The 57,671-nt window shown below is 61.4% G+C and carries 43 protein-coding genes and 1 pseudogene (1 of these 44 only partly in view); 17 read left to right on the top strand and 27 right to left on the bottom strand.

Translation table 11 applies throughout. The features are described 5' to 3' along the window. On the bottom strand, positions 1–753 hold the 5' portion of the coding sequence (locus tag PLD_RS17900) for a LysR family transcriptional regulator (RefSeq protein WP_178116230.1). The gene continues 132 nt to the left of window position 1, outside the view; 753 of the gene's 885 nt are visible here — the first part of the coding sequence; its start codon is at positions 751–753; its stop codon lies beyond the left edge, outside the window. A gap of 109 nt (positions 754–862) precedes the next feature. On the opposite strand from PLD_RS17900, the gene PLD_RS17895 reads away from it, so the two are divergent. The 4 genes from PLD_RS17895 to PLD_RS17880 all read left to right on the top strand — a co-directional run bounded on the left by PLD_RS17895 (position 863) and on the right by PLD_RS17880 (position 4,303). Then, positions 863–1,195 carry a multidrug efflux SMR transporter gene (locus PLD_RS17895; protein WP_159895026.1) on the top strand — a complete coding sequence of 111 codons (333 nt, stop codon included), beginning with the start codon at positions 863–865 and terminating at the stop codon, positions 1,193–1,195. Between the two features lie 110 nt (positions 1,196–1,305). Next, positions 1,306–2,481, top strand: coding sequence for an FAD-binding oxidoreductase (locus tag PLD_RS17890; protein ID WP_159895024.1), 1,176 nt, complete (start codon positions 1,306–1,308; stop codon positions 2,479–2,481). Then, positions 2,478–3,290 (top strand): aldo/keto reductase, encoded by an 813-nt coding sequence (locus PLD_RS17885; RefSeq protein ID WP_159895022.1) that lies wholly within the window; start codon positions 2,478–2,480, stop codon positions 3,288–3,290. Before PLD_RS17890 ends, PLD_RS17885 begins: the two co-directional genes overlap by 4 nt. A 41-nt stretch (positions 3,291–3,331) precedes the next feature. After that, complete coding sequence (locus PLD_RS17880) at positions 3,332–4,303, top strand: metal ABC transporter ATPase (RefSeq protein ID WP_159895020.1); 972 nt, start codon at positions 3,332–3,334, stop codon at positions 4,301–4,303. Positions 4,304–4,351: 48 nt separating this feature from the next. Here the strand turns inward: PLD_RS17880 and hldE are convergent, their stop codons facing one another. The 4 genes from hldE to PLD_RS17860 form a co-directional block, all read right to left on the bottom strand. Next, positions 4,352–5,785: a bifunctional D-glycero-beta-D-manno-heptose-7-phosphate kinase/D-glycero-beta-D-manno-heptose 1-phosphate adenylyltransferase HldE gene (gene hldE / locus PLD_RS17875; RefSeq protein ID WP_159895018.1), complete on the bottom strand. Its 1,434-nt coding sequence runs from the start codon at positions 5,783–5,785 to the stop codon at positions 4,352–4,354. 134 nt (positions 5,786–5,919) lie between these two features. Further along, positions 5,920–6,117 carry an adenylyl-sulfate kinase gene (locus PLD_RS17870; protein ID WP_371929095.1) on the bottom strand — a complete coding sequence of 66 codons (198 nt, stop codon included), beginning with the start codon at positions 6,115–6,117 and terminating at the stop codon, positions 5,920–5,922. Positions 6,118–6,402: 285 nt separating this feature from the next. Further along, positions 6,403–8,211 (bottom strand): lipid A export permease/ATP-binding protein MsbA, encoded by a 1,809-nt coding sequence (gene msbA / locus PLD_RS17865; protein WP_159895016.1) that lies wholly within the window; start codon positions 8,209–8,211, stop codon positions 6,403–6,405. 15 nt (positions 8,212–8,226) lie between these two features. Continuing rightward, positions 8,227–9,399: an O-antigen ligase gene (locus tag PLD_RS17860; RefSeq protein WP_159895014.1), complete on the bottom strand. Its 1,173-nt coding sequence runs from the start codon at positions 9,397–9,399 to the stop codon at positions 8,227–8,229. Positions 9,400–9,546: 147 nt separating this feature from the next. On the opposite strand from PLD_RS17860, the gene PLD_RS17855 reads away from it, so the two are divergent. Beyond that, positions 9,547–10,113, top strand: a complete 567-nt coding sequence (locus PLD_RS17855) for a toluene tolerance protein (protein WP_256674669.1) — start codon at positions 9,547–9,549, stop codon at positions 10,111–10,113. On the opposite strand, the gene PLD_RS17850 is transcribed toward PLD_RS17855, so the two are convergent. From PLD_RS17850 to glnE, 14 genes are all read right to left on the bottom strand, one after another. Further along, entirely contained in the window at positions 10,102–11,199 is a 1,098-nt protein-coding gene (locus tag PLD_RS17850) for a glycosyltransferase (protein ID WP_159895010.1), read from the bottom strand. The genes PLD_RS17855 and PLD_RS17850 overlap by 12 nt on opposite strands. A gap of 127 nt (positions 11,200–11,326) precedes the next feature. After that, complete coding sequence (locus tag PLD_RS17845; RefSeq protein ID WP_159895008.1) at positions 11,327–12,283, bottom strand: glycosyltransferase; 957 nt, start codon at positions 12,281–12,283, stop codon at positions 11,327–11,329. A gap of 84 nt (positions 12,284–12,367) precedes the next feature. Beyond that, positions 12,368–13,771 (bottom strand): PIG-L deacetylase family protein, encoded by a 1,404-nt coding sequence (locus PLD_RS17840; protein ID WP_159895006.1) that lies wholly within the window; start codon positions 13,769–13,771, stop codon positions 12,368–12,370. A gap of 8 nt (positions 13,772–13,779) precedes the next feature. Further along, complete coding sequence (locus PLD_RS17835) at positions 13,780–14,676, bottom strand: antimicrobial resistance protein Mig-14 (protein WP_159895004.1); 897 nt, start codon at positions 14,674–14,676, stop codon at positions 13,780–13,782. After that, positions 14,676–15,806 (bottom strand): glycosyltransferase, encoded by a 1,131-nt coding sequence (locus tag PLD_RS17830; RefSeq protein ID WP_159895002.1) that lies wholly within the window; start codon positions 15,804–15,806, stop codon positions 14,676–14,678. Before PLD_RS17830 ends, PLD_RS17835 begins: the two co-directional genes overlap by 1 nt. After that, entirely contained in the window at positions 15,790–17,547 is a 1,758-nt protein-coding gene (locus PLD_RS17825; RefSeq protein WP_159895000.1) for a carbamoyltransferase, read from the bottom strand. The genes PLD_RS17830 and PLD_RS17825 overlap by 17 nt, the downstream gene beginning before the upstream one ends. A 202-nt stretch (positions 17,548–17,749) precedes the next feature. Beyond that, entirely contained in the window at positions 17,750–19,204 is a 1,455-nt protein-coding gene (locus PLD_RS17820; RefSeq protein WP_159894998.1) for a lipopolysaccharide kinase InaA family protein, read from the bottom strand. Next, positions 19,204–19,956, bottom strand: a complete 753-nt coding sequence (locus PLD_RS17815; RefSeq protein WP_159894996.1) for a lipopolysaccharide kinase InaA family protein — start codon at positions 19,954–19,956, stop codon at positions 19,204–19,206. The genes PLD_RS17820 and PLD_RS17815 overlap by 1 nt, the downstream gene beginning before the upstream one ends. Then, positions 19,953–20,687, bottom strand: coding sequence for a lipopolysaccharide kinase InaA family protein (locus tag PLD_RS17810; RefSeq protein WP_159894994.1), 735 nt, complete (start codon positions 20,685–20,687; stop codon positions 19,953–19,955). Before PLD_RS17810 ends, PLD_RS17815 begins: the two co-directional genes overlap by 4 nt. After that, entirely contained in the window at positions 20,687–21,493 is an 807-nt protein-coding gene (gene rfaP / locus PLD_RS17805; RefSeq protein ID WP_159894992.1) for a lipopolysaccharide core heptose(I) kinase RfaP, read from the bottom strand. Before rfaP ends, PLD_RS17810 begins: the two co-directional genes overlap by 1 nt. Then, complete coding sequence (locus tag PLD_RS17800) at positions 21,490–22,614, bottom strand: glycosyltransferase family 4 protein (protein ID WP_159894990.1); 1,125 nt, start codon at positions 22,612–22,614, stop codon at positions 21,490–21,492. The genes rfaP and PLD_RS17800 overlap by 4 nt, the downstream gene beginning before the upstream one ends. After that, positions 22,614–23,675, bottom strand: a complete 1,062-nt coding sequence (gene waaC / locus PLD_RS17795) for a lipopolysaccharide heptosyltransferase I (protein WP_159894988.1) — start codon at positions 23,673–23,675, stop codon at positions 22,614–22,616. The genes PLD_RS17800 and waaC overlap by 1 nt, the downstream gene beginning before the upstream one ends. Before the next feature lies 1 nt (position 23,676). Further along, positions 23,677–24,711: a lipopolysaccharide heptosyltransferase II gene (gene waaF, locus PLD_RS17790; protein WP_159894986.1), complete on the bottom strand. Its 1,035-nt coding sequence runs from the start codon at positions 24,709–24,711 to the stop codon at positions 23,677–23,679. A gap of 134 nt (positions 24,712–24,845) precedes the next feature. Then, positions 24,846–27,785 carry a bifunctional [glutamate--ammonia ligase]-adenylyl-L-tyrosine phosphorylase/[glutamate--ammonia-ligase] adenylyltransferase gene (gene glnE, locus PLD_RS17785; RefSeq protein ID WP_159894984.1) on the bottom strand — a complete coding sequence of 980 codons (2,940 nt, stop codon included), beginning with the start codon at positions 27,783–27,785 and terminating at the stop codon, positions 24,846–24,848. 383 nt (positions 27,786–28,168) lie between these two features. Between glnE and aceE the strand changes: the two genes are divergently transcribed. The 4 genes from aceE (at position 28,169) to msrA (ending at position 36,502) form a co-directional block, all read left to right on the top strand. Beyond that, positions 28,169–30,814 carry a pyruvate dehydrogenase (acetyl-transferring), homodimeric type gene (gene aceE / locus PLD_RS17780; RefSeq protein WP_159894982.1) on the top strand — a complete coding sequence of 882 codons (2,646 nt, stop codon included), beginning with the start codon at positions 28,169–28,171 and terminating at the stop codon, positions 30,812–30,814. A gap of 11 nt (positions 30,815–30,825) precedes the next feature. Further along, positions 30,826–32,778, top strand: a complete 1,953-nt coding sequence (gene aceF, locus PLD_RS17775) for a dihydrolipoyllysine-residue acetyltransferase (protein ID WP_159894980.1) — start codon at positions 30,826–30,828, stop codon at positions 32,776–32,778. 308 nt (positions 32,779–33,086) lie between these two features. Continuing rightward, positions 33,087–35,780 (top strand): GGDEF and EAL domain-containing protein, encoded by a 2,694-nt coding sequence (locus tag PLD_RS17770; protein WP_159894978.1) that lies wholly within the window; start codon positions 33,087–33,089, stop codon positions 35,778–35,780. A gap of 74 nt (positions 35,781–35,854) precedes the next feature. Further along, a complete protein-coding gene (gene msrA, locus PLD_RS17765; protein WP_159894976.1) occupies positions 35,855–36,502 on the top strand; it encodes a peptide-methionine (S)-S-oxide reductase MsrA in 648 nt (215 codons plus the stop codon). 78 nt (positions 36,503–36,580) lie between these two features. Here msrA and PLD_RS17760 read toward each other — a convergent pair whose 3' ends face one another. From PLD_RS17760 to eutH, 3 genes are all read right to left on the bottom strand, one after another. After that, on the bottom strand, positions 36,581–37,417 hold the full coding sequence (locus PLD_RS17760; protein WP_159894974.1) for a 23S rRNA (adenine(2030)-N(6))-methyltransferase RlmJ: 837 nt from the start codon (positions 37,415–37,417) through the stop codon (positions 36,581–36,583). A 103-nt stretch (positions 37,418–37,520) separates the two neighbouring features. Further along, complete coding sequence (locus PLD_RS17755) at positions 37,521–37,877, bottom strand: DUF1937 family protein (RefSeq protein ID WP_159894972.1); 357 nt, start codon at positions 37,875–37,877, stop codon at positions 37,521–37,523. Between the two features lie 36 nt (positions 37,878–37,913). Further along, positions 37,914–39,149: an ethanolamine utilization protein EutH gene (eutH, locus tag PLD_RS17750; protein ID WP_102862854.1), complete on the bottom strand. Its 1,236-nt coding sequence runs from the start codon at positions 39,147–39,149 to the stop codon at positions 37,914–37,916. 380 nt (positions 39,150–39,529) lie between these two features. Between eutH and PLD_RS17745 the strand changes: the two genes are divergently transcribed. The 6 genes from PLD_RS17745 to PLD_RS17720 all read left to right on the top strand — a co-directional run bounded on the left by PLD_RS17745 (position 39,530) and on the right by PLD_RS17720 (position 46,668). After that, entirely contained in the window at positions 39,530–40,294 is a 765-nt protein-coding gene (locus tag PLD_RS17745) for a DeoR/GlpR family DNA-binding transcription regulator (RefSeq protein WP_102862853.1), read from the top strand. Between the two features lie 158 nt (positions 40,295–40,452). After that, positions 40,453–41,859 carry an NAD(P)/FAD-dependent oxidoreductase gene (locus tag PLD_RS17740; protein ID WP_159894970.1) on the top strand — a complete coding sequence of 469 codons (1,407 nt, stop codon included), beginning with the start codon at positions 40,453–40,455 and terminating at the stop codon, positions 41,857–41,859. After that, positions 41,846–43,078 (top strand): NAD(P)/FAD-dependent oxidoreductase, encoded by a 1,233-nt coding sequence (locus PLD_RS17735; RefSeq protein ID WP_159894968.1) that lies wholly within the window; start codon positions 41,846–41,848, stop codon positions 43,076–43,078. The genes PLD_RS17740 and PLD_RS17735 overlap by 14 nt, the downstream gene beginning before the upstream one ends. Before the next feature lie 27 nt (positions 43,079–43,105). After that, entirely contained in the window at positions 43,106–44,530 is a 1,425-nt protein-coding gene (locus PLD_RS17730; protein WP_159894966.1) for a glycerol kinase, read from the top strand. Positions 44,531–44,751: 221 nt separating this feature from the next. Next, the gene (locus PLD_RS17725) at positions 44,752–46,023 is read left to right on the top strand and encodes an O-acetylhomoserine aminocarboxypropyltransferase/cysteine synthase family protein (RefSeq protein ID WP_159894965.1); all 1,272 of its coding nucleotides are present in this window, start codon (positions 44,752–44,754) and stop codon (positions 46,021–46,023) included. 150 nt (positions 46,024–46,173) lie between these two features. Next, positions 46,174–46,668 carry a DUF2165 family protein gene (locus PLD_RS17720; RefSeq protein WP_159894963.1) on the top strand — a complete coding sequence of 165 codons (495 nt, stop codon included), beginning with the start codon at positions 46,174–46,176 and terminating at the stop codon, positions 46,666–46,668. 225 nt (positions 46,669–46,893) lie between these two features. Here the strand turns inward: PLD_RS17720 and putP are convergent, their stop codons facing one another. After that, positions 46,894–48,378, bottom strand: coding sequence for a sodium/proline symporter PutP (gene putP / locus PLD_RS17715; RefSeq protein ID WP_159894961.1), 1,485 nt, complete (start codon positions 48,376–48,378; stop codon positions 46,894–46,896). Between the two features lie 465 nt (positions 48,379–48,843). Between putP and putA the strand changes: the two genes are divergently transcribed. Together putA and PLD_RS17705 are read left to right on the top strand one after the other, a co-directional pair. After that, the gene (gene putA, locus PLD_RS17710; protein ID WP_159894959.1) at positions 48,844–52,797 is read left to right on the top strand and encodes a trifunctional transcriptional regulator/proline dehydrogenase/L-glutamate gamma-semialdehyde dehydrogenase; all 3,954 of its coding nucleotides are present in this window, start codon (positions 48,844–48,846) and stop codon (positions 52,795–52,797) included. 269 nt (positions 52,798–53,066) lie between these two features. Next, positions 53,067–54,869: an acyl-CoA dehydrogenase gene (locus PLD_RS17705; RefSeq protein ID WP_159894957.1), complete on the top strand. Its 1,803-nt coding sequence runs from the start codon at positions 53,067–53,069 to the stop codon at positions 54,867–54,869. A gap of 45 nt (positions 54,870–54,914) precedes the next feature. Here PLD_RS17705 and PLD_RS31235 read toward each other — a convergent pair whose 3' ends face one another. The 4 genes and pseudogenes from PLD_RS31235 to PLD_RS17690 all read right to left on the bottom strand — a co-directional run bounded on the left by PLD_RS31235 (position 54,915) and on the right by PLD_RS17690 (position 57,500). Beyond that, positions 54,915–55,655, bottom strand: a complete 741-nt coding sequence (locus PLD_RS31235) for a methyl-accepting chemotaxis protein (RefSeq protein ID WP_371929094.1) — start codon at positions 55,653–55,655, stop codon at positions 54,915–54,917. Between the two features lie 126 nt (positions 55,656–55,781). Then, positions 55,782–56,807, bottom strand: a pseudogene (locus tag PLD_RS31230) (cache domain-containing protein); the annotation flags it as partial. Positions 56,808–56,970: 163 nt separating this feature from the next. Then, positions 56,971–57,273, bottom strand: coding sequence for a cell division protein ZapA (locus PLD_RS17695; RefSeq protein ID WP_159894953.1), 303 nt, complete (start codon positions 57,271–57,273; stop codon positions 56,971–56,973). Further along, the gene (locus PLD_RS17690) at positions 57,270–57,500 is read right to left on the bottom strand and encodes a hypothetical protein (RefSeq protein WP_159894951.1); all 231 of its coding nucleotides are present in this window, start codon (positions 57,498–57,500) and stop codon (positions 57,270–57,272) included. The genes PLD_RS17695 and PLD_RS17690 overlap by 4 nt, the downstream gene beginning before the upstream one ends. Positions 57,501–57,671: the final 171 nt, after the last annotated feature.

Here is a 57,671-nt window from a genome sequence, read left to right as displayed (position 1 = left end):
CATCTGATGCTGGTAGGCCGGGTACTGCACCACATGCCGCGGCAGCCAGGCCCAGCCCAACCCTCGCATCAGCCACTCGGCCATGACGTAAAAGCTGTCAGCCCGCCAGACCTGTGGACTGACCTGCTCGCCGCCGGGGTAACCGCTGAGCTGGGGAGCAATCAACAACTGCCGGTGCCGGGCCAGCAGTTGGCGGTTAACCCGTTTTTCATGGGCCAGCGGATGCCCCACGGCACACACGGTGACCATTTCAACGCTGCCCAGGGCCTGGCGTTCCAGGGTTTCTGGCATCTGCTCATGGTGGAACAGCAGCCCCAGGTCGGCCCGGCGCTCCACCAACTTGCGCGCCACATCGCCCTGGGCGCCACTGGCCAGTTGCACCTCCAGGCTGGGAAAGCGTTCGGCCAGGGCTTCCAGACTGTCGAGCACCGGCTGATAGGGCATCGCCTCGTCCTGGGCCAGGCGCAAGCGCGCTTCCTGCCCTCGCATCAAGGCCAGGGCCCGGCCATTGAGGCGATCGCACTGGCGCAGAATTTCCCGCGCCTCCTGCAACAAGGCACTCCCGGCGTCGGTGAGCTTGGGCTGACGACCGCTGCTACGCTCGAACAGACTGACCCCCAGATCATCCTCAAGCAGGGCAATCGCACTGCTGATGGCCGATTGTGCCTTGCGTTGCTGGCGAGCCACCGCCGAAAACGAACGCAGCTCGGCAACACCGACAAATAGCCGCAACTGCTCCAGATTCCACTGCATGTCCATCAGAAACCTATCTCCATATCAGATAGGTAATGACTTTACCGCATCTGCACAACCCCTAGAATGCCGACCTCAGAAAAGCAGCCCCAGACACGAGGAACCTCCCATGAACGCTTACTACTACCTGGCCATCGCCATCTGCGCGGAAGTGATTGCCACTGTTTCAATGAAAGCGGTCAAGGGCCTGAGCACACCGCTGCCCCTGGCGCTGATCATCGTCGGCTACGGCGTGGCCTTCTGGATGCTGACCCTGGTGGTGCGCACCGTTCCGGTAGGCGTGGCCTATGCGGTATGGGCCGGCATGGGCATCGTCATGGTCAGCATTGCCGCGCTGTTTCTCTACGGTCAGAAGCTGGATATCCCGGCCATGCTGGGGATGGCGCTGATCGTCACCGGCGTGGTGGTGATCCAACTGTTCTCGAAAACCGTCGGGCATTAAAAAGCAGTCCCAAGCGACAAGCTTCAAGCGGCAAGAGTACGCGCCATGCTTGCAGCTTGAAGCTTGAGGCAGGAAACTTGCGGCTTCGTTTTGTTTACCGAGGTCGCTGCATGCCATCCGCTATTTCCACCGATGTGCTGATTGTCGGCGCAGGCGTCGCCGGTCTCTGGCTCAACGCCCGCCTGCGGCGCCAGGGCTATTCCACTGTACTGGTGGAAAGCGCCAGTCTCGGTGGCGGACAGAGCGTGAAGTCCCAGGGGATCATCCACGGCGGCGCCAAATACGCCCTGCACGGCGCTCTCACCGGTGCCTCGGAAGCCATCGCCGACATGCCCCGGCGCTGGCGCGAAGCCTTGGCCGGCACCGGCGAGCTGGACTTGTCCAGCGTGCGCCTACTGTCTGAAGCCCACTATCTCTGGTCCCCCGGCACTCTGGCCGGCAACCTCACCAGCTTCTTCGCCAGCAAGGCGGTGCGTGGCCGGGTCGATCAGGTCAAGGGCGAGCAACTGCCCCCGGCCCTGCAAGACAAGCGCTTCAAGGGCAAGGTCTACCGCCTGGCCGAACTGGTGGTGGATGTGCCGAGCCTGATCCAGCGTCTGGCCGAACTGGCAGGCGACGGCTTGCTGGCCGGACAGAAGATCGAACCGCTGGTGGATAACGATCAACTGGTGGGCCTGCGGGTCGATGAGCGGGAGATCCGCGCACAACGCATCGTCCTCAGCGCTGGCGCCGGCAACGCCGATCTGCTGCAGGCCATCGGCCTGAGCCAGCCAGCCATGCAACGGCGGCCGCTGCACATGGTGCTGGTCAAGGGCCCCAGCTTGAAACCGCTTTACGCCCATTGCCTGGGCGGCGGCTCCAAACCGCGAATCACTGTCACCACCCATCCGGCCGCCGATGGTCAGTGGGTCTGGTACTTGGGCGGCGATATCGCCGAAGCCGAGGGCGTGGCTCGAGAGCCTGCGGCGCAGATTGCCGCCGCCCAGAAGGAACTTCAGCAATTGCTGCCCTGGGTCGACCTCAGCCAGGCGCAATGGGCCACCTTACGGGTGGACCGGGCCGAGCCGGCGCAATCCGGGCTGACACGCCCGGACAACGCCTTTCTTGCCGAGCAGGATCGTCTGTTGGTGGGGTGGCCCACCAAACTGGCCCTGGCACCGGACTTCGCCGATCGGGTTCTGGTCGCACTGGAACGTGACGGCATTCGCCCTGGCCAAGGTGAAACACTGCCCGAACTGCCCAAACCGCCCCTGGCACAACCGGCCTGGGAGCAACTGCTGCCATGAGCCAGCCGACCCTGCACAACCTGCATCGCCCCATCGGCAGCACCGGCCTGATGGTTTCGCCCCTGGGCCTGGGCACAGTCAAACTGGGCCGCGATCAAGGGGTGAAATACCCTAGCGGCTTCCAGATTCCGGACGATGGCCAAGCGCACAGGCTGCTCACGTTGACCCGCGACCTGGGCATCAACCTGATCGACACCGCTCCCGCTTACGGTCGCAGTGAAGAACGCCTCGGCCCCTTGCTACGCGGCCAGCGTCATGAGTGGGTGATCGTCAGCAAAGTGGGCGAAGAGTTTACCGATGGCGTCTCGCGCCACGACTTCAGCGCCGCCCATACCCGGCTGTCCGTGGAGCGCAGCTTGCGACGCCTGGAAACCGACTTCATCGACTTGGTGCTGGTGCATTCCGACGGCAACGACTTGGCCATCCTCAACCAGAGCGAGGTCTACCAGACCCTGGCGCAGCTCAAGCAAGAAGGCAAAATCCGTGGTTTCGGGTTCTCCGGCAAGACCGTCGATGGCGGCTTGAAGGCTCTGGAACAGGGCGATTGCGCGATGGTCACCTACAATCTGAACGAACAGGCGGAGCAGGCGGTCATTGACTATGCTGCCGCCCATCACAAAGGCATTCTGGTCAAAAAGGCCCTGGCCAGTGGCCATGTATGCCTGAGTCCGGGCACCGATCCTGTGCGCGCCAGCTTCGAATTGCTGTTTGACCGTCCCGGCGTCGCCAGTGCTATTGTCGGGACCATCAATCCGCTGCACCTGGCCCATAACGTGAAGACCGTGGCGCAGGTCCTGGGCAAGAACTGATGCCGCCGACGCGGCCGACCCCGACGCAAGAAGGAGCCGATATGTCGCGACCGCTCATTAGAAAGAACCCCAGTAATTTCAAGACCCTGCCCCTGTTCGTCGAAGCGACCCCCGAGGGCCTCTGCTACCAAAGCGTGGGGATGCCGCTGAATTTCGCTCAAACCCTGCAGCGTCGACGCCCGGTGACGGTAGCCGACAACGAACGCTTCGCCCTGGAGCTGGCCAACCTCGGGGTCTCGGTGCGCCTGACTCTGCACTGGCAGAACCGCGACTATTGGGTTTTGGTGCGCCAACGACGCCAGGATCGCGGCGACGTGGTGCTCAAGCTGATCTCCGGCTATGTGCCTGCCCATGAACTGAACCTGCCACTGCACACCGCCATCCAGGAAATCGCTGAAGAGTGCCTGCTGGAAACCCCGGAAGGCTGGCTCGGCGGGCGCTTCAACGACACCTGGCTGCCCGCGCCCTATGCTGGAGCCCTGCATTACCGCGAGGCCCTGCCCTTTCGCCTGACCCCACTGTCCGGCGCGGCGCGCCCGGTACGTTGCGCCAACCTGCAATTACTGGAACGCCCAAGGGCCTATGTGCACCTGCCCACCGCTTCGCTGCAACTGATCTATGACCTGCGCCTGGATGTGCCCAAGGAAGCCAAATCCCTGAGCCTGTTCCATGTCGATGAGCGATTGGAAGGGGACCAATTGGTGGCGCGCCTGGACCGCAAGCGTCCGGACCTATACCTGATGCCGCTGGATAATGGCCAACCCTGTGCCGAGTTGTACACCTTGAAGAAAGATCAGTTGCACCCGGCCAGTACTCGCGGCTTGTATCTGGCAGAAAGCTTCGCCCAGCAGGACGGCTGGGTCGTCAGTGATGAACGGATTCGCTGGAAGGACTGGCTCAAACAACGGGGCCTGAACGAGCCGGAGAAAGACTCGAAACTTATACGCCTGACCGGCAAGGCCCGACAGATGCTGCGCAAGATTGTCCCCGAAAAGACCAGGCGCCAAGGCTGAGACAAAAAACGGCGCCCGCACAGGCGCCGTCGTGCCAGACAACCGCCCTTACTCGGCGCTGTCGGTCTTGCGAATTTTCTCGACAATGGCGGTGGTCGAGCTGTTCTCAACCAGCCCCAGCACCTTCACCGTGCCGCCATAAGCCGTGACGATATCGGCCCCCACCACCTGATCGATGGCGTAGTCACCGCCCTTGACCAAGACATCGGGCCGAACCTGGGACAGCAGGTTTTCCGGGGTGCCTTCAGGGAAGCTGATCACCCAGTCCACCGCCCCCAGCCCCGCCAGCACCGCCATCCGCCGATCGACGCTGTTGATCGGACGCCCAGGCCCCTTGAGACGACTGACCGAAGCATCGTCGTTGATCGCCACAATCAGCCGGTCGCCTTGGGCCCGCGCCTGCTCCAGGTAAGTCACATGGCCAGCGTGAAGGATGTCGAAACAGCCATTGGTGAACACGATCTTCTCGTTATGGGCCCGAGCATCATCGATGGCCAGCAACAGCTGGTCGAGACTCAACACACCGCGCTCGGAGCCTTCCTCACGCTGGATCGCCCGACGCAACTCGGGAGCACTGATCGCCGCCGTCCCCAGCTTGCCAACCACAATACCCGCCGCCAGATTGGCCAAGCCCACGGCCTGCGGCAGTTCTTCACCGGCGGCAATCGCTGCCGCCAGGGTGGAAATCACCGTATCGCCGGCACCCGTGACGTCGAACACTTCACGGGCACGGGCTGGTAGGTGCAGAGCAGGATAATCCGGACGCAACAAGGTCATGCCGTGCTCGCCACGAGTCACCAGCAGCGCTCCCAGCTCCAGATCCTGCATCAGCTTGGCCCCCTTGCTCACCAGTTCATGCTCATCAGCGCAACCGCCGACGATGGTTTCGAACTCGCTGAGATTGGGCGTGATCAGGCTGGCGCCACGATAAACGGAGAAGTCCTTGCCCTTGGGGTCGGCGAGCACCGGAATGCCCCGCGCCCGCGCGGCAGCGATCAACACCTGATGATTACGCAACGCGCCTTTACCGTAGTCGGACAGCACCAACACCTTGATCCCATCGAGCAAGGCGTCGACTTCGGCCGCCAACGCCTGGGCGTCGGTAGCGAAGGGTTCTTCGAAATCGATGCGCAGCAACTGCTGATGACGACTCATGACCCGTAGTTTGACGATGGTGGGCTGATGCTTGATGCGCTGAAACAGAGCACGCACCCCCGCCCCTTGCAGACTGTTGGCCAAACTTTCAGCGGCCTCATCATCGCCCGTCACCCCCACTAGGGACGCTGGAGCGCCGAGGGCAGCGATGTTCAGCGCAACGTTAGCGGCACCGCCCGGGCGGTCCTCAATTTGCTCGACCTTGACCACCGGCACCGGCGCCTCAGGGGAAATCCGTGAGGTACCACCATGCCAGTAACGGTCGAGCATGACATCGCCGACCACCAAGACAGGGGCTTGATCGAATCGCGGCATGGACAACTTCATGGAGCATCCCACATACAAAATGAACAGGGGCGCGATATTAACACAGGGTTGGTGCTGGCTCGTTTTAGAGGATTACATGGGATGGATCAGGCACTTGCCCTGATCGTTTTTTGAACACACGCCGCAAAATTGCGTCACGCCGTCGCCAATTCAACGCCATCGGTATTGATCACACAGTCGGCCTGATCCGCTGCCTCGTAATGACTGTCCAGCCCGGCGAATCCTTGATCCCCCAGCAACGCTGCCTGGTACAAGCCCTTAGGAACACGCCGGGGGCAAATATTGAACGGGGTACTAACGTAACTCTCAAAACACCGCCCAAGAGCAAACAACGCCCTGGCGGTGGCCCGATCGGCACTAAGCGGCAATACGGCCGAAAACAGCAACGATCAATCCAGCGTCCACCATCAAGCGTGCGACCTCGCCTATACGTCGGCTGATAAGTGCCTGAACAGACACTGCAACATTCCATTACCCACGCATAGAAAGTTAGCCCTCTCGCCCCAATTTCGAATCAAGGGGGCCAACCTAATAAACGTTAAGCAAAAAATTATTTGGTGTTGGTCAAGCGTGCAAGAACACCGATACAAACACCGGGGGACATTGCCCCCGGTATATCAGACAATATCGGTCGCTGCCGGCTCATCCAGGCCCATGGCGTGCAGACGCGAATAGTAGCCGCCTAACGCCAATAGTTCGATGTGAGTACCACGCTCGACTATTTCACCGTGATCCATCACCAAAATCTGGTCCGCCTTCTCGATGGTGGACAAGCGGTGCGCGATAACCAGGGTGGTGCGCCCTTTCATGACCTTGTCCAACGCCGCCTGAATGTGCCGCTCGGACTCCGTGTCCAGAGCCGATGTCGCCTCATCGAGAATCAGCAACGGCGCATTCTTCAACAATGCCCGAGCGATAGCCAAGCGCTGGCGCTGTCCACCCGAAAGGAGCACGCCATTTTCACCCACCTCGGTATCCAAGCCCTGGGGCAACTCAGCGATGAAATCCATGGCGTAGGCGTCTTGAGCCGCCTTTTCAATATCCTCACGCGGCGCACCAGCCAGGTCACCGTACGCAATATTATTGGCGACGGTATCGTTGAACAGCGTGACGTGCTGAGTGACTTGGGCTACGTGCCGACGCAGATTTCGCAACCGGTAGTCTTCGATCTCCACATCATCAAGCAGGATTTCCCCGGTTTCGTGATGGTAAAAACGCGGAATCAAGCTGGCCAATGTTGACTTGCCACTGCCAGAGCGTCCAACCAACGCGATCATCTGCCCCGGTGCGGCGCTGAATGAAATGTTCTTCAGCACCTCACGCTCCGCACCAGGATAAGTGAAGCTCAGGTTACGCACTTCAAGCCGACCGCTAATGCGATCACGCTCAACCGTTCCGCTATCGACTTCAGGCTCGACATCCAGTTGCTCGAAGATACTTTCAGCTCCTGCAACACCTTTTTGAATAGTCGAACTGACTTCCGACAGTTGTCGAATCGGCTTGGGCAGCAAGCCCGCTGCAGTGATATAAGCCACCAAATCACCTGCTGTTGCATCACCCCGCAAGAACAACACAAGAAACATCAATGAAGCCATGGCGGTGTAAATCACCAGCTGCAACATCGGGGTATAAACCGCGCCGGTCTTGATCATGCGCAGTTGTTTTTCGGTGTTGCCCTGACTGGCCGCAGCGAAGCGTTCCTCTTCATAGCGTTCACCACCGAAACTGCGCACCACTCGGTAACCCTGGATGGTCTCAGATGCAACATGCGTCACATCCCCCATCGCAACCTGAATTTTTTTGCTCTGTTTACGGAATTTCTTGCTGGTGTTGCCGACCATGAAGGCAATCACCGGCAAGATCGCCAACATCACCAGCGTCAGCTTCCAGTTCATCCATAGCAGATAGCCAAACAGGAACACCACCGTCAGGCCTTCGCGGATGACGACCTTAATCGCATCGGTAGCCGCGCCAGTGACCATGGTTACGTTAAAAGTAATGCGGGAAATCAAGTGCCCCGAGTTATGGGTGTCGAAATAACGATTAGGCAGCACCAAAAGCTTGTTGAACAGTTCAACACGCAGATCATGGACCAGACCCAAGGACACTTTGGCCAGATAGTAGTTACCCAGGAAAGACCCCAGCCCTTGCCACGCGGCGATCAGGATGATCAACAGCGGCACAGCCATCAGCAACTTCAGGTCTCTCAGATACGGAACAGTGGGGAAGAACACCACATCGGGATTGCTCAAGCCATCAACGAAGTATTTGAGAATCCCGGCAAGCATCGGCTGAGTGGACGCAAAGATCACGAAACCCACGATACTTACCAAGAACATGCCAATGTAAGGCCTTACATAACCCAGCAGCCTGAAATAAATCTTCAGGCTGGAATCCTGTTCCGCTTTAGGCGGTGCTTCACTCATCGTTGGGCTCACTGGTTAGGTAGAACGGCGAATTTTATCACAAGCCTCAGGCCTGGCCCGAGCCCAAACCAAAACACTGGCCAGCGCAACTGGAAACCAAGAGATGAACCACTCGGCCCGAGGTGTACCGGTCAAGCTAGCGGCATCGAACTGCATCGCCAGGAAAGAGAATACCCATATCCCGATGATGCCCTTGCCATAAAGGGTGTCACGCATCTTCCAGGCTTGCCACAGCACCCCGAACCACAGCCCGCACCACAGGAGCAGGCCCGGCAGGCCAAGCTCGATGGCTACGTGGGTGAATAGATTGTGGGAGTGATCAAAATAGAGGTTATCGGCAAAAACCCTATAGTCTCCCCCCAACCCCAAGCCGCCCCAGGGACGCTCAGCAATCATGTGCAGGGCCGCCATGAAAATTTGCGGGCGATAGGAGACGCCACGAGACAGGACCAGAGGTTCCATTACCCAGAAAACCAATAAAGCTGTCACGATCGCCGCAACAGCGATCAACGCGCTACGTCGGTCACGACACCAGATAGGCATCGCTACAACCGTCAAAAGCAACGCCAACGCGGCACCTCGGCTTTGGCTCATCACCACAAAAAGCCCGAGCAATCCCATTGCCAGGACCCAGGCCACTTGTATCCAGCGACCGCGAGGCACCCAATGCAGCATCCACACGGCAGCCAGGCCAATGACATAAGCACCGAGAATCGGATGGGAGAGCTGGCCAAGCCCTTCAAGACGGGCGTACCAGGCATTACCCTCAACGCCATAGAACCTGATCATTGCAATCAATGACGACAATGCCAGACCAAAGCCCCCCCATTGCATCAAGCGAATGACGCGCTCAGGTCGAGCGTCGGCAAACACTGGGAAGAACAGCAGAAAGACCCCGATATACAGCAGGCGCTTGGCCTCTCGGGAAGGGTCTTCAACGTTGGTCCACAGCAGACTGACGCCTCCCCACACCGCCATTAACAGAAGCATCAGGCAGATCCAGCGTTGCGAACGCCAGACTTCTTTAAGCCGCTCGCGGGCCGACCAGGAAAACACCATGGCTGGCAACCAGAGAAAGAGCACCAGCCCTTGTTGGTAAATCTTGTTGGTCGGTGCAAAAGCTATCGCCAGCAAAAACCACAGCCCCCCCAAAACCATCCATACCTGCGCCCAACGACTTGCTTGCATCACCTGCTCCTGAATAAGGCCAACCGACCAACCTGACATGGTTAAAACCCAAAACTTTCGGCATCATTACCGATCACTGTACCCGCGACTCCAACAAGGCTTCCGAAGATGCAATGTTCAAGGCTTTCCCAAGCCGCTTTAAATTCGATGACTGAAGGCGCCAGAATATTGGAGGCCGACAGCTACGGCCCTAAAGTCTACCTGCTGGCAGACGGCAACATCCTCAAACTGTTTCGCCGCAAACGTCTTTTTTCCTCAGCGCTGTTTCGCCCGTACTCCAAACGTTTCATTAACAATGCGGCGGAGTTGATCAAACGTGGCATCCCTACCTTGACCGTACTCCAGGTCTTTGAACTGACCGCGCCCGGCATGACTGCAGTGCTTTATCAGCCACTCCCTGGACAAACACTACGCCAGATTGCCGGCGGAGAAGGTTTTGATTGGCAACAAAACCTGGAGCCACTGGTGGAGTTCATACGTAGGCTGCATACCGCTGGCATCTACTTCCGCTCGTTACATTTGGGCAACATTGTCGTAACCCCCGAGAATGAGATGGGACTGATCGATGTTGCGGATATGCGTTTCTTGCGCGCGCCATTACCTCGCAAACTGGTCAAGCGCAACTTGCAGCATTTTGCACGCTATATTGCGCGTGAAGAGCTGAACGAAGGCTTTCCAATGCAAGCGCTGGAGCAAGCGTTACTACCGGCCTGAAAACAACCGTCGCGTAGTTTCTGCGAAGTCCTTCCAGGCCTGCTCCGGTGCAAGCGCCTGAGCCTGTTCCTCGACAGTCGCCTCAGGGGATAGAGAAAACGCACGTTCCATGAGGCGAGTCCAAGCCCCAACATCATTCGCAGGCGCATACAAACCAGCCGCGTCCAGTTGCTCCCGGAACACCGCGAGTTCACTGGTAAGCACTGGTGTACCGGCCATCACCGCCTCTTGCAGGATCAGCCCCAACCCCTCTTCCAACGAAGGAATAGCGATCCAATCAAATGCTCGGTAAAGCGTCGCAGCTTCCTGCAAATGACCGGGAAGGAAAACGCTCCCGCTCAACCCGAGACGCTCGACTCTGGCTTCAAGGGCTTGCCTCTCAGGGCCTTCGCCGAGGATCACCAAGCAGGCATCAGGGCGGTGTGCCGATAGCGCAGCAAACGCATCCAGCAAGCAAGCAAATCCCTTACCGTCCACCAGCCGACCTACGGCGCCTAGTACCGGCGCGCTTTCCAATGACAGGCCCAAGCGAGATCGTGCCTGTTCACGGGGAAGCATCGCAGCGCGAAAAGCGACAGGATCGTAGGCGCTGCGCAAGACCGTCACCGGCCGACGTAAATCACACTCAAGTGATTGCGCGAGGGTTTTCGACACCGCCGCGAACGTCAATTGAGCGTCAGAAAACGGCTCAAACAGCTGTCGATCACTGTGACGCAAGCGAGTAACACCATGAAAAAGAAGCACCACTCTCACCTTGGGTAAGCTCTTGAGCACCGGCAACAAAACCCGAGCCACGCCGATACCATCCAAGAGCACGACCTCAAGATCTTTAGGCAGGGCTTTTTTAAACCGCGCACGTATCAAGGGCGCAAGCAGCTTCCAAAGGTTTCGACCCTTGAGCTTTGCAGAAGAAAGGTTCCACTCGACAGCCTGATCGAGCAGCGCCCGATCCCCGGTAGCCTTGCCTTGAAGCAGCCAGGTGTTGATCAAAACACGACTGTCAGCCTGAGAAAGTATCTGATGATGAACCTTCTGCACCGAAGCGAACGCAGAGCCTCCGGCCCACATGATGTTAAGAATACTCATTGCAAAAACGACCTTCTGCTACGTTCTGGAGGCCCGCTGCTGACAACTCGATGAGCGCTTTGACAAGGATCTGCACATCGACCCATGAAAAATCAAAATGCCATCACGCATCACTGAAACGCTTATATCAAACACCCAGCTTCAAGCGCAGCCTTTCCAGCAGGCTCAAGGGGGCGCGCGGTCGCAGTGGCGGCTGCAGAGCATCGACAATTCGCCGCCCAATGTGAGCAAAACTGAACTGATTGACCGCCAAATCACGCCCGCTACAAGCGATATCCGCCGCTAACTGCGGATTGGCACGCAAGGCCGCCAGCTTGCTCTGCAACTGCGGGATGTCTTTGTAGAGCACTACATTGACCATATCTTGGAAACCGAGAGCCTGGTTTTCTGCCGCCCCTTGATCAAAAGCCAGCAAGACACAGCCACAGGCCATGGCCTCGAAGTTCTTGATCATGTATTCGCCCATACCGACATCGGCACTGACGAAATAACGAATTCGGTTAAGGGTTGCGCAGTATTCTTCACCCGAATTGGTTCGCGTGACCACCAACGACTCAACTTGTGCCAGTTCATCCAGCAATGCCTTACGACCGCTGTAAGCCACGCTGTTGGTACTACCGACAAACGCCAACTCGATATCACGCTCACGCCCTTGCTCCTGCAAAAGCGCTTGGTCATACCCCTTGGGCACGAATACCGCGTCAAAGCCTTCTTCGCGTAAACGCTCAGTCACCATATGTCCTGAACTGATCACCCGCACCCATGACAAACGGCGGTAATGAGCACTGAACTTGCCTGTGTACTTGCAGGCAATATAGTTCTGATAAGCGTCGTGCTCGAGAATCACAAGGTTAGGTACCGTGCGAATAAATCCGACCTGACGAATTTCTTGCTTGAACCGCAGGAAGAAGATGATCCGGTCATAACGGGTAACATCAACTTCCCGTCGAAAGTAACCGCGCAGATTGCGCTGTTCATCACTGCTCAACCAGCGCACATCACACTCGCAGTGCGAGGCCACGCCTTCGTACAAACGATCCAAAATAGCCCGTTGTTCTTTCTGCACCAGAAATAAAACTTTCATCATCTTCCTTTCGACACTGAGTAGTCCGATAAAAAGTCGAAATTACCCTGTTGTCTCAGTACAAGGCCGTTATAAAGCGAGAACTCACAAACGCCAGAACAACTCATGTCGCCGAACCGCTTTGCGGAAAAATTCGTTTTCACCGTAAGGCGACCGCGAACGACCGGCCAACAAGCGCTGCAAGCAGCGCCGCACACGTCTCTTGAAGGGCGCAGGAGGCTGCAAGTCATGCATCATGCCCAGCGCCATAGCCTTGTCAAATTGCTCGGCCTGGGTCAGCGAAAGGCACCATGGACGCAAGGGAGTACTGGAGCCAAAGACCGGCGGCAAGGCAATGCCCGCGCCCGAATCACCCATTGGCCAACGATCATTGTCATGCAGGTGGTTGGCGTAGCCGAGCACGGTGCTGGGCTGCCATTCCAGGCCTTCCAGCGCCTGCATCACCGCCACGTGAGCGCAAATGTGGTCGGGATGCGGGTCCAGGGTGGGGTGCGGCAGCACTATTACTTCAGGGCGTGCTTTGAGCAGCAACTCACGTAAGTCGGCCAGCAAATTGTTCCAGGTTGGCTGTCCATCCTGGTCGCCGGGCAACAGGAATGGATTGAGCTGACGAAACAGACGGGTATCGCTCATATGCGCCTCGCGGGACGCCACTGGCTGATGCGCGGCGGCCTGCATGGCAGGCAGTTGCAGGCAGAAATACCCCAATTGCACGCAATGAGCTTCGGGGACGCCCGCCCAACGGGGTACGGCAATGCTGTCCCAGGCCCGCAGGCGACCTTTGATCCGTGCCGCCTCAACAGGGCTCATGCCCATGGCCTGGTAGTGTTCGGCCTCGATTTCCCCCGCGGTCAGGGTCACGATCCAGGCTTCGTCGGCCTGGCTGTATAGACCGAACGCCGCCAGCTCAGCATCGTCAGCGTGAGGCGCAATCACCATCACACGCTGGCGTCGGTAGTCGGGGTCGCGCCAGACATTCAACTGTGACTGGATCTGGATCCGGCAGAAGCGTCCGCGCAGTTGCAGCTCGCCACGGGCCAGGGACGCAGACAAGCCACTGAGATTGAGGTAGCGCAGGCCGTTGACTCCTCGCTCGAAGGTCTGACGATCAGCAAGCGGACCGCCCTGCACCTCAATGGCCGGATCGAAGAAGCGCCCCAGCCAGGAGCTTTTCACCTGCACGCCAAGTATCAGAGTTGCATCCCCGGCCAACTCCTGTGGCGACTCCAGCAACAGGCGCCCCGCCTCCAGACGCACGGCGACCTGGCGCGCCTCGTTGCCAAAGTCGTAGCCGTAGTCATCCTTGGGCGAGTAGAACAGGTGGTCGGCAAACCAGGCTTCGTGGGCCAGCCAGCCGAGAATGGCCAGCAGCACCGGCAACCACCAGGCCACCAGCACACCGACCAGCAGCAACAGCAGCAGTCCGACCAGCAGAGCGATCCGCTTAGTGCGCCGGTGGCGTTTGAGCAGTTGCTGCTTGCGACTCATAGGCTGACTCACACTTGGAAAACCGGCACAGGGTTACACCAACGGTCTTTGTATTCGCGGTCGGCACGACCAAAGGAAAAACGCAGCGGCTTGTCCAAGGCCCGAGCCTGCTCCCACGCACTCTGGGTGTTGAGAAAGCTCAGCACGCTACCCGGGCTGAACGCGCGCGTCTCGGGATCGACGCCGCCATTGACGTACTCGACGCTGATCCACTGCGGCGCTTCAACCCGATAGATCAACTGCACGGCAATCGGCGCATCGTTGAGGAAAATCACCGAGCCGATCAGCAGCTCGCGCAAGCGCTCCAACACCTCGGCCATGCGCTCGGCGCCAGTGGCGGCAAAACCCCAGCGGCGCTGGAACAGGTCACAGTAGATGGCCGCCAGTTCAGCGCTGGTGAAATCAGTGACCGCGCGCACCACGCCTCCAGCTTCTTCCAGCAGGCGCAGCTCACGGCGCTGGTTGTAGCGAAACTTCTTCGACAGCTCTTCCGGGGTGCGAGCCATGGCCAATTGCTCGGCTTGAGGTTTGAGGGTACTGAAGCGCCCTTCGTTGAGCGCAGAAAGATAGCGTCCTCGATGCCGCAGCGGTACCTGAGCATCAGCGGCGGCCGGCAGGATCAGCTCGGCATTGCCGATATCGAACAGCCCCTTCTTGCCAGCGCGCTTGAGTACGTCCTTGGACAGCGCCAGATCCCGCCCCCAGGTTGGGATGGCCGCCTGCAATTGACCGTTTTGCTCCCAGGCCAGGTAACGCACCGGAATCTGCGCCAGGTCCGCCAGTTGTTCAACCACCAAGGGATGCGTGGCTACGCTGCCGCCGAACCGCTGCCAAGCATCGGCATAGGTCGATGCGTCAATGATGGACCAGCCGCGTTCGCGCCAGCCTTGAAATCGATTGAGCATCAGCCCCTCGCGGTCAGGTCGGTGACTTGCGGCAAACGCCAGAACACGTCGCGCACGGCACGATCAGAAAAGCGCTCGCGCAGGCGGTCAAGCATCAGCTCGGCACACACTCGGCGTTGGTGCTCATCCATTGCCGCTAGATGTTGCAAGCCTTGAGCCATGTGCTCGACATCCCCCAAGGGGAACAAAATACCCACGCCTTCGACCACTTCCTTTGCGCCACCACAAGCTGTAGCCAGCAAGGGCACGCCGGCCGCCATGGCCTCCAGCAATACCATGCCAAAAGGCTCATGATCAGAACTCAGCGCAAACACATCAAAGGCACGAAAATAACGCCGCGCCTCCGGCACCTGCCCGAGGAAGAGCACCCGGTCGGCGACCCCCAGTTCACGAGCCAGGGATTTCAGATCCTTCTCCAGACGCCCGGTGCCCAGAATGGCCAACTGGCTCTGTGCCGGCAGTTGCGGCACAGCGGCGGCAAACCCCCGCAGCAACGTGGCTTGATCCTTATCGGGATGCAGGCGGCCAACGTTGCCGACTATCCAGGCGTCAGCGGACAACCCCAACTCACTGCGGGCCTGGCTCGCGTCCAACTGACTGGCCTGCAAGGCGTCCAGATCGATACGGTTGTACAAGGTCTGGATGCGCGTGGCCGGCCACGTTGGCAGGCAGGCGCGCATATCCTCGCGCACCGCATCAGATACACCGAGCAGGCTCAGGCGTTTGCGAAACAGCTGGGCAAAGAACTGGCGGCTGCGGCGCTTGTAGTCGGAAAACGCGTGATGAACGCCAATTACCGGCAAGCCCGTGGCCAGCAGGGTGATGTAGATCGGCTTGAAGCGGTGAGCGATGCAAAAGCTGAAGTTACGTGATCCGGCGATCTTGCGCAGGTCGCGGATGGCGCCCAGCTTCAGGCCACGAATGGCCTTGGAGCTGTATTCCATGAACAGCACTTCGTCGGACGCGCAGCCTGCAGCGACATCGGCATCGGCGGTCCCGGTCAGAAACACCGTGGTCACCCGATAGCCGCTGCCCGCGAACAGGTTGGCGTATTGCCGGGCGCAGTCCAGGAACGGCCCGTCATAGCCGTGGCAGAACTGCAGCACATGGCGTTCAGCCGAGCGTGTCATAAGGGTCCACGCCGTCTTTGACCACCAGAATGTCTTCCATGATCAGGTACTGCAAATCGGACCCGTAGAACATGTTCAAGGCGTCGGTCGGCGAGCAGATCATCGGCTCGCCACGGCGGTTCAACGAGGTGTTCAGCGACACACCGTTGCCGGTCAGGACTTCCAAGGCCTTCATCATGTCGTAGTAGCGCGGGTTGTATTCGCGCTTGAGTACCTGGGCCCGGGACGTGCCGTCTTCGTGGACCACTTCCGGCACCCGGGTCTTCCACTCTTCGGAGACTTCGAAAGTGAAGGTCATGAACGGCGCCGGATGATCGACCTTGATCATCTGCGGTCCAACGGTGTCGAGCATCGACGGACAGAAAGGCCTCCAGCGCTCGCGGAACTTGATCTGCTCGTTGATCCGGTCGGCCACGCCAGTGGCGCTCGGGCAACCGATGATCGAGCGACCGCCCAAGGCCCGCGGACCGAACTCCATGCGCCCCTGGAACCAGGCCACCGGGTTGCCGTCCACCATGATCTTGGCGATACGCTCCGGGGTGTTGTCGATCTGCCGCCAGGCCGGTTTGTTCGGGTGACGGGCACAGGCGGCGATCACGTCTTCGTTGCTGTAGGACGGGCCGAGATAGACGTGTTCCATCTTCTCCACCGGCACCCCACGGGCATGGGAAACGTACGCAGCAGCGCCCACGGCGGTGCCGGCGTCGCCGGACGCCGGCTGCACGAACAGTTCCTTGACCTCGGGACGGGCAATGATCTTCTGGTTCAACTTGACGTTCAGCGCACAGCCGCCGGCGAAGGCCAGCTTGCCGGTTTCCTTGAGAATGTCGCCCAGGTAGTGGTCGATCATCTGCAGGGCCAGCTTCTCGAACAGCGCCTGCATGCTCGCCGCGTAGTGGATGTAAGGCTCGTCGGCGATGTCGCCTTCGCGCTTGGGACCCAGCCACTCGATGAGTTTGGGCGAGAAGTAGAACCCCTTGCCCTTCTCTTTATAGCGGCGCAGGCCGATGACGTTGGCGTAGTCGGTGTTGATCACCAGTTCGCCGTTTTCAAAGCTGGCCAGGCGCGAGAAGTCGTACTTGCTGGCATCGCCATAAGGTGCCATGCCCATGACCTTGAACTCGCCGTCGAGCATTTCGAAACCGAGGAACTCGGTGATGGCGCCATAGAGGCCACCCAGGGAGTCCGGATCGAAGAATTCCTTGATCTTATGGATCTTGCCGTTCTCGCCGTAGCCGAAGAAGGTGGTGGCGTATTCGCCCTTGCCGTCGATCCCAAGGATCGCGGTCTTCTCCTTGAAGCCTGAGCAGTGGTAGGCACTGGAGGCGTGGGCCAGGTGGTGCTCCACCGGTTCGATCTTGATCTTCTTCGGATCAAAGCCCAGTTGCTCCAAGCACCAGACAATCTTGTTGCGGTAGCGCTTGTAACGACGGTTGCCCATCAGGATCGCGTCCAGGGCGCGGTCCGGGGCATACCAGTAGCGCTTGGCGTAGTGCCAGCGAGCCTTGCCGAACAGGCTGATCGGGGCAAACGGAATGGCTACCACGTCAACGTCGGAGGGTTTGATCCCGGCCTGTTCCAGGCAGAACTTCGCCGACTCGTAGGGCATGCGGTTCTTTGCATGCTTGTCGCGCACGAAACGCTCTTCTTCAGCAGCCGCGATCAGCTTGCCGTCGATATACAGGGCTGCTGAAGGATCATGGCTAAGGGCGCCGGACAGGCCAAGAATCGTCAATGCCACAGGGGTCTAGCCTCATTTAGTCTGCATGCGGGCGCAGTGCGCCTTGAAAATAAAGTGTGCTCGCAAAGGGGCGAGAAACAACGAAAGGGCGGGATTATAACTGAAAAGCAGGGGCAAGCCTCTAGCGGCAAGCGGCAAGCCAGGGCGCCGCGGCCATCAGGGCCCGCAGCCGCTGTCAGCAACAGCGGCCATGGGTCGCAGGTCAGGCTTGGGTGGAGTGGACGGTCTTGGGCAAGCGCTGATCAATCACTTGATACAAATTGCTGCTTTCGGGCCAGTTGCGCATGAAGCGCGCGCGATCCCGGGCATACGCCGGTGCGAAACTGCCCAGGCTGGCGTGCTGACACATGGAATCCAGATCGATCAAGGCCCAGCGATCTTCCTGCCAGAACAGGTTGTGGCCCTTGAAGTCACCGTGACTGATGCGTTCCTTGATCAACTGGGCAAACAGCTGGTCCAGCGCCAGCAACTCCGACTCCGGAGCCTCGCCACTGTCCACGAACGGCGCAAAGCGCTCGATGATGTCCGGCCCCGGCAAGTATTCGGTCACCAGGTAGGCGCGACGGCGCAACCATAGAAAACGCTGCTCCAGCACCGCCAGGGGGCTGGGCGTGGCGATCCCCAGGAATTCCAGGCGGTTGCCTTCACGCCACGAGTGCCAGGCCCGGCTCGGACGCCAAAAACGCTTGAGCCAATGAGCGACGCCCTTGATGTTGTAGCGCTTGACCACCAAGGACCGCCCCGCGACCTCGACCCGACCGACACTGGCGGCGCCACCAGTCTTGTACAAATGCCCCCGCTCCAATAGGGCATCGGCCTGCGCCAACACTGGCAGCATCGCAGCCTCCTCCTCGCGGCGAATGGCGCGCAAGGCAAAAGGTCCGCGCTGCACGCTGAACAATGTGCATTCACGCCCCACCTTGCTAAGAAAGTCCCGCAGCCGCCAGCCGCGCACCTTATCCACCTGCTTTTGCAGTGCTTCCAAAGGCAAGGCATGCTCGGCGTTGCTCAACAGGTAATGCACCAGCAACTCTTCAGTAAAGGGCTCCAGGCGCTTGGGTAACTGGGCGAAGAACACGCCCAGGTTTTCCAGGACCTTTTGCCGGGACAGGGGCTTGCCCGCCTCTTCGACACAGATCCCCGCGCCATCGATCAGGTGCAGCTTGCCGTCATGGCGCAGCAGGTTATCCAGGTGCAAGTCTTCCTGCCACAGGCCCTTGGCGTGCAACTGGGCAATCGCCCCGAGCGCTTCAGCCAACACCGCAGCCTGCTCATCGGCCAGCACCGGCAGCTTTTCCACCTGTTTCCAAGCATCGCCCAGGCTTTGCGCGCCCTCCAGGAACTCGAAGAGCAACCAGCCGCCCTCGCCTTCGCGCAAACCATCAGTCAGCAACAAGGGCGTGGTCAGCCCCTGCTCGGCCAACAGACGCACGCCGTTCAATTCCCGCTGAAAATGCCGGGCCGCCTTCGCCCCCACCAGCAACTTGGCCAACACCGGACGCCCGCGCCAAACGCCGGCACCGACATAGCGCTGGCCCGGCAGCACCCGCAGCAACGTCAGCAATTGCAACTGTGCCGGACCGGCGGCATCTGCCAGCTCCAGGGTCAGAGGCAGCAGCGGGTTGCGCCCGCTGTTTTTCAGCTCGGACAAACGCATCAACGAGACTCCTTATGGCTGCTGCGAGCACTGAGCCGGCCCACCCACGCGCCCACCAGGGAGCTGTCCTGTGGCTGATCCAGATAGGCTGCCAACAAGCAGCGCACCTCATCGACATTCCATACCGAGGCCCGGCGCAACAAAGGTTCAAGATCCTTGACCCGATCGCGCTGGCCAAACAGCAGTGGCCGAGTTTTCTCCAGGTCGATCAACTGCGCTTGATAACCCTCGCCGCTGGACCGCAGAAAAATATGCTTGGGATAAAAACAGCCATGGACCTGACGTAGACCGTGCAGCTGTCGAGCCAGTCGCCCACAGGCCTTAAGTACCGCCTGGCGTTGAAGCTCACTGAGTTCATGCCAACGCGGCAACAACGCATCCAGATCATCCCAACCATCCAGAGCCCGGGTCAGGAGTATGGCCCGGGACTCGCCATTGGCCTTGCGCATGCCAAAGAAAACTGCTTGCAACGCCGGAATGCCCAACTGCTGATAACGGCGGATATTGCGAAACTCGCGCGCAAAACTCGGCTCACCGAAGGGCCGATGCAGGGTCCGGGTCAGGTAATTGGTCTGACGCTTGAGGTAAAACCCCTGCCCCTCCACATCCAGACGAAAGACGCTGCTGCTGCCGCCTCGACCGATGTTGGGTTCATCCACCGCTTCCAATTGTGTCGCCCACAGTTGGTCAAAAGTGCCAAGGCCGTTACGCTCCAGTAGCGCACGCTCCTCGGACGCCAGGAAATCAGTCATTCACGCCCCTCGAAAAATCGCACCACGTGGCGGATACGCTCTTTGTCGGCGGCACTCAGACGGTCACGCTCGCGGTATTGCAGATAAAAGCGCAGGCGCTGAGTCGCCGAAAGATGGTATTTGGCCACTTTGTCCAGGCAGGCCAGGTCTTTGGTGATCCGGTACTTGAGCCAGAAGCCACGCCAGAAATCGCCGTTCGGACAGTCAATCAGGTATAGCCGGCCTTGATCGTCGATCAACAGGTTGCGCCACTTCAAATCGTTATGGGTAAAACGGTGGTCATGCATGATCCGGGTGTAAGCGGCCAGTTGCCGACTGACGCCATCGACCCAGCACCGATCCCGGAGCCGTGGATCGTGACGCTCGGCCAGCACCGAAAGGTCCTCGGTACGCGGCAGCTCACGGGTAATCATGGCCCCTCGTGCATAGGCCAGGCCACGACGCTCCAGGCCCCAGGCCACCACCTCGGCAGTAGGGATGCCCCATTTGGCGAAGCGCTTGAGGTTCTGCCATTCAAACTTGACCCGGGGCTTGCCCAGGTAGCGCCGCAGATTCTTGCCGGCCCCGGTGTAACGCTTGACGTAGTAATTGACGCCCTCACGCTCGACACGAATGACCTCTGACAGCGGATCGCGGGTCAGGCGCTCGCCCTGCAGGCCGAACACGGCCTCAAGGCTGCCGAAATCTTGCGCCAATGCCTGATAGGCAGGCTCCAGGTTCCAGCCCGCCATCAGAGCGCATCTCCGTATCGTTGTTTACGGGCGTAGAGTTTTTCTGCCTTGCCCTCGAGCCAGGACAACAATGCCGCCTCTTCCGCCAGCGTCCGACGCAGCGGCTGCTGGAAGTAGCCCTTGAGGAAGCGCAGCTTGTCGCGGCGCGTCAGGCCAATGTCCAGGGCCGAGAAATACAGGGCCGCCAGGTCCTTGTTACGCCAGCGCAAGGTGATCTTCGGCCGGGTCTGGGCCCGATGCAGATCGATCAGCGAGAGCTTCAACTCCCCAGGGGTGATCGGCCGGTCGGTGTGCAACAGGAAGTGGCAGATGTAGCAGTCGCGATGATTGACCCCGGCGCGGTGCATCATCCCGGTCATGCGCGCCACCTCGGCGATCAGCGCCCGCTTGAGCGCTGGTGCTGGCGGCTGTTTGATCCAGTCGAAACTGAAGTCTTCAAGGCTGACGGTCGGCGCCAATTCCTCGGTGACGATGAACGAATGCTGGTCCGCCGGATTCCGGCCACGCTCGCCATAGGCCACGGCCGTCATGGTCGGCACGCCAGCCTGATGCAGACGCTCCAGCGCCCGCCATTCCTGACCGGCGCCCAGCACCGGCAGCTTGGCGGTGACCAGGTTCTTGGCGATCTCGCCCCAGCCGATGCCACGATGGATCTTCACGAAATAACCGCGGCCGTCGACTTCCGTACGCAAGGTACGGCGGGCTTCCAGCTCACGGTAAACCTGGCCCTTGAGTTCCTCAACGGCGGCGAACGCGTCGCGCCCAGCCCAGAGGCTTTTGAAGGGTTCGGCAAGCATCAACTTCATCGGTGTTGCTCCGCCAGAATCACATCCGCAGCGTGCTGCGGCATGCTGTAAAGGTCGGCCGTCTCGGCGAACGCCAGGCCATTTCGGCTCCAGGTCGCGCGTGCAGCGTCGTCGGTCAACAGGGTGGTGAGGTATTGATTGAGCTGGATCTGCTCGAACGGTTCATCCAGCACCAGACCGCTGTCGGCCTCGGCGATGTAATGGGCATAACCGCAAACGGCGCTGACCAGCACCGGCAAACCAGCGACCAGCGCTTCAAGCAATACGGTGCCGGTGTTTTCGTTGTAGGCCGGATGAATCAGCGCGTCGGCGCCCAACAGAAAGCGCGGAATATCGCTGCGCCCCTTCATGAACTGCACCTGATCGCTCAAGCCCAGTGCAGCGCTCTGCATCTGGAAGACCTTGGGGTCGTCCTGACCGATGACAAACAGCCGGGTGCGTTTTTTCAGCGCCGACGGCAGCGCCGCCAGGGCCTTGAGGCTGCGATCCACGCCCTTGGTCTTGAACCCGGAGCCGATCTGCACCAGCAGCAGGTCGTCGTCCTTGAGGTTGAACTCACGGCGGAACTCGGCGCGAACCTCAGCGGCGTTCGCCGGTGCCCGACGGTCCTGGGCAATACCCGGCGGGAGCAGATGAAAACGCTCCAGCGGGGTGCCGTAATGCTTGATAAACAGTGGCTGCTGGACTTCGGAGATCATCAGGATCTCGGTCTTGGCGTCCTTGGCAAACACGGCGCGCTCGTATTCGGCGAAGTGCCGGTAGCGCCCCCAGCGGCGGTACAGCGAGTGCCGTAGGTTCTGCGCCTTGTCCTCGAAACAGCCGTCGGCGGCGTAGTACACGTCCAGCCCCGGCATCTTGTTGAAACCGATCAGGCGGTCCACCGGACGCTTGGCTAGGTCGGCCTCCATCCAGGCGCTGAGTTTTTCATTGCGACGGTGGTTGAACAGCGCCTTGACCGGCGCCACCAGCACTTCGAACCCCGCAGGCACGTCGCCTTCCCAGATCAGGGTGTAGACACGGATCTGATGCCCGCGACGCTGGCACTCCAGGGCAATGCGCATGAAGTCCCGCTGCAGACCGCCGAAAGGGAAATACTTATAAAGAACAAAAGCCAATTGCATCAGCGCGGCTCCTCAGCCAGTAACAAGGTGCTCAGTCGGCTGGCGACACGCTCGGGATTCAGGCGAGTGAAGCACAACGGCCACTCGCGCTTGATGTCATAGCGCTGCTGATCCACAGCAGTCGGTTGATAGGTGCATTTCTTCTGTAGACACGGCGCACAGGGGAAATTGCTCCCCAGATGGATCTGCACCCGGCCATAAGCACCGGTCAGCCCCGGGTTGGTGGGGCCGAACAATGAGATGGTGGGCACATCCAGGGCAGCGGCAAGGTGGCCCAACCCAGTGTCCACAGCCACACAAGCCTGGGCACCGGCCAGCACTTTGGCGACCCCGGCCAGATTCAGCTTGGGCAGTACCGTGGCATTTTTCAGGCCGTTGGCGATGCGCTCGGCCCGGGCTTTCTCGGCGGCGTTGCCCCAAGGCAGCTTAACCTCGACCCCGAGCATACCCATGCGCTCGGTCAACTCGCGCCAATAGGCTTCAGGCCAATGCTTGGTGTCCCAGGTGGTGCCATGCAGAAACAGCACGAAGGGCTTCTTGCGCGGCAGCTCCACCAGTTTCTCGACACTCAACCCGTAGTCGCCCAAGCCTTGCGGCAAGTCGTATCCCAGGGCGACGGCAAACAACTGACGCACCCGCTCCACGGCGTGCTGACCGCGAGCCACTGCCAAGCGCCGAGAATAGAAGCGCGACGCCAGGGGTTCGCGCGCCGAGTGGTTGTCCAGGCCAGCCACTGGGGCACGCACGTAGCGGGTCAGCCAGGCGCTTTTCAGTAACCCCTGGGCATCGATCACCAGGTCGTACTTGGTCGAGCGCACACTTTGCTTGAAGCGCCGCCATTCGCCGCTCTTGATGGTCTGCCAGAGATTCTTGCGCCAGCGACGAATCGCCACCGGAATCACCTTGCCCACTGCCGGGTGCCAGGTGGGAATTTCGGCAAAGCCTTCTTCCACCACCCAGTCGAACTTGATCCCGGGGATGGCTCGCGCGGCATCGGTCAGCGCCGGCAATGCGTGAATCACATCACCCAGAGAAGAGGTCTTGATCAACAGTACCCGCAACTTATTGGACCTCGACCGGGGAGCCCTGCAAGCGCTGCAAGGCTTCATTCACCGGCTGCGGCAACAACTGGCGCAGGCAGTTGTAATGGCCGAAGCGACAGGTGCGGTCGAAACACGGACTGCACTCGATACCCAGGCGCACCACTTCGACCTGATCCGCCAGAGGCGGAGTGAAGCCCGGCGAGGTGGAGCCATAGACCGCCACCAGTGGCCGGTTCAGCGCCGCTGCCACGTGCATCAGCCCGGAATCGTTGGACACCACGGCGGCGGCGCAGGACAGCAGATCGATGGCCTCGGCCAGGGAGGTCTCGCCGCTTAGATTGGTCGCTTCTTCGCGCAAGCCGGGAATCAGCCGCCCACGAATCTCTTCACCTACCCCGTGGTCATTCTTCGACCCGAACAGCCAAACCTGCCAGCCTTCGCGGACCTTGGCTTCGGCGACCTGGGCGTAATGCTCGGACGGCCAGCGCTTGGCCTCGCCGAACTCGGCCCCCGGACACAACGCCAGCACCGGTCGGTCCAGGGTCAGGCCGAACTTGGCCAGGGCGGCGTCGCGGCTTTGCGGATCGATCTGCAGACTCGGGCGCGGATAGGGCTGGGGCAGCTCGGCGTCCGGCTCATGGGCCAGGGCCATGAAACGCTCGATCATCAGCGGGTAGCGCTCTTTATCGAGGGTGCGCACGTCATTGAGCAGGCCGTAACGGAACTCGCCACGCCAGCCGGTACGCTTGGCAATGCCGGCAAAGAACGGCACCAGGGCCGACTTCAGCGAGTTGGGCAGCAAGATGGCCTGATCGTACTGGCCGACGAGGGACTTGCCGATACGTCGACGGGTCGCCAGCTCCAGGGCACCGTGGCCGAGAGGGAAGCTCAAGGCCCGACGCACCTGGGGCATGCGCTCCAGAATCGGCCGGCTCCACTCCGGGGCCAGCACGTCGATCTCGCATTGAGGATGGCGCTGTTTCAGACACTCGAAGAGTGTCTGCGCCATCACCATGTCACCGACCCAACTGGGCCCAACAATCAGAATATTCATGTGGTTTCCATAAACGAGCCGGGGAGGCATACGCCTCCCCGCCTCGAGAATCCAGCACCGCGGCCTTCACCGCTGGTTCAGTTTGGGCGAGCGTGCAAGGCTCGCCGGATACATTGATGACCGTCTCTGGCCGCTTAGCTTAGCCCCAGCTCGCGCCAAATCCGCAACACTTCCCGTCTCTGGGTCACGAATTGGTCGCCGGCAATGATTCCCGCCTCATTCTGCAACGCCTGTCGGTGAGCCGCAGAACGGTAGGCCTTGTAGACCTCGCGCAGCAGGCTGGCATCACTCGCGGGCATCAGCCCAACATGCTCCAGCCCCTCCAGAATGCGGATGTTATCGGTGTAACGCAGCAATGACGGGTGCTCTTCGGACCACGCCAGGGCCGCGTATTGCACCATAAATTCGATATCGACGATACCTCCGGCGTCCTGCTTGAGGTCGAACGGCACCGTGGCTTCAAAGGCATTGGCCGCAGTCCCGGCAGCGGTCAAGCGACTGCCCAGGTTGTCGCGCATCTTGGCCCGCATCTCGCTGACTTCCTGACGCAGCTTGGGCAGATCGCGCGCTTTGCCCAGCACCGCGGCACGAACCTTTTCAAAGGCCTGCCCCACATCCTGACTGCCCACCAACACCCGCGCCCGCACCAGCGCCTGATGCTCCCAGGTCCAGGCCTCGTTCTCCTGATAACGGGCAAAAGCCCCCAGCGAACTCACCAGCAGACCCGAAGCACCCGATGGCCGCAAACGCATGTCCACTTCGTAAAGTTGCCCGGAATTGGTCTGCGTGGTCAGCAGATGAATGATGCGCTGCCCGAGTCGAGTAAAGAACTGCGCACCATCGATGGCTTTGGGGCCATCGGTTTCCGCCTGGGGATCACCATCATGAATGAACACCAGATCCAGATCCGAACCATGCCCCAACTCGATGCCGCCAACCTTGCCATAACCGACAATGATGAAACCTGGATCACACAAGGTGCCGTCGTTGCGCAGCGGCGCGCCGTACTTGGCAACGGTCTGGCGCCAGGCCAGAGCCAGAACCTGCTCAAGAATCGCCTCGGCGAGCCAGGTCAGGTAATCGCTGACTTTCATTAGAGGCAGACTGCCAGCGATCTCCGACGCCGCCACTCGCAGACGGTGGGCCAGCTTGAAGTGACGCAGTGCTTCCATCTGCTGCTCCAGATCATCCTCGGGAATGCGCGTCAGGCGCTCACGCAGCTCGGCCGCCAGCTCAGGCGCCAGGGGCGGCTTGAACAACCGGCCCTCGTTGAGCAACTCATCCAGCAGCAAGGGGAAGCGGGTGATCTGCTCGGCGATCCACGGACTGGCCGCGCACAGGGTCAGCAGACGCCGCAAAGCACCAGGGTTTTCGGTGAGCAGCACCAGATAAGCAGAACGGCGCGCCACGGCCTCCACCAGCGGCAACACCCGCTCGAGCACCAAGTCCGGATTGGCATGCTCCACCGCCTGAGCCAACAACCGTGGAATAAAGGCATCCAGGCGCTCGCGCCCCAATCGTTGCATGGCGCGCAACTGTGGGCTGCCGCGCAAACTGGCCAGGGCCCGCAGGGCCTTGGGCGCATCGACAAAGCCGCCCTCCTGCAACTGCCGGCAGGCGGCCTCTTCATCCTGGGCCTCCTCCCACAGCGGCAACCACTCGCCCCCCACCACCACTTCGCTTTCGGCGCCTTCGTCCTCATCCGGATCGGCGATGACCTGACGGAAGTGCCAGTCCACCCGCCCGCGCCAATACATCAGTCGCTCATGGAAAGCGCGCCAATCGTCAAACCCCAGCATGAACGCGATTCGCGCCTGATCCTGGGGGTTGTCCGGAAGCATCTGCGTCTGCCGGTCGGCAATCGCCTGGATCGCATGCTCGGTGTAACGCAAGAACTCATAGCCCTCGCGCAGCTCATTGGTCACCGCCGCCGGCAGGTAGCCCTGCCCCTCCAGAGTGCCGAGTACCTTTAATAAAGGACGCTGCTGCAGACTCAGATCGCGACCGCCGTGAATCAACTGAAAAGCCTGAGCAATGAACTCGACCTCGCGAATGCCTCCCGAGCCCAGCTTGATGTTGTCGGCCATGCCTTTGCGCCGAACCTCCTGCTGGATCAACTGCTTCATGGTGCGCAGCGCTTCGATGGCAGAAAAGTCCAGGTAACGGCGATAAACGAAGGGGCGCAGCATATCCAGCAATTGCCCGCCAGCCACTTGATCACCGGCCACCACCCGCGCCTTGATCATGGCGTAGCGCTCCCAGTCGCGCCCCTGGTCCTGGTAGTACTGCTCCAACGCGTTGAAGCTCAAGACCAGGGCTCCGGCAGAGCCGTACGGCCGCAGGCGCATGTCGACGCGAAACACAAAACCATCGACGGTCATGGGGTCCAGCGCCTTGATCAGGCGCTGTCCTAAACGAATAAAGAACTCCTGGTTGTCCAGGGGGCGCTTGATCCCCACCGTTTCTCCGCCTTCGGGGTAAGCAAAGATCAGGTCGATGTCGGACGACAGGTTGAGCTCGACCGCCCCCAACTTGCCCATTCCCAGAATGACCATCTGCTGCGGCTCGCCGCTGCGGGCACCGGTGGGCACGCCAAACTGCTGGCTGTGGCGCAGGTACAACCATTGATAAGCCTGGTCGATGCAGGCATCGGCCAGATCGGACAGATCACGGCAGGTTTGCACCAAGTCTGCCTGGCGACTCAAGTCACGCCAGATAATCCGCACCTGATGCCGAGTACGCTGACGGCGCAGCACGCGCCCCAACTCGTCCTCGGTGTCGGCCGCTTGCACCGCCGCGGCGATCTGCGCGCACAACTCACCCACAGCGAACCCGCGATCAAGCTCACCTGAGCGCACCAGCTCCAACAACATCAAAGGGTCACGCAGGCTCTGTTCAATGACAAAGTCGCTGGCGGCACTGACCCGGGCAAACTCGGCCCAGCGCTCTGCACTCCAATCCGCAACCCCAGGGTCTCCTTCCAGGGTTGCCACTGCCGCACGGAACGACTGCTCCGCACGGCTGACCAATGGCAGGAGAATCGCGGGGACTGGGGCAAGCGCGGGCAGACTCATGGACTATCCTTGATCGGCGTGGAAAAGGCAGGCGGAGAGGGATATCGAGGGCAAGTAGCCTGATGGACTGTCGAACAAAAGTTAGAAATAGCTGAAAATAGGTTTTTTTTAGCAGCCGGCATTAATTTTTTACCTATTCCCGTTGGTCATCGACCAACAGTAACGATTATTCTCACAACGCAGCAGGAGCCCACAAGCCGCTCTTCTGTAGTTTTACTACTCGTATATACATTCGAAAGGCTGAAATGGCCGACGATTTGTAGTAAAACTACACGCCGCCGGATCAACCTCCGGCAATCCAAGAATTTATAATCGTCTGCCCACAAGGCCAGTCGCAAACTCAGGCAACCGATTCTGGAAGCCTTTCCGCCCTGGAGCAAGCCATGCAAGACCTCGATCCCGTCGAAACCCAGGAATGGCTGGACGCCCTGGAATCGGTTCTCGACAAAGAAGGCGAAGACCGTGCTCACTATCTGATGACCCGTATGGGCGAACTCGCGACCCGCAGCGGCTCGCAACTGCCCTACGCCATCACCACGCCATACCGCAACACGATTCCCGTCACCCACGAAGCACGCATGCCTGGCGACCTGTTCATGGAACGCCGCATTCGCTCGCTGGTACGTTGGAACGCGTTGGCCATGGTCATGCGTACGAACCTGAAAGATTCTGACCTGGGCGGTCACATCTCCAGCTTCGCCTCCAGCGCCACTTTGTATGACATCGGCTTCAACTACTTCTTCCAGGCCCCGACCGACGAACACGGCGGCGACCTGATCTACTTCCAGGGTCACGCATCGCCAGGCGTCTACGCCCGTGCGTTCATGGAAGGCCGCATCACCGAAGACCAGATGAACAATTTCCGTCAGGAAGTCGACGGCAACGGTCTGTCGTCCTACCCGCACCCTTGGCTGATGCCTGACTTCTGGCAGTTCCCCACCGTTTCCATGGGTCTGGGCCCGATCCAGGCGATCTACCAGGCACGCTTCATGAAGTACCTGGAAGCCCGCGGCTTCATCCCGGCCGGCAAGCAGAAAGTCTGGTGCTTCATGGGCGACGGCGAGTGCGACGAGCCGGAATCCCTGGGCGCGATCTCCCTGGCCGGCCGCGAGAAGCTGGACAACCTGATCTTCGTCATCAACTGCAACCTGCAGCGCCTCGACGGCCCGGTTCGCGGCAACGGCAAGATCATCCAGGAACTCGAAGGCGTGTTCCGTGGTGCCCAGTGGAACGTCAACAAGGTGGTCTGGGGCCGCTTCTGGGACCCACTGCTGGCCAAGGACGTCGACGGCATCTTGCAACGTCGCATGGACGAAGTCATCGACGGCGAGTACCAGAACTACAAGGCCAAAGACGGTGCGTTCGTCCGTGAGCACTTCTTCAATACCCCTGAACTCAAGGCGATGGTTGCCGATCTGTCCGACGACGAGATCTGGAAACTCAACCGTGGCGGCCACGACCCGTACAAGGTCTATGCGGCCTACCACGAGGCGGTCAACCACAAAGAGCAGCCGACCGTCATCCTGGCCAAGACCATCAAGGGTTATGGCACCGGCGCCGGCGAAGCGAAGAACACCGCGCACAACACCAAGAAAGTCGACGTCGACAGCCTGAAGCTGTTCCGCGATCGTTTCGACATTCCGGTGAAAGACGACGACATCGAAAACCTGCCGTTCTTCAAGCCTGAAGAAGGCAGCGCCGAAGCCCGCTACCTGAGCGAGCGCCGTGCCGCACTGGGCGGTTTCGTGCCTCAGCGTCGCGCCAAGAGCTTCAGCATCCCGACCCCGCCACTGGATACCCTCAAGGCCATCCTCGACGGTTCCGGCGATCGCGAAATCTCCACCACCATGGCCTTCGTGCGGATCCTCGCGCAGCTGGTCAAGGACAAGGAAGTCGGCCAGCGCATCGTGCCGATCATCCCGGACGAAGCCCGTACCTTCGGTATGGAAGGCATGTTCCGTCAGTTGGGCATCTACTCCTCCGTCGGCCAGCTCTACGAGCCAGTCGATAAAGACCAGGTGATGTTCTACCGCGAAGACAAGAAGGGCCAGATCCTCGAAGAAGGCATCAACGAAGCGGGCGCCATGAGTTCCTTCATTGCGGCCGGTACTTCGTACTCCAGCCACAACCAGCCGATGCTGCCGTTCTACATCTTCTATTCGATGTTCGGCTTCCAGCGTATTGGCGACCTGGCCTGGGCCGCTGGTGACAGCCGTACCCGCGGCTTCCTGATCGGCGGCACCGCCGGCCGTACCACCCTCAACGGTGAAGGCCTGCAGCACGAAGACGGCCACAGCCACATGCTGGCCGGGACCATCCCGAACTGCCGCACCTTTGATCCAACCTACGGCTACGAGCTGGCGGTGATCATCCAGGACGGCATGAAGAAGATGACCGAAGAGCAACAGGACGTCTTCTACTACATCACCGTGATGAACGAGTCCTACCAGCAGCCAGCCATGCCTGAAGGTGTCGAGGAAGGCATCATCAAGGGCATGTACCTGCTGGAAGAGGACACCCGCGAAGCCGCGCACCACGTACAGCTGATGGGCTCCGGCACCATCCTGCGCGAAGTCCGCGAAGCGGCGAAGATCCTGCGGGACGAGTTCAACGTCGCCGCCGACGTGTGGAGCGTGACCAGCTTCAACGAACTGCGTCGCGATGGCCTGGCCGTAGAGCGCAGCAACCGTCTGCACCCTGGCCAGAAGCCGAAGCTGAGCTACGTCGAAGAGTGCCTGAGCGGTCGCAAGGGTCCGGTCATCGCCTCTACCGACTACATGAAGCTGTTTGCCGAACAGATCCGCCAGTGGGTACCGTCCAAGGAGTTCAAAGTCCTGGGCACCGACGGTTTTGGCCGCAGCGACAGCCGCAAGAAACTGCGTCACTTCTTCGAAGTAGACCGTCATTTCGTGGTGTTGGCAGCCCTGGAAGCCCTGGCTGACCGTGGTGACATCGAACCTAAGGTCGTGGCTGAAGCCATCACCAAGTTCGGTATCAACCCGGAAAAACGCAACCCACTGGACTGCTGAGGAGACTTTCTGTGAGCGAACTCATTCGCGTACCTGACATCGGCAGCGGTGAAGGTGAAGTAATCGAACTGATGGTCAAGGTCGGCGATCGCATCGAAGCCGACCAGAGCATCCTGACCCTCGAGTCAGACAAGGCCAGCATGGAAATCCCTGCGCCGAAAGCCGGCGTGGTCAAGAGCCTGAAAGTTAAGCTGGGCGACCGCCTGAAAGAAGGCGACGAACTGCTGGAGCTGGAAGTCGAAGGCGCCGCGGCTGCGGCCCCGGCACCTGCCGCTGCTGCAGCAAAAGCTGAACAACCTGCCGCGGCTCCAGCAGCGCCAGCAGCGCCAGCCCCTAGCGCTGCGCCAGCCGCAGCCTCGGTGCAGCAAGTGCACGTGCCGGACATCGGCTCGTCGGGCAAGGCGCAGATCATCGAGATCCAGGTCAAGGTCGGCGACACCGTCGAGGCCGATCAGTCGCTGATCACCCTTGAGTCTGATAAAGCCAGCATGGAAATCCCATCGCCGGCCGCTGGCGTGGTCAAGGCCATCAGCGTCAAGCTCAACGACGAAGTCGGCACGGGCGACCTGATTCTGGACCTGGAAGTGGCAGGTGCTGCGGCACCGGCTGCCGCCGCTCCCGCTCAGGCCGCTGCACCAGCCGCTGCGCCTGCTCCTGCGGCAGCACCAGCGGCTCCTGTGGCTGACAGCATCCAGGACATCCATGTTCCGGACATCGGCTCGGCCGGCAAGGCCAAGATCATCGAAGTGCTGGTCAAGGCCGGCGACAGCGTCGTCGCCGACCAGTCGCTGATCACCCTCGAGTCCGACAAGGCGAGCATGGAAATTCCATCGCCGGCCGCTGGCGTGGTGGAAAGCGTTTCCATCAAGCTGGACGATGAAGTCGGCACTGGCGACCTGATCCTCAAGCTGAAAGTCAAAGGCGCGGCCCCGGCCACTGCCCCGACTCAAACCGCTGCTGCACCAAGTACAGCACCTGCCGCTGCCGCTCCGGCAACCGCTGCTCCGGCGGTTGCTGCAGTCGCCGCTCCAGCCAAACCCGGCGCCAAAGTCCATGCTGGCCCTGCTGTGCGTCAACTGGCTCGTGAACTGGGTGTTGAGCTGAGCGCCGTAAGCGCCAGCGGTCCGCACGGTCGCATCCTCAAGGAAGACGTGCAGGTTTACGTCAAAGCGATGATGCAGAAGGCCAAGGAAGCACCAGCCGCTGCAGCAGGCGCAACGGGTGGCGCGGGCATCCCGCCGATTCCGGTCGTCGACTTCAGCCGCTTCGGTGACATCGAAGAAGTACCGATGACCCGCCTGATGCAGGCCGGCGCTGCCAACCTGCACCGCAGTTGGCTGAACGTGCCGCACGTGACGCAGTTCGACTCGGCCGACATCACCGAGCTGGAAGCATTCCGCGTTGCGCAGAAAGCCGTGGCCGAGAAGGCCGGCGTCAAGCTGACCATCCTGCCGCTGCTGCTCAAGTCCTGCGCGCACTTGCTCAAGGAACTGCCGGACTTCAACAGTTCCCTGGCACCAAGTGGTAAAGCGATCATCCGCAAGAAGTACGTGAACATCGGCTTCGCCGTGGACACCCCGGATGGCCTGCTGGTACCGGTGATCAAGAACGTCGATCAGAAGAGCCTGCTGCAGCTGGCCGCCGAAGCCGCTTCCCTGGCGGAAAAAGCCCGAACCAAGAAGCTCTCCGCAGACGAGATGCAAGGCGCCTGCTTCACCATCTCCAGCCTCGGACACATTGGCGGCACCGGTTTCACGCCGATCGTCAATGCGCCGGAAGTGGCGATCCTCGGTGTTTCCAAGGCCACCATCCAGCCTGTCTGGGATGGCAAAGCCTTCCAGCCGAAGCTGATGCTGCCCCTGTCCCTGTCCTACGATCACCGAGTGATCAACGGCGCAGCCGCCGCACGCTTCACCAAGCGTCTGAGCGACCTGCTGGCCGACATCCGTACCATTCTGCTGTAACCGGCGAGCGGCCTGCCCTCATGGGCGGGCCGCTAACGCACCTTTTCCGAGCGCCACGCTCGTACCTCAACCCCGTCAATTTGGCGGGGCTTTTTTTGCCCGGCAGAATCATCGAGCGCTCGCCTCGGCTGAGCGGCAACGGCCGACAAAGTAACTTTTCAGAAATCCCTCAGGCTGCCGATACAGGTTTATAGCACTTAGCCTTCATCTCACTTGTCAGTCGAAGCGCCATGATGCAACCTTGCCATAGGCAACAGTAAAGAGGGCGCGAGCCCGGCGCGATCAGCAATTTCGAAGCGAGTTTCCCCATGAAAAGCCAACCCGATGCCGCGAGCCGTATGGCGGCCGAGGTAGTGACGCAATTGCCTGTGCCCTCGCGGCTGGGAATGTTGCGTTTCGAACGGCTGAATGAAGCGAGCTGGGCGCTGCTGTTTCTCGACCCTAATTGCGAACGTCAGTTCGGCGTGCCTGCCGTCGAACTCTGCGCCCTGATTGGCTCCCCCTATGCCAGCCTGATGGAACCCGAAGCGCGCTACCAGTTGCACGACACCATCCAGCAGCAACTGAGCAACAGCCCCCATTACCTGATCCGCTACACCCTGCACACCGGCCAGGGCCCCTTGAGCATCCTGGAACTGGGCGAAGCCTACAAACAACACAATCGACACCTGTTGCGCGGCTACCTGCTGGTGGTCGATGGCTTGTTCAGCGACACCTCAGCGATGCCAAGCCTGGACTTGGAAACCCAGAACACCCGACTGCAGATCGCTTTGGAACTGAACCAACGCGCCCAGCAGGAGCAGTTGCAACATCTGGAACGGGTACGTGCGCAGCAAGAGCTGATCTTGCTCCTGACCCGCCAGCGCTACAGCGCCAACAACTCGCTGAAGGAAGCCGCCGACCTGATCACTCGCTGCGCCTGCGACATCTACCAGATCGACTGCGCCAGCATCTGGAACCTGGAAGACCAGCAACTGGTACCGATTGCCGCCTACCATCGCGCCCCCCAGGAATACCGTACGCCGGAGTCCATTGACGCCAGCAGCTTTCCCGATTATCTGGAGGCCCTGCACAGCTGCCGCGCCATCGATGCGCAGAACGCCATGCGTGACCCGCGCACCCGAGAAATGGCCGAGAGCCTGCGCCCACGGGACGTCAATGCAATGCTCGACGCCAGCATCCGCATCGATGGACAGGTGGTTGGCGTGTTGTGCCTGGAGCAGACTGGCATGACTCGAGCCTGGCAGTCCGATGAAATAGCCTTCGCCGGCGAGCTGGCCGACCAGTTCGCCCAGGTGATCAACAATCACAACCGGCGCGCTGCCACCAGCGCCCTGAACTTGTTCCAGCGCGCCGTGGAACAAAGCGCCAACGCCTTTCTGCTGGTCAACTGCGACGGCGTCGTGGAGTACGTCAACCCAAGCTTCACCGCGATCACCCAATACAGCACCGAGGAAGTCCACGGCCATCGGTTGTCGGAACTGCCGGCCCTGGAGAACCTCAGCGAGCTACTGTTCGACGCCCCCTCAAGCCTGGCCAAAAGCAACAGCTGGCAAGGCGAATTCAAAAGCCGGCGCAAGAACCTCGAACCCTATTGGGGCCAACTGTCGATCTCCAAGGTCTATGGCGATAATCGCGAACTGACGCACTACATCGGCATCTACGAAGACATCACCCAGACCAAGCTCGCCCAGCAGCGCATCGAGCGCCTGGCCTACACCGACAACCTGACCAATCTGGGCAACCGCCCCGCATTCATCCGCAACCTCGATGAGCGTTTCGCCCGAGACAGCGATACCCCGATCAGCCTGCTGCTGGTGGACATCGACAACTTTAAGCGGATCAACGACAGCCTCGGCCACCAGACTGGCGACAAACTGCTGATCAGCCTGGCCAGACGCCTGCGCAACAGCCTGAGTCCCAGCGGCAGCCTGGCGCGCTTTGCCAGCAACGAATTCGCCGTGCTGCTGGACAACACCGACCTGGAAACCGGCCAACAGATCGCCAGCCAACTGCTGCTGACCCTGGACAAGCCGATGTTCGTCGACAACCAGCTGATCAGCGTCACCGGTTCTGTCGGCCTGGCCTGCGCGCCGCTGCATGGCCGCGATCCCCAGACCCTGATGCGCAACGCCGGCCTGGCCCTGCACAAGGCCAAGGCCAACGGCAAGCACCAGGTGCAGGTGTTCACCGAGGCGCTCAATGCCGAAGCCAGCTACAAGCTGTTCGTCGAAAACAACCTGCGCCGCGCCCTGACGCAAAACGAGCTGGATGTGTTCTACCAGCCCAAGCTGTGCCTGCGCAGTGGCCGCCTGCTGGGCATGGAAGCGCTACTGCGCTGGAATCATCCGGAAAAAGGCATGATTCGCCCGGATCAGTTCATCAGCGTGGCCGAAGAAACCGGCCTGATCATTCCCATCGGCAAATGGATCGCCCGCCAAGCCTGCCGGATGAGCAAACAGCTAACCGCCGCAGGGCTGGGCAACTTGCATGTGGCCATCAACCTGTCACCCAAGCAGTTTTCCGACCCGGACCTGGTGGCCTCGATTGCCAGCATTCTCAAAGAAGAAGAACTGCCCCCTTCATTGCTAGAGCTGGAGCTGACCGAAGGCTTGCTGCTCGAAGCCACCGAGGACACCCACCAACAGCTTGAACAGTTGAAAAAGCTCGGCCTGACCCTGGCCATGGACGACTTCGGCACGGGCTATTCGTCCCTGAGTTACCTGAAGAAATTCCCCATCGATATCATCAAGATCGATCGCAGCTTCATCCATGAGATCCCTGACAACCAGGACGACATGGAAATTACCTCGGCGGTGATTGCCATGGCCCACAACCTGAAAATAAAAGTGGTCGCCGAAGGCATCGAAACCGCCGAGCAACTGGCCTTCCTGCGCCGCCACCGTTGCGACGTCGGTCAGGGCTACCTGTTCGACCGGCCGATCCCCGGCACTGAGCTGATTGCCAAGCTTACGCGCTATCCTCGCGGTCCAATTGCCTGACAGCGCTGTAACACTCGGGCAAACTGCGTGTCTATTCGCTAACTGACTCCCCAACCTGACTGGAGGACCGCCCCATGGTCTTGCGCTCGGAAATTCTGGTGAACAAAAACGTGCTTCCAACCAAAGAACAAGCTTTACCTGGCCGTGAAACCCCCATGACCCTGCCCGCCGAACACTACGTCAACGGCAATCCGCTACTGGGTCCGTTTCCGGGCAATGTGGATTTCGCCATTTTCGGCCTCGGCTGTTTCTGGGGTGCCGAACGGCGCTTCTGGCAACGCGAAGGCGTGTTCAGCACAGTCGTGGGTTATGCCGGCGGCTTTACCCCGAACCCGACCTATGAAGAAGTCTGCTCGGGCCTGACCGGGCACACCGAAGTGGTGCTGGTGGTGTATGAACCGGAAAAAGTCAGCTATCAGGCGTTACTGGCAATGTTCTGGGAACTGCACAACCCGACCCAGGGCATGCGTCAGGGCAATGACATCGGCACCCAGTACCGCTCGGTGATCTACACCACCAACCCAACCCAGCTGGAGCAGGCGCTGCACAGCAGGGATGTGTACCAGGCAGAACTGACCAAAGCCGGCATGGGCGAGATCACCACCGAAATCGCCGAGGCCCCGACCGTCTACTTTGCCGAGGCCTACCACCAGCAGTACCTGGCGAAGAACCCGGAAGGCTATTGCGGGATCGGCGGCACTGGCGTGACCTGCCCAATCTAAAGCAGCTACCAGCGGCAAGCCTCAAGCTGCAAGTGGTTCGTCGCTGACTTGTAGCTTGCCGCTTATAGCCCGTGGCGGCTACTCCGCGATCAACCAGTCCATCTGCCAGCCGCCCTGGGTCTGACCGAGCTTCTTCGACAGCCAGGGCAACAGCTCACGCAACTCCTCTTCCAAGCCCCAAGGCGGATTGGCGATCGCCAGCCCCGAACCATTGAGACTGTTGGGGGTATCCAGCGGATGCACCAGCAACTCCACTCGCAACAACTTCGGCGCCCCGGTGCCGGCCAGGTCCTGGTAGAAGCGCCGCAGGGCCCGCTGATCCTTCACCGGATACCAGATGGCCGCCACGGTCTGGCGCATACGACCGATGGCTTCTTTCAGCGACGCCGCGCAGCGTTGCATTTCGTCGAGTTGCTCAAACGGCGGGTCGATCAGCATCACCGCCCGCTTCTCAGCCACCGGCAAAAGTGCCCGAGCCACGTGCCAGCCCTCACCCAAGTGCACCGCCACCCGGCGATCACCCTTCATGTTGTCCTTGAGCAGCAAGCCGTCTTGGGGATGCTTTTCGTTGAGCAGCACCCGATCCTGGGAGCGGGTCAGGCGCCGCGCCAGTTCCGGCGACCCCGGGTAGTAACGCAGCTCGCCATCGGGGTTCATCTTGTGCAGCACCTGCATGTAGTCGGCGGTCAACGCCGGCAGATCCTGTTCGCCCCACAAACGGGCGATGCCTTCCAGGTACTCGCCGGTACGGCTCGCCTGGTCGCCCTTGAGGTCATACAGACCAATACCGGCGTGGCTGTCGAGGTAGGCGAACGGCTGCTCCTTGCGCGACATCAGGGCGATGAGGCGGGTCAGGGTCAGGTGTTTGAAGACGTCGGCGTGATTGCCGGCGTGGAAGGCGTGACGATAGTTCATGGTTGCTCCTGCGCAGGCGGGCAAGTTTACCTTGTGCGCAGGCTGTCGTCAGTTCGAACGGCGGCCGTACCCGGCGCAGGCGACGATGGGTACGGCCCGGGACTCAGGCAAATTCGTGGCTGACCTCGGACCACAGGCTGACCCGCCGCCCGGACGATTCGAAGACCTCGATCTCGCGCTTGATCCCGCCGCTGTCCTTCCAGCCCGGCAGGTCGAGCACGATCAACTCTTCCATCATCGCCATGTACAACGCATCCACCGGTGCCCAGAGCTTGCCGATGGCAGCGTTGTCCTTGCCGGCCAGGCACAGGTTGATCGGATGGGACATGCTCACCTGGCTGAACACCGCGTGCCCGGTTTCGAGTATCTGCGCCGCAACGCGATTGCACTGAAGAAAACGCTCATTGATGACCTCAGCGTCGGAGTGGCTGTAGGGACAGGCCAGGAAAATCTTGCGCATCGTTACCTCGACTTCAGGGATAGGTGGAGCGGACCCTCAGGTCCGCGCAGGTTGCAGGGCAAAGGCCGCGGCCTGTTCCTGCTCTTGCAGCTCATAACGCTGGGCGGCCGGGACCGAGATACGGATGGCAATCGCCACCGCCAGCAAGCCGCCGAACAGTTTGCCGATGAGCACAGGCAGGATCAGGCTCGGCTGGAAGTTCGCGGTAAACGCCAGGTGATCGCCGATCAGCGCCTGGGCACAGACCCCCAGGGCCACGCACAGCACTTTGTCGCGAGCGGTCATGTGCTTGAACAGGTGGTAGGTGGCGATGATGTTGGCGAACACCATGACAAAGCCCGCAGCACCGGTGCTGGACAGGTTCAACTGGCGTCCCAGCAGCTCCATGGGCTTTTTGCAGTAGCGCTGGAACAGGTAGCAGATGGGGAAGGTGCCGGCGAGCATGATGCCGATGTAACCGGCGATCTCGATGGCCCGGAACAGCTCCTTTTCATCGGCGAACATCGGGTCGAAGCCCCAGCCGCCGAAGTTGATGCTGAAGAACTTGGTGAAGTGCTCGACGATGCTCAGGGCCAGGATCAGCTTGATCGCCGCGTCCATGATCTTGCCGAACACCAGGAAGCCACCGACCATCATGCGCGGCCGGTAGCGCAGCCCTGCCGCCAGCAGGAAGCAGAACACGAACAGCGGCGCCAGCAGCTTGAGCATGTCGACAAACCCCAGGGACAGGTAGTACAGCGCCTCGGAGTTGGTGGAGACGATATCGCGCACCGGCAGTTGGGTAGCGGTGATGATCAGCAGCGACATCAGCACCGCGAAAGGAATACTGATCAACCCGGCCATGGCGCCCAGGGCCAGGTACTTGTGGTCCTTGCGCTCAAGCATGGTCAGGCCCACCGGGATCAGGTAGACGATGGTCGCCCCCGAGGTGTAGCCCACCAGCATCGCGGTGATCCACAGGTCGCGGTTGGCGGTCAGGGCATTGGCCAACTGATAGCCGCCCATGTCCACGGCGATGATCGACAACGCCGCAATCGACACATCCGACCCCAGGGCATTGAAGAACGGCCCCAGCGCATGGGAGATGCCCTGGGACAGGTAGGGAATCGCCACCATGATCCCGGCCTGGGCCAGAAATACCGGACCAATGGAGTGGATACCGTTGACGAACTCCTTACCCAGGCCACTGTCGGGCTTGATGATGGATGACAGGGCGCCGACCACGGCGCCGAGCATGATCAGGTAAATGACGTAGTTTCCAAATTCAGCCATGTGGGTTCATCTCTCTGCGCTTCATTTATAGGTTTCCCCCACCGGGGAGGTTCTTGTTGAGGCCAGCGCTGGTCATCTCATCGCCAAGGCGGGCAATGACCCGGTCTGCAAACACAGGGCATTTCCTGTGCCACAATGTGTATTAGTTGTGGTTTTTACCTGCAAACACTCATTTATCGGTCACAATATCTATCACCAAAGCCTCCATGAGGCGATATAGCCTGGCGAATCGGGTGACCGGTCAAGATTGTTAAACCTGCAGTTAAATGCTTAACTTCGCCATCGAACCTGACCGAATTTGCATACAAATGTGCAAAATGTGTGCGTAAGTAACAAAAACTGCCCATTTGTGTGGCGAAGTACCACTAACGGAAAGCCCCATGCGCCCCAACGAACGACGACAGCAGATTCTCGAACTCCTGCGCCAGCGGGAGCGAATTTCCGTGGAGGAACTGGCCCGCATTACCGCCACCTCCCAGGAAACCATTCGCCGCGACCTCAGCGAACTGGCGGAAAACGGCCTGGTTACCAAGTTCCATGGCGGCGCGGCCCTGCCGCCTACCGGTGAACACGAAAACACCTTCCAGACCCGCATGAACGAACACGCCCAGGAGAAGCGCGCCATTGCTCGCTACGCCGCCGGCCTGTTCTGCGCCGGGGACAGCATCTTTATCGATACCGGGACCACCACCCTGTTCTTCGCCCGGGAACTGGCCCAGCTCACGCGCCTGACGGTCATCACCAACTCACTGCCAATCGCCGGCTGCCTGGGCGAATCCGGTAACCGGGTGTTCATGATCGGTGGCGAATACCGGCCCGACTCGACGCAGAACGTCGGCACCCTGGCCCTGGAGCAGATCACCCGCTTCAACGCCGAACACGCGGTGATCACCATCGGTGCACTGAATGAAGACGGCGCCATGGACTTCTCCATCGAAGAGGCCGAAGTCGCTCGCGCCATGATTGCCCAGGCCCGCCAACTGACCGTAATCGCCGACTCCTCGAAGCTGGAACGCCGTGGTCTGTTCAAGGTATTCCCACTGGAGCGCATCGACCGCCTGGTGATTGATCGCCAGCCCGGCCCGGCACTGCAGGCGGCGTTGGAAAAAGCCGGCGTGGAAGTGCATCTGGTGGCGCAGGCCTGAGCCCGCCCCGGTGTGGCAGGCGGTCGCCCACCGCCTTAAATCCACAAATAACTGACCGATATATGACCGAATAAGAAATAAAAACAACAATCATGGCCCGCAATATGCTTTGATTCCTGCACACGACTTTGGTGTTACCGCAGGAAACAGGCATTTATATGACCGAACTTTATCCGAACAGTGTGACTTTCGATGTAGCCATCGTCGGTGGCGGGGTCGTCGGTTGCGCCATGGCCAGGCGCTTTGCCCTGGAGGGTGCACGGGTGGTGCTGCTGGAAAAGGGCAGCGACATTCTTTCCGGCGCCAGCAAGGCCAACAGCGCCATCCTGCACACCGGCTTCGACGCACCCAGCGGCAGCCTGGAGCTGCAGTGCATGCAGGCCGGGTACCAGGAATACCTGGAGATTCACTCGGCCATGAACTTGCCGCTGCTCAGGAGTGGCGCCCTGGTGGTGGCCTGGAACGCTGAGGATCAGGCCCGCCTGCCGGGGATTCTCGCCCAGGCCCAGGCCAATGGGGTCAATAACGTGCGCCTGCTGGAACGCAGCGAGATCCTCGCCCTGGAACCCCATCTGGCCAATCACGCGGTGGGCGCGGTGCTGGTGCCCGACGAACACCTGATCGACCCCTGGTCCGCGCCCCTGGGCTACCTGCAACAGGCCATGGCCCATGGCGCCCGGGTGCAGTTGCGGTGCGAGGTGCAGCAAGGCCAGTTCGATGGTGATGCCTGGACCCTGCATACCAACCAGGGCACCTTGCGCAGCGCCCAGGTGATCAACTGCGCGGGGCTGTTCGGTGACACCCTGGAGCACAACCTGCTGGGCCACAGCGAATTTCGCATCATGCCGCGCAAGGGCCAGTTCGTGGTCTTCGACAAGGCCGCGGCCAAACTGCTGGAGCGCATCGTCCTGCCGGTGCCCAACGAACGCACCAAAGGCATCGTCCTGACCCGCACCGTCTACGGCAACTTGCTGGTGGGCCCTACCGCCGAAGAACAGGAGGACCGAGTGCATGCCGGGCTCGACGGCCCGACCCTGCAAAGCCTGATCGACGCTGCCGTGGAACGGATTCCCGGCCTCGCCGGAATGCCGGTCACCGCCACCTACGCGGGGCTGCGCCCGGCCAGCGAAAAGAAGGAATACCGGATCCAGGCCGATCACTCCCGCCACTGGATCACCGTCGGCGGCATCCGCTCCACCGGGCTTACCGCCGCTCTGGGCATTGCCCGGCACGTCTACGGGTTGTACAGCCAACGCCGCCAGCATCATCCGGTGCGCGAGCCGGTCTGGCCGCAGATGCCCAACCTCGCGGAGCACTTGCCCCGGGACTGGCAACGCCCCGGCTATGGCGAAATCGTCTGCCATTGCGAACTGGTGACCCGTCGCGAAATCGAGACCGCCTTGCACAGCCCTCTGCCCCCCGGCGATCTGGGCGGGCTCAAGCGTCGCACTCGCGCCTGCATGGGTCGCTGCCAGGGTTTCTATTGCTCGGCCCAGGTCGCCGAACTCAGTGCCAGCCAGCTGGCCGTCCCACTTGCCACAGGTCGTTGCCATGAACAGCACTGAACTCCTTCAGGCCGAAGCGGCCATTATCGGCAGCGGCCCGGCGGGCCTAGCGGCCGCCATTGAACTGCGGCGCCAGGGCATCGGCCCGGTGATTGTGATCGAGCGTGAAAACGAGGCCGGCGGCATTCCCCGGCACTGCGCTCACCCGCCCTTCGGCATGGGTGAATACCAGCGTGTTCTCAGTGGTCCGGCCTACGCCCGACGCAATGTCGAGGCCGCGCTGCAGGCCGGCGTAGTTCTGCTGCTGCGCCATACCGTGGTCGGCCTGGAACCCGGCGGCCTGCTGCGCCTGGCGAGCCCCGACGGGCCGCGGCAGATCCAGGCAAAAAAGGTCCTGATCGCCACCGGCGCCCGGGAAACCCCGCGCTCGGCACGCCTGCTGTCCGGCGACCGCCCGGTGGGCGTGATCAACACCGGAGCGTTGCAGAACTTCCTCTATATGCAGCACCTCAAGCCCTTTGAACGACCGCTGATCGTCGGCACCGAGCTGGTCAGCCTGTCCGCCGTACTCAGTTGCCGGCGCGCAGGAATCCGCCCGGTAGCGGTACTCGAAGCCAACAATCGGGCAACCGCACGCTGGCCGATGTCGCTGTTTCCACGCTTGCTGGGCATTCCCATGCATTTCGGCGCGCAATTGCTGGCGATCAACGGCACCGGCCGGGTGGAATCGGCCCAGGTGCGCCTGGCCGACGGTCAGGTGCGCGAGATTGTCTGCGACGGCGTGCTGCTCACGGGCCAGTTCACCCCTGAGTCGAGCCTGGTGCGCCAGAGCCACCTGCAGCTGGACAGCGGTAGCGGCGGGCCGAAGATCGACCAGTACGGGCGCTGCTCGGACCCGGCCTACTTCGCCGCCGGCAACCTGCTGCGACCGATCGAGACCGCCGGCTGGTCCTACCGTGAAGGGCGGCGTATCGGCAGCCTGATGGCACTGGCCCTGTGCAACCAGCTACCCGCTCCCCATGACGCGCTGACCCTGAAATACGCAGCCCCGATCAAGCTCGGCGTACCGGGCCGGCTGGTGCGCGGCGAGCTCGCGGGCCTGCGGCACATCCAACTGCGGGTCAGCCGGGCGGTCAGCGGCACCTTGCGGGTCCGCGCCCAAGGCCTGGAGCTCTGGAGCCGCCCGGTCTCGACACTGCCGGAACGGCGCCTGCTGATTCCCCTCAAGGAACTGCAACTGCCGGAACACCTTGACCAACTGGACATCTGCATCGACTAGGCCCGTCCCACAACAAGAGAAAAGACCATGCGAATAGCCGCACTTGACCAGGGCACCACCAGCACCCGCGTACTGGTTGTGGACATGCAAGGCCGTGCCGACATCCAACTGGCGCTGCGCCACCAGCAGCATCACCCTCGTCCGGGCTGGGTCGAGCACGACCCGCTGGAACTGCTGGCCAACCTGCAACGCTGCCTGGAAGCCACCGGCCGGGTCGACGCCATCGGTTTGGCCAATCAGGGCGAAAGCTGCTTGGCCTGGGACGCCATCAGTGGCGCACCGCTGTCTCCGGTGATCGTCTGGCAGGACAACCGCAGCGCCGCACGCATCGAGGAACTGCGGGCTAACGGAGCCGAAGCCCTGACCCTGGAGCGGGCCGGATTGCCTCTGGACGCCTATTTTTCCGCCAGCAAGCTGGCCTGGATCGTAGAGAACCTGCCGGCGGCACAAGCAGCCCTGAGTGCCGGCCGCCTGCGCCTGGGCACCACCGATGCCTACTTCCTCGACCGCCTGGCCGGGGTCTATGCCACCGACATCACCACCGCCTCGCGCACCTCGCTGATGAACCTCGCCACCGGCCAGTGGGACCCGCAGTTGTGTGCACTGTTCGGCGTCCCGCTAGAGGCCCTGCCACCGATCCGCGCCACGGTCGGCAACTTCGGGCGCATCGGCCAGACGCCCATCAGCGCCTCGGTGGTGGACCAGCAAGCCTCGCTCTACGGCCACGGTTGCCGGCAGCCGGGGGACGCCAAGATCACCTTCGGCACCGGCGCCTTCGCCCTGACCGTCACTGGCGATCAGATCATCCGCGCACCGGAAAAAGGCCTGCTGGCCACCATCGCCTGGCAGGTCGATGGCCAGCCGGTGTATGCCATGGACGGCGGCGTGTACGACGCCAGCGCCGCGGTGGAGTGGGCCGGGCGGCTGGGCCTGTTCAGCGACTTCTCGGAGCTGGCGGCCTTCGATCAGCCACCGGCCATTTCCCGGGAACTGGCCTTTGTCCCGGCGTTGTCGGGGCTGGCCTGCCCGCACTGGGACCGCAGCGCCGGGGCGGTGTGGATCGGCATGAACGCCGCCACCAGCCGCCAAGACCTGTGCCAGGCGGTCCTGGAAGGCGTGGCCCTGCGCAGCGCCGAAGTGATCACCGCGATGGACGATCACCTGCGCGTCACCGACCAGCTGTCGATCGACGGCGGGCTGGCCCGCAGCCCGTATTTCGCCCAGTTCCTCGCCGATATCCTGCAACGCACCATCGTCACCCAGCGTTTCGACGAACTCACCGCCCTGGGCTGCGCCGCCCTGGCTGCCCGTGGCCTGGGTCTGGAGCTGCCGGAGTTGGACAACACCCGCACCCACTACCAACCCCGTATCGACCGGACCACGGCCGACGCCTGGCGCCGCACCTTCAGCGCCGCCGTCAGCCGCTCCCAGGGCTGGTCCCAGCCGCGCTGAAACCGCCATTGGCCAAGGACGGCCGCCCCGTTCCCGGCAAGCCTGCGCCCCCTTGCCCATCCGCCGCGCCTATTGGACACTGACGCGCCCGCTCGCGGCCAAGCGGCGGGCACCTCAAGCGGTTGCTGGCGACTCAGACACACGGGACCACTGACTGCTGCGCGGGCACACGACCTGCCTGGCTGTGCTCATAAAACGGATTGCTACTGAGTCGAGGCTTTATGAAAGACGCAACGATTGCCCTGCACCACGGATTCAAGTCAGACCCGACCACCAAGGCCGTGGCCGTGCCCATCTATCAGAACGTCGCTTTCGAGTTCGACAACGCCCAGCACGGTGCCGATCTGTTCAACCTCGATGTACCCGGTAACATCTACACCCGCATCATGAACCCCACCAACGATGTGCTGGAGCAGCGCATGGCCGCCCTGGAAGGCGGCATCGCCGGGCTGGCGGTGGCCGCCGGCAGCGCCGCGATCCACTACGCGATCCAGACCCTGACCCAGGCTGGCGACAACGTTGTTTCCACCCCGCAACTGTATGGCGGCACCTACACCCTGTTCGCCCACCTGCTGCCCAGCTTCGGGGTCGAGGTGCGCTTCGCCCGGGACGATTCGCCCGCAGCCATCGCCGAGTTGATCGACGACAAGACCAAGCTGGTGTACTGCGAAAGCATCGGCAACCCGGCGGGCAACATCGTCGACATCGAAGGCCTGGCCCAGGCCGCCCACGCCCGCAACGTGCCGCTGATGGTGGACAACACCGTGGCCACGCCGATCCTGTGCAAGCCGATCCAGTTCGGTGCCGACATCGTGGTGCACTCGGTGACCAAGTACGTCGGCGGTCACGGCAACTCCCTGGGCGGAGTGATCGTCGACAGCGGCAACTTCCCCTGGGCCGAACATCCGCAGAAATTCGCCAGCCTCAATACCCCGGAGCCGGCCTACCACGGTGTGGTCTATACCGAAAAATTCGGTCCGGCGGCGTTTATCGCCCGAGCCCGCACCGTGCCGCTGCGCAACACCGGCGCGGCGCTGGCCCCCATGAACGCCTTCCTCCTGCTGCAAGGCCTGGAAACCCTGGCCCTGCGCATGGAGCGCCACACCGACAACGCCCTCAAGGTGGCGCAGTTCCTCAAGGAACACCCGCTGGTGGCCTGGGTCAGCTACGCCGGCCTGCCCGACCACCCGCACCACGCACTGGCGTGCAAGTACATGCAGGGCAAACCGTCGGCGATCCTCTCCTTCGGTCTCAAGGGCGGTTACGCCGCGGGCGTGCGCTTCTATGACGCGCTGCAGATCTTCAAGCGCCTGGTGAACATCGGCGACGCCAAGTCCCTGGCCTGCCACCCGGCCTCCACCACCCACCGACAGATGAACCAGGAAGAGCAGGCCAAGGCCGGGGTCAAGCCGGAGATGATCCGCCTTTCGGTGGGCATCGAAGCCATCGAAGACCTGCTCGAAGACCTTGACCAGGCGTTGAAACAAGCCTGACTCCCAAGCTGGGTCGCCAGCCGTCGGCCGCGACCCACTGCTCCCCGGGCCCGGGCCATCGAGGCCTGGGTCATGCAAACCGCGTTGGCACCAACGCTTTCCCCAACCATCAGCCCCCAGGATCATTTCTCACCCTAAAAGGACCCCAACATGATTGTGCGTTACGTAAAAATCACCATGACCCTGGCGGTAGCCGCCTTCGCTTTGCTGGTGGCCTACAACAACATCAGCGACTACGGCTCCAACTTCGCCTTCGTCCAGCATGTACTGAGCATGGACAACGTGTTTCCCGGCAACACCGCCACCGAGCGCGCGCTGACCCAACCGTTGCTGTGGAATGCCGGTTACTGGCTGATCATTGGCGGCGAAGCCCTGACCGGCGTGCTGCTGGTCTTCGGGGCATTGCGCCTGTGGCTGGCACGGCACGGTGTCGCCAGCTACTTCAATCGCTCCAAGAGCTGGGCCATTGCCGGCTTCTGCCTGGGCTTTTGCGTGTGGTTCTTCGGCTTCATGGTGGTGGGCGGTGAGTGGTTCATGATGTGGCAGTCACCGACCTGGAATGGCCAGGACGCGGCGTTCAAGTTCTACATGGCGATCCTTGGCGTGTTGATCTTCCTCAACCAGCCCGACGCCGAACTGCACTGACCCTTAGCCGCAGCCGAGCCGTGGCTGCGCGAAAGCCTACAAGGCCTTGTTTGGTGCTCTGCAGACGCCCCTTTGGCGTCCTTGCGAGCGCCGCGACCGCTGCGTCGGAGTGCCACCCCGCTCGTTCGCAGCCTTCGGCAGCGGCTATACGAACCTCAAAAAAACGGCCCGCTGCGGTAACGCAGCGGGCCGTTGTTCAACGCCCTAGGAATCAGGGGCGTTCACTCACTGATTGAACTTGAAATCTTTCTCGGCCGCTTCAAAACGCTGAATCATGCCAGCGGTCGGTGCGCCCATCTTACTCACCAGCAGGATCGCCACGCTGGCAAAGAGGAAGCCCGGGATGATTTCGTACAGACCCAGCAGGGCGAAGTGCTTCCACAGGATCACGGTAACCGCACCGACGATGATGCCAGCCAGCGCGCCGTCGCGGGTCATGCCTTTCCACATCACCGAGATCAACACCACAGGACCGAAGGCGGCGCCGAAACCGGCCCAAGCGTAGCTCACCAGACCCAGAACGCGGTTGTCCGGGTTGGCCGCCATGGCAATGGCGATCAGCGCCACCGCCAGCACCATGGCGCGACCGACCCACACCAGCTCGCGCTGGGAGGCGTGTTTACGCAAGAAGGCTTTATAGAAGTCTTCGGTCAGGGCGCTGGAGCACACCAGCAATTGGCAGCTCAAGGTGCTCATCACGGCCGCCAGAATGGCCGACAGCAGCACGCCAGCAACCCATGGATTGAACAGCAGCTTGGCCAGCTCAATGAATACCCGCTCAGGGTTTTCAGTCACCGGACCGGCCACTTCAGGGTGCGCCGAGAAGTAGGCGATACCGAAGAAGCCCACAGCCACGGTGCCACCCAGGCACAGGATCATCCAGGTCATGGAGATGCGACGCGCCTTGGCGATCGACTTGACCGAGTCTGCAGCCATGAAACGCGCCAGGATGTGTGGCTGGCCGAAGTACCCCAGGCCCCAGCCCATCAGCGAGATCACGCCGATGAAGGAGGCATTCTTGAACATGTCGAAGCTGGTAGGGTCCTTGGCCGCGATGGCCAGGAAGGTGGTGTCGACACCGCCGGTGGCCAGCAGCACGATGATCGGCGTCAGCAGCAAGGCGAAAATCATCAACGTGGCTTGTACGGTATCAGTCCAGCTCACCGCTAGAAAACCACCGATAAAGGTGTAAGCAATGGTCGCCAGCGCGCCAGCCCACAACGCCGTCTCATAAGACATGCCGAAGGTGCTTTCGAACAGACGGGCACCGGCGACGATGCCAGAAGCGCAGTAGATGGTGAAGAACACCAGGATGACCACCGCAGAGATGATCCGCAGCAGGCCGCTTTTATCTTCGAAACGGCTGGAGAAGTAGTCCGGCAGAGTCAGTGCATCACCGTTGTGCTCAGTCTGTACCCGCAGGCGTCCGGCAACGAACAGCCAGTTCAGGTAAGCACCGATGACCAGGCCGATGGCGATCCAGCTCTCAGACAGGCCGGACATGTAGATGGCGCCCGGCAGGCCCATCAACAGCCAGCCGCTCATGTCGGAAGCGCCGGCGGAAAGCGCGGTAACCACGCTGCCCAGGCTGCGACCACCGAGAATATAGTCAGACAGGTTGTTGGTGGAGCGATAGGCCATGAAGCCGATCAGCACCATTGCTGCGATGTAGATCACGAAGGTGATCAAGGTTGGATTGCTTGCACTCATTGAGTTCGCCCTGGCTTTGTTTTTATGTAGCGGCGGTTAGCACAACCGCCACCCAGCCATTACAGTTTGGGAGACGATTCGGTATTCCGCACATTTTATGACCAATGTTTCCCCAGGAAAGCCATTGGCCGGTGAACGGACTCGCGAACGACCGGTTGCACCTTGGGCGCGAATCCTATTCAACAAATTGAATAAGGTGCAACCAGTTTCACCCAATTAAGTTGCACCTTGTCGCATTTACCGACGACAGCAACTTTTTTGCTCCTTTTTGGAGCAAAAAAACCACCTGACAGAATTAAATGCACCAAGTCGATACAAGCGCCAGGAGGCGGTCTTTAACTTCCTGACGAGTTGCCGGTTTTTCCGCGCAAAAATGGGTTGCACCCGGTTGCACCTATTTCAGCGCACGGATAATCTTGCCGCCAGCTGATGCCACACGTGCGTGGCAAACATGAGGATAAAAATATGGCTACCACCACCCTTGGGGTCAAACTCGACGACCCAACCCGCGAGCGCCTCAAAGCCGCCGCGACCTCGATCGATCGTACGCCGCACTGGCTGATCAAGCAGGCGATTTTCAATTACCTGGAAAAACTCGAGGGTGGTGCAACCCTGACCGAGCTGAGCAGTGCCACCGCCAAAGACGGCGACGATGCTGGCGAGGTGCAGACTGATCACGCGCACCAGTGCTTCCTCGAATTCGCCGAGAGCATCCTCCCGCAATCGGTGCTGCGCGCCTCGATCACCGCCGCCTACCGCCGCCCAGAACCAGAAGTGGTGCCGATGCTGCTGGAGCAGGCGCGCCTGCCGGCCGAAACGGCCGAAGCCGCCAACAAGCTGGCCGCCTCGATCGCCGAAAAACTGCGCAACCAGAAGAGCGCCGGCGGCCGTGCCGGTATCGTTCAGGGCCTGCTGCAGGAGTTCTCCCTGTCGTCCCAGGAAGGCGTGGCGCTGATGTGCCTGGCCGAAGCCCTGTTGCGTATCCCGGACAAAGGTACCCGTGACGCGCTGATCCGCGACAAGATCAGCAACGGCAACTGGCAACCACACCTGGGCAACAGCCCGTCGCTGTTCGTCAACGCCGCCACCTGGGGACTGCTGCTCACCGGCAAGCTGGTATCGACCCACAACGAGGCAGGACTGACGTCTTCGCTGAGCCGCATCATCGGCAAAAGCGGCGAGCCGATGATCCGCAAGGGCGTGGACATGGCCATGCGCCTGATGGGCGAGCAGTTCGTCACCGGCGAGACCATCGCCGAAGCCCTGGCCAATGCCAGCAAGTTTGAAAGCAAAGGCTTCCGCTATTCCTACGACATGCTCGGCGAAGCCGCACTGACCGAGCATGACGCACAGAAATACCTGGCGTCCTACGAGCAAGCCATCCATTCCATTGGCAAGGCTTCCCACGGTCGTGGCATCTATGAAGGCCCGGGCATCTCCATCAAGCTGTCGGCCCTGCACCCGCGTTACAGCCGCGCCCAGTACGAACGCGTCATGGAAGAGCTGTACCCGCGCCTGCTGTCGCTGACCCTGCTGGCCAAGCAATACGACATCGGCCTGAACATCGACGCCGAGGAAGCGGACCGCCTGGAGCTGTCCCTGGACCTGCTGGAGCGCCTGTGCTTCGAGCCGCAGTTGAGCGGCTGGAACGGCATCGGCTTCGTGATCCAGGCCTACCAGAAGCGCTGCCCGTATGTGATCGACTACGTGATCGATCTGGCCCGCCGCAGCCGTCACCGCCTGATGATCCGCCTGGTGAAGGGCGCCTACTGGGACAGCGAGATCAAGCGCGCCCAGGTCGAGGGCCTGGAAGGCTACCCGGTCTACACCCGCAAGGTGTACACCGACGTGTCGTACATCGCTTGCGCACGCAAACTGCTGTCGGTGCCGGAAGTCATCTACCCGCAGTTCGCCACCCACAACGCCCACACCCTGTCGGCGATCTACCACATTGCCGGTCAGAACTATTACCCCGGCCAGTACGAGTTCCAGTGCCTGCACGGCATGGGCGAACCGCTGTACGAGCAAGTGGTGGGCAAGGTCGCCGATGGCAAGCTGAACCGTCCGTGCCGCGTGTACGCACCGGTCGGCACCCACGAGACCCTGCTGGCCTACCTGGTTCGTCGACTGCTGGAAAACGGCGCCAATACCTCCTTCGTCAACCGCATTGCCGACCAGTCGATCTCGATTCAAGAGTTGGTAGCCGACCCGGTGACCCAGATCGAGCAGATGGCCACCCTGGAAGGCGGCTTCGGTCTGCCGCACCCGCGCATTCCGTTGCCGCGTGACCTGTATGGCGCCGAGCGCGCCAACTCCGCCGGCATCGACATGGCCAACGAACACCGCCTGGCGTCGTTGTCCTGCGCCCTGCTGGCCACCGCTCACAACCACTGGAAAGCCGCGCCGATGCTCGGTTGCGCCGCCAGCAGCGAAACCCCGGCACCGGTCCTCAACCCGTCGGATCATCGCGATGTGGTCGGTCACGTCCAGGAAGCCACGGTCGAAGACGTCGACAACGCCATCCAGTGCGCGCTGAACGCCGCGCCGATCTGGCAGGCCACACCGCCGGCCGAACGCGCCGCGATCCTGGAACGCGCCGCCGACCTGATGGAAGGCGAGATCCAGCCGCTGATGGGCCTGCTGGCCCGCGAGGCCGGCAAGACCTTCGCCAACGCCATCGCCGAAGTGCGTGAAGCCGTGGACTTCCTGCGCTACTACGCGGTGCAGGCCCGCAATGATTTCAGCAACGACGCCCACCGTCCGCTGGGTCCTGTGGTGTGCATCAGCCCGTGGAACTTCCCGCTGGCGATCTTCAGTGGCCAGGTGGCCGCCGCCCTGGCCGCCGGCAACCCGGTACTGGCCAAGCCGGCCGAACAGACGCCGCTGGTAGCGGCTCAAGCCGTGCGCCTGCTGCTGGAAGCCGGGATTCCCGAAGGCGTGCTGCAACTGCTGCCGGGCCAGGGCGAAAGCGTCGGTGCCCGCCTGGTGGGTGACGAGCGCGTCAAAGGTGTGATGTTCACCGGTTCCACCGAAGTCGCGCGCCTGCTGCAACGCAATATCGCCGGGCGCCTGGACAACCAGGGTCGGCCGATCCCGCTGATCGCCGAGACCGGTGGCCAGAACGCCATGATCGTCGATTCCTCGGCCCTGACCGAACAAGTGGTCATCGACGTGGTGTCCTCGGCATTCGACAGTGCCGGTCAGCGCTGCTCGGCCCTGCGTGTGCTGTGCCTGCAGGAAGATTCCGCCGACCGCGTGGTCGAAATGCTCAAGGGCGCCATGGCCGAAAACCGCCTGGGCAACCCGGAGCGCCTGTCGGTGGACATCGGCCCGGTGATCGACGCCGAAGCCAAGGCCGGCATCGAGAAGCACATCCAGGCCATGCGCGACAAAGGTCGCAGCGTGTACCAGATGGCCATTGCCGACAGCGAAGAGTGCAAGCGCGGCACCTTTGTCATGCCGACCCTGATCGAGCTGGAAAGCTTCGATGAGCTGCAGCGCGAGATCTTCGGCCCGGTGCTGCACGTGGTGCGCTACAAGCGCAAGGACATCGACCAGTTGATCGCCCAGATCAACGCCTCCGGCTATGGCCTGACCCTGGGTGTGCACACCCGGATCGACGAGACCATCGCCAAGGTGGTGGACAACGTCAACGCCGGTAACGTCTACGTCAACCGCAACATCGTCGGTGCCGTGGTCGGCGTGCAGCCGTTCGGCGGCGAAGGCCTGTCGGGCACTGGCCCGAAAGCCGGTGGCCCGCTGTACCTGTACCGCTTGCTGTCGACCCGTCCAGTGGATGCCATCGAGCAATCCTTCGCCCGCGCCGATGCCGAGAACGCCCCGGACCTGCGCCTGCGCGAAGTCTTCAGCAAGCCGCTCAATGCCCTGCAAGCCTGGGCCGAGAGCAACAAGCTGGCGGAACTGGCGGGCCTGTGCAAACAGTTTGCCGGCCAGTCGCAAAGCGGCATCACCCGGCAACTGACCGGCCCGACTGGCGAACGCAACAGCTACGCCATCCTGCCCCGCGAGCACGTGCTGTGCCTGGCGGAGGTCGAGGGCGACCTGCTGACTCAACTGGCGGCCGTACTGGCCGTCGGCGGTTCGGCGGTGTGGCCGGAAAGCGACCTCAGCAAGGCGTTGTTCGCCCGCCTGCCGAAGGACGTGCAAGCACGCATCCAGCGCGTGGCCGATTGGACCAAGGACGAAGTGGTATTCGACGCGGTCCTGCATCACGGCGACTCTGACCAACTGCGCGGCGTCTGCCAGCAGGTCGCTCAGCGTGCCGGTGCCATCGTCGGCGTCCAGGGCCTGTCCCAGGGCGAAACCGCAATTGCCCTGGAACGCCTGGTGATCGAGCGCGCCTTGAGCGTCAACACCGCAGCGGCCGGCGGCAACGCCAGCCTGATGACCATCGGCTGAAGCCGATAGTCAGCGGCATGGAACAGAGCGCCCTCACCGGCGCTCTTTTTTTGCCCGATGCAATTTCCCTCTGCCGCAGACTGCGACCGGCCGCAACGGCCGTAGCGATTTCATCGCCGCCGAAGTCCCCGCGGGACTTATCGAAGCCTTCGGCAGCGGCTACAGGGGCTGTGTCTGTTTGGCATCTTTATCACCCACATCAATCTTGCTATCCAACCTTTATTCACACGCCTAGACTCGGTCACTCCCTAACCAACAGGTATGCCGCCATGTCCGAGACGTTGCTCAGTTCCCGCAATCTGGCCTTTGAACTGTATGAGGTACTCGACGCCGAGGGCCTGACCCAGCGCGAGCGGTTTGCCGAGCACAACCGTGAAACCTTCGACGCCGCCCTGGGCACGGCCCGTAGCATCGCCGAGAAGCTCTTCGCCCCGCACAACCGCAAGGGTGATGAAAATGAGCCTCGCTATGAAGACGGCCAGGCGATCCTGATCCCCGAGGTCAAACCCGCAGTGGACGCCTTTCTCGAGGCCGGTTTCCTGAATGCAACCCGCAGCTTCGAGGCCGGCGGCATGCAGTTGCCGACCCTGCTGTCCCAAGCCTGCTTCGCCCACTTCCAGGCGGCCAACGCCGCCACCACCTCGTATCCATTCCTGACCATGGGCGCGGCCAACCTGATCGAAAGCTTCGGCACCGAGGAGCAGAAACAGCGCTTCCTGCAACCGATGATCGACGGTCGCTTCTTCGGCACCATGGCCCTGACCGAGCCCCATGCCGGGTCGTCGCTGTCAGACATCCGCACCCGCGCCGAGCCCGCCGGTGATGGCAGCTACCGGCTCAAGGGCAACAAGATCTTCATTTCCGGCGGCGACCACCCGCTGTCAGAGAACATCGTGCACATGGTCCTGGCCAAGCTGCCGGACGCACCGCCCGGGGTGAAAGGCATTTCGCTGTTTATCGTGCCCAAGTTCCTGGTCAACGACGACGGCAGCCTGGGGCCACGCAACGATGTGCTGCTGGCCGGGCTGTTTCACAAGATGGGCTGGCGCGGCACCACCTCCACGGCGCTGAACTTCGGCGACAACGGCCATTGCGTGGGGTATCTGGTGGGCCAGCCTCATCACGGCCTGAGCTACATGTTCCAGATGATGAATGAGGCGCGGATCGGCGTCGGCATGGGCGCAGTGATGCTCGGCTACGCCGGCTACCTGTATTCCCTGGAGTACGCCCGCGAACGCCCCCAAGGTCGTCTGCCGGACAGCAAGGACCCGACCACTGCACCGGTTGCCATCATCCAGCACGCCGATGTGCGGCGCATGCTGCTGACCCAGAAGGCCTACGTCGAAGGCGCCTTCGACCTGGGGCTGTACGCGGCGCGGCTGTTCGACGACACCACCACCCTGGCCGACGAGGCCGGGCGCCAGCAGGCCCACGAACTGCTGGACCTGCTGACCCCGATCGTCAAATCCTGGCCGTCGGCGTTCTGCCTCAAGGCCAACGAGCTGGCAATCCAGATTCTCGGCGGCCACGGCTACACCCGGGAATACCCGGTGGAGCAGTACTACCGCGACAACCGCCTGAACCCGATCCACGAAGGCACCCACGGCATCCAGTCCCTCGACCTGCTGGGGCGCAAGCTGGCGCAGAACGGCGGCGCCGGGCTCAAGCGCCTGATCCGCCTGATCGCCGAGACGGGCGAACGGGCCCGCGCCCACGCATCACTGGACGCCCTGCGCCTGCCCCTGGAACAACTGGTCACGCGCCTGCAGAGCGTGACCTTGGGTCTGCTGGGGGACCTGGCTGCGGGCAAGATTACCCCGACCCTGGCCAACTCGGCGCTGTACCTCAAGGCCTTCGGTCATGCAGTGATCGGCTGGCGCTGGCTGGAGCAGGCCATCAGGGCCGAAGAAGGGCTGGCGCGGGGCAATGCGGCGGATCAGGATTTCTATCACGGCAAGCTACAGGCCGCGCGCTACTTTCTGACCTGGGAAGTGCCTGGGTGCCAGCACGAGCTGACGCTGCTGGAAGCCCGAGACGATACCTGTCTGGGGATGCAAGACGCTTGGTTTTGAGCAAGCAGGGCCTTGGCCAGCAAGCCGGCGAAGGCCCCATCCTGCTTAACGCAATTTGAAACCGCCCACCTGTTGCGCCAGATCCTCGGCCAGACGCTGCAAGGTCCGGCAGTCTTCGCGACAGGCATGCACTTCGGCCGCCGTGGCCCGGGCCAGATCGGAAATACCCTGAACGGTGCGGTTGATCTCTTCGGTCACTACCGACTGCTGTTCGGTGGCCGTGGCCACTTGCTGGTTCATGTCGCTGATCTGCTCCACCTGCCCGGTAATCGCCGTCAACGAGGCCCCGGTCTGCTGGCTCGACACAACGCCGGTTCCCGTCGCCGCCTGCCCGGCGTGCATCGAGTTCACGGCATTCTCCGCACCTTGCTTGAGCCCCTGAATCATCTGCTGGATTTCGTCGGTGGACGCTTGAGTACGCTGGGCCAGGGTTCGCACCTCGTCGGCCACTACGGCAAAGCCACGCCCCATGTCACCGGCCCGGGCAGCCTCGATGGCCGCATTCAAGGCCAGCAGGTTGGTCTGCTCGGAGACTCCGCGAATCACCGCCAGCACCTGATCGATGGAAGCCACCTGATCAGCCAGTTCGCTCACGGCCCCGGCGGCCAGGGCGATTTCCCCCGACATGCTCTCGATGTGCAGGATCGACCCACCCACCACTTCCCGCGCCTGCAGGGCTTCGTCACGAGCCGCGTGGGACGCTCCGGCCGCCTGCCCAGCGTTGTGAGCGATGTTCTGCACCGTCAGGCCCATCTCCTTCACCGCGGTGACCACTCTGTCGGTCATCTCCTGTTGCTGAGCGGAACGTTCAGCGGTGTTTTCCACCACGGCCGCCACCTGGCTCACCGAGGAGCGCAGGCGTTCGGTGGTGGCCAGCACTTCGCCGATCATGCCGCGCTGGCTGTCGAGAAAGCGGTTGAAACCCCGGGCCAGGTCGCCCAGCTCGTCGGCACGACTGGCATCCAGGCGCAAGGTCAGATCGCCACCGCCACTGCCAATGGCCACCAGCCCCTCGGTCACTTGCCGCAGCGGACGCACCAGGCCACGGGCCAGCCACACCACCAGCGACAAACAGACGGCGGCAATGGCCAGGCCGATCAGGCCAGTGAGCCAGATCGCCCGGTGCGCCTCAGTGTAGATCTGCGCCTGCGGCACTTCGGCCACCAGGCTCCAGCCAAAGCCGCGCAGGGGCAGGCTCAGGGCCAGGTAGTCTTCGCCATCACGCTGAAAATGGCTGCTGGTCAGCCCCTCGTGCCCCATCAGCGCCTCGGCGGCGCTCGCGCCAATCTGCTCGGACAACTGTCGCTTGCCGCTGAACTCGGCGTCCGGATGCACCTGAATCAAACCGTCGTTGCGCACCAGAAATACCCGGCCGCGCTCGCCAAAGCTGTAGTCGTGAATCAACTTCGACAGCTCGGTCATGCGCAAGCCCAGGCCGGTAACGCCCACCAGCTCACCGTTTTTCTCGACCCGGTAGTTGATGAACAGCGCCAGCTCGCCACTGGCAACGTCGATATCGATGTTCAGCACCCGCGGCTTGCCGCTGTCGATAAAGCGATAGAACCAGACATCCTTGGGATTATCCCGACTGAGGGTCCGGTCCAGGCCTTTCTGGTTGTAATAGTGATGGCTGAGCGGGCTGGCCATCATGGTGGTGAACGCCTGGTTCTCGGCGCGGATGTCTTCCAGGTAACCGATGAAACTTGGCGCCCTGGCCGGGTCCTCGCCCGCCGCCAGCCAGTCGCGCAACATGCCGTTGCCGGCCAGGTCCCGGGCGGCGGTCAAAGGCTGGGTGAGAATGCGTTCGATATCGTTGCGCATGGCTTCGATGCTCGAAGGCAGCGCCCTGTCCACCAGATAGTTCTGGGTCAGGTGATTGATCAGTACCGTGTAGATGGCTACTACCACCAGCAGACTGACCAGCAGGGCCGAGCCCATGCTGAGGATCAGTTGCCATTGAATACTGCGTCGCCAGAATTGCATGGAACACCTCTTTCTTATTGGTATAAGAGGCTGCGATATCGCGCCAGCCGCGGGAAGTTGTATACAAACAATAAGCTTGCTTGTCCAACCTACCTATCGGCAGCTGTATGCATTTCCATCAATTCTTTTGAATGGTCTTGGTAATCACTTCGACGGTGGCACTGACTTGTTCCTGATAACGCTCAAGTTCCTGCCCATGGCGCTTTTGCAGCTCGATCTGCTGCGAACACAGGTTCATCGCCGCCAGTACCAGCAAGCGTTCGCCAATCAAGGTCGGGTACTTTTTCTTGGTGTCTGCCAGGGCCGCCTTGAGCATCAACGCGGCGTCCATGAGGGTTTGCTCCTCTCCGGCAGGCGCCTTGATCGAGTAATCCTCCCCCAGGATAGAGACCACCTTCACCCCATCGATGTGATGCCTCATGGGTTGGCCGGGCTCGCGCTGACACGCTCAACCAGGGCCTGGATGCGGGCCGCGGTGGCGCCTTGCTTTTCTTCCTGTTCCATCAGGCTCAGTTGCAGGCTGTCGTTTTCATCCTTGGCCTGGGCCAGTTGCGCCTTGAGGCTTTCGTTCGTACCGAGCAGCTCCTGATTCTGTACCACCAGGTCACTGACCAGTTGTTCCAATTGGCTGAGGGATGCTTCCAACATTTTTGATCTTCCGGGCTGATTGCAAAGGGCGCGTACGATAAAGAAAAGTCACCCTGGATGCCAGGGTTATCCAGGCGCAAAGCCTTGATTTTACTGGTGATGACCTCTACGCGAGAGCTGTTAGAGACTGTCATTCGCGCAACGGGTTCCTGACGTTCCGTCGGACAGACC

Origin of the sequence: Pseudomonas sp. LD120 (genome assembly GCF_009861525.1) — a bacterium.
In the GTDB taxonomy this organism is placed as follows: domain Bacteria; phylum Pseudomonadota; class Gammaproteobacteria; order Pseudomonadales; family Pseudomonadaceae; genus Aquipseudomonas.
This window is presented reverse-complemented; position numbering and strand designations above follow the sequence as displayed.

Coding starts and splice junctions, on each gene's coding strand:
- PLD_RS17895 (WP_159895026.1), top strand. CDS start 863: ATGAACGCTTACTACTACCTGGCCATCGCCATCTGCGCGGAAGTGATT.
- PLD_RS17890 (WP_159895024.1), top strand. CDS start 1,306: ATGCCATCCGCTATTTCCACCGATGTGCTGATTGTCGGCGCAGGCGTC.
- PLD_RS17885 (WP_159895022.1), top strand. CDS start 2,478: ATGAGCCAGCCGACCCTGCACAACCTGCATCGCCCCATCGGCAGCACC.
- PLD_RS17880 (WP_159895020.1), top strand. CDS start 3,332: ATGTCGCGACCGCTCATTAGAAAGAACCCCAGTAATTTCAAGACCCTG.
- hldE (WP_159895018.1), bottom strand. CDS start 5,785: ATGAAGTTGTCCATGCCGCGATTCGATCAAGCCCCTGTCTTGGTGGTC.
- msbA (WP_159895016.1), bottom strand. CDS start 8,211: ATGAGTGAAGCACCGCCTAAAGCGGAACAGGATTCCAGCCTGAAGATT.
- PLD_RS17860 (WP_159895014.1), bottom strand. CDS start 9,399: ATGCAAGCAAGTCGTTGGGCGCAGGTATGGATGGTTTTGGGGGGGCTG.
- PLD_RS17855 (WP_256674669.1), top strand. CDS start 9,547: ATGACTGAAGGCGCCAGAATATTGGAGGCCGACAGCTACGGCCCTAAA.
- PLD_RS17850 (WP_159895010.1), bottom strand. CDS start 11,199: ATGAGTATTCTTAACATCATGTGGGCCGGAGGCTCTGCGTTCGCTTCG.
- PLD_RS17845 (WP_159895008.1), bottom strand. CDS start 12,283: ATGAAAGTTTTATTTCTGGTGCAGAAAGAACAACGGGCTATTTTGGAT.
- PLD_RS17840 (WP_159895006.1), bottom strand. CDS start 13,771: ATGAGTCGCAAGCAGCAACTGCTCAAACGCCACCGGCGCACTAAGCGG.
- PLD_RS17835 (WP_159895004.1), bottom strand. CDS start 14,676: ATGCTCAATCGATTTCAAGGCTGGCGCGAACGCGGCTGGTCCATCATT.
- PLD_RS17830 (WP_159895002.1), bottom strand. CDS start 15,806: ATGACACGCTCGGCTGAACGCCATGTGCTGCAGTTCTGCCACGGCTAT.
- PLD_RS17820 (WP_159894998.1), bottom strand. CDS start 19,204: ATGCGTTTGTCCGAGCTGAAAAACAGCGGGCGCAACCCGCTGCTGCCT.
- PLD_RS17815 (WP_159894996.1), bottom strand. CDS start 19,956: ATGACTGATTTCCTGGCGTCCGAGGAGCGTGCGCTACTGGAGCGTAAC.
- PLD_RS17810 (WP_159894994.1), bottom strand. CDS start 20,687: ATGGCGGGCTGGAACCTGGAGCCTGCCTATCAGGCATTGGCGCAAGAT.
- rfaP (WP_159894992.1), bottom strand. CDS start 21,493: ATGAAGTTGATGCTTGCCGAACCCTTCAAAAGCCTCTGGGCTGGGCGC.
- PLD_RS17800 (WP_159894990.1), bottom strand. CDS start 22,614: ATGCAATTGGCTTTTGTTCTTTATAAGTATTTCCCTTTCGGCGGTCTG.
- waaF (WP_159894986.1), bottom strand. CDS start 24,711: ATGAATATTCTGATTGTTGGGCCCAGTTGGGTCGGTGACATGGTGATG.
- glnE (WP_159894984.1), bottom strand. CDS start 27,785: ATGAGTCTGCCCGCGCTTGCCCCAGTCCCCGCGATTCTCCTGCCATTG.
- aceE (WP_159894982.1), top strand. CDS start 28,169: ATGCAAGACCTCGATCCCGTCGAAACCCAGGAATGGCTGGACGCCCTG.
- PLD_RS17770 (WP_159894978.1), top strand. CDS start 33,087: ATGAAAAGCCAACCCGATGCCGCGAGCCGTATGGCGGCCGAGGTAGTG.
- msrA (WP_159894976.1), top strand. CDS start 35,855: ATGGTCTTGCGCTCGGAAATTCTGGTGAACAAAAACGTGCTTCCAACC.
- PLD_RS17760 (WP_159894974.1), bottom strand. CDS start 37,417: ATGAACTATCGTCACGCCTTCCACGCCGGCAATCACGCCGACGTCTTC.
- PLD_RS17755 (WP_159894972.1), bottom strand. CDS start 37,877: ATGCGCAAGATTTTCCTGGCCTGTCCCTACAGCCACTCCGACGCTGAG.
- eutH (WP_102862854.1), bottom strand. CDS start 39,149: ATGGCTGAATTTGGAAACTACGTCATTTACCTGATCATGCTCGGCGCC.
- PLD_RS17745 (WP_102862853.1), top strand. CDS start 39,530: ATGCGCCCCAACGAACGACGACAGCAGATTCTCGAACTCCTGCGCCAG.
- PLD_RS17740 (WP_159894970.1), top strand. CDS start 40,453: ATGACCGAACTTTATCCGAACAGTGTGACTTTCGATGTAGCCATCGTC.
- PLD_RS17735 (WP_159894968.1), top strand. CDS start 41,846: ATGAACAGCACTGAACTCCTTCAGGCCGAAGCGGCCATTATCGGCAGC.
- PLD_RS17730 (WP_159894966.1), top strand. CDS start 43,106: ATGCGAATAGCCGCACTTGACCAGGGCACCACCAGCACCCGCGTACTG.
- PLD_RS17725 (WP_159894965.1), top strand. CDS start 44,752: ATGAAAGACGCAACGATTGCCCTGCACCACGGATTCAAGTCAGACCCG.
- PLD_RS17720 (WP_159894963.1), top strand. CDS start 46,174: ATGATTGTGCGTTACGTAAAAATCACCATGACCCTGGCGGTAGCCGCC.
- putP (WP_159894961.1), bottom strand. CDS start 48,378: ATGAGTGCAAGCAATCCAACCTTGATCACCTTCGTGATCTACATCGCA.
- putA (WP_159894959.1), top strand. CDS start 48,844: ATGGCTACCACCACCCTTGGGGTCAAACTCGACGACCCAACCCGCGAG.
- PLD_RS17705 (WP_159894957.1), top strand. CDS start 53,067: ATGTCCGAGACGTTGCTCAGTTCCCGCAATCTGGCCTTTGAACTGTAT.
- PLD_RS31235 (WP_371929094.1), bottom strand. CDS start 55,655: ATGACCGACAGAGTGGTCACCGCGGTGAAGGAGATGGGCCTGACGGTG.
- PLD_RS17695 (WP_159894953.1), bottom strand. CDS start 57,273: ATGAGGCATCACATCGATGGGGTGAAGGTGGTCTCTATCCTGGGGGAG.
- PLD_RS17690 (WP_159894951.1), bottom strand. CDS start 57,500: ATGTTGGAAGCATCCCTCAGCCAATTGGAACAACTGGTCAGTGACCTG.